Genomic DNA, 57671 nt, shown 5'->3' on the forward strand with positions numbered 1-57671 from the left:
TATCGCCAACGGCGGGGGTCTTGGACTGGTTGATGTACTTGTAGTTCTTAAGGTTGATAAAAAGGCCGCTGAAATTGTGTAGCTTGTTTTTCGCCTTGAGCTCGATACTGTGGTGGACTAGTTTGGCGGTGTTTGGGGCACCCGTCATTGTATCGGTTTGGCTTGCGTAGTGGACAGCGCTCATGAGGCGAGAGCGACCGAGAATGATGAACATGTCATCGCTGATAAGCTTTACAGCCTGTAACTCAGGATTGGTAAACTTGTGTCCTTTTTTTGCGTGGATTTCGACGGTTGCCATGCCATTTTCTCCCGTCCGGTAAGTCTGGATGAGCGGCATGGATTCGCGACCATTGGGGTCTTCGTAAATTATTCTTTCTTCATTTAAACCGTTTCTTGCAATGATGGAACTAGGAGCTATAAGTTTAAGTTTGATAAAACCGATGCTTAGAATATTGCAGATTGGAGGAATGGCTGCACTGACGCGCTTGCTCATTGCGACCATATCTGGAATATTATCTAAAATCGCATCCCTAAAATCTTTATAAACACTACTGAAAATGACGTAGTCCATTTTCGCCCCTTAAAGTCCACACTTTATACACCAATTGAGTGCTCTAAATGTAAATAAAATTTTTTGGAAAGGGTAAAAAAAAGTTAATATAACACATTTTTTTTAGTCCATTTTAGAGCGCGTGATTTTGATTACAACGTTAGTGGATTGGTGGGAAGAATATGTAAGCGATAATGATGGCTGCAATGACTCCGACGGCATCCGCAATCAAGGCGCAAGTGACGGCGTGGCGGGTCTTTTTAACGCCCACGGAACCGAAATACACAGCAATGATATAGAATGTTGTATCGGCTGCACCTTGGAACATGCAACTGAGGCGGCCTGCAAAGCTATCCGGACCGAGATTCTTCATGGCGTCGATCATCATGCCACGGGCACCGCTACCGCTGAGGGGCTTCATAAGGGCTGTGGGGAGGGCCGGAACAACGTCATTCCCGACTCCAATAAGTCCAAGCAAAGCCGAGATGCCATTCATGACAAGGTCCATCGCACCGCTTGCGCGGAACACGGCGACACCCACGAGAATCGCGACAAGGTTCGGGATAATCATTACGGCGGTGTTGAATCCTTCCTTGGCGCCTTCGACAAACGCTTCGTATGCCTGGACTTTCTTGTAGCAGGCAAGTCCGAGGAATGCAACGATGACGCCAAACAATACAAGACCGCTAATAAAAAGGCTTGTCGTGCCGAGTGCTTCGGCGGTAAGGTGGCTAAAGTAGAACATCACGGCGATAACGCAGGCACTAATGCCGCCAAGCCACATCACGGTTACAGGGTCCTTGAGCTTGATTTTCTGGAAAAAGCTGAGTGCGAAAATGCCTGCGATAGTGCTGAAGAAAGTCGAGAGGAGAAGCGGGAGGAACACGTCACTTGGGTTTGCTGCGCCGAGCTGTGCGCGGTAAGTCATGATGCTAACAGGAATTAACGTTAGTCCGCTTGCGTTCAAGACGAGGAACATGATTTGCGAATCGCTTGCGACAGTCTTGTCATCGTTCGGGTTCAAGTCCTGGAGCTGCTTCATGGCTTTGAGGCCCATCGGGGTTGCCGCATTGTCGAGCCCGAGCATGTTCGCGCTGATGTTCATGAGCATGGTGCCCACAACCGGATGGCCCTTCGGGATTTCGGGGAAAAGCCTTGAGAAAAGCGGCTGCACGATTTTTGCCAAAATCTGGACGGCGCCTGCCTTTTCTCCGATTTTCAAGATGCCGAGCCACAAGCTCAAAATGCCTGTGAGACCAAGAGCAATTTCGAACGCCGTCTTGGACATGTCGAAAGCGCCGAGAATGGCCTTGTTGAAAATGCCGGTATCGCCGAAAGCAAGCCACTGGACGATGCATGCGATAAATGCACCGAAGAAAAACACGAGCCAAATTACATTTAAAACCATGGCTCAAATGTAAGAAAAAAATAGCAGGTGGTGCGCCGTTCCCTATATGCTCACAGCCGCAATTTCCATGCCATCTTCCAGCGTGTGGATGCTGAATTTGGCATGGGCAGGCTCGCTTCCATTGGCGGGCGTACTTTCGTACAGTCCGAATGTCGGCGGGTTCCCGCCTTTTGGGAGGCTCGTCGAGCCGGGATTCACGAGAAGCACATTGCGGAAGTTCTTTTCGAGCATCCAAATGTGCGTGTGACCGTACAGATACACATCAATTTGCGGTTTTTGCGGAACCTCGGCTTCTGGCTGCGTGGACAGCGCTGAGGATTGCGCCGCACCCGTAGATTCAATGGCGTTTAGCGCATCCCTCGGGAAACATTCCGGCATAAAGATGTGCCCATGACTCATGAACAAGTGGAAACCGCAATCTTCAACGACCTTGTATTCGTTTTCGATGGGGAAGTCGAGCATCATCAAGTCGACATCGGCATCGCAGTTGCCGCGGACAGCGACAATGCGGTCTTTGTACGGCGCAAGCGCTTCGACGACTTGCATCGGGCCGTGTCCTGCCGGGAGCGGGTTTCGCGGACCATGATAGAGCGTATCGCCGAGCAAGAAAATCTTGTCGCAGTTGAACTTTTCAAAGAACGAGAGCGCCTGCCTTGCTGCCAAGGCAGAACCATGAATATCGGAGAGAATTAATGCGCGCATTGTGACTCCTACTTTACCGTAATCATCGGGCTGGTTTCGCTCAACAAATAATTCCATTCTTCACGAATTTTGTCGTATTCGGTCGGATCGGCATAGAGCGCAAACGTGGTCCACTTGATGCCGCTAGAGGTCTTGGACTTCGGCTGCTTTTCAAAGCTCACGTAATCCGGGGCGCGGTTGAGCGGCTTTGCTTCGGTGAGCGATACCGAGTGTCCGCTAGCCGTCTTGATGTTCAGCTTGAAGCTGAACTGCGTTTCGTGCGGCATACGGATGGGGTGGTGGCGCTTGGCGACCTTCGGAAGCTTGAAGAGGCTACGTTCCCACACGTTCGGGAAGCGTCCCTTGAGCTCGGAACCGCCCTGACCAAAGTAACCCTTGGAAAGGTAAGTGTTCACGATGATGAGCGGCTTGTTGAACTGGTCGAGATTCTGGATGCGGATGTTGCCGATGCTCACGTCCGGCACGCCAGAGGCAAGGAACTGTTCCAAGAGCTTTTCCTGATCCTTGACATCGCGACCAAAGAACTTGTTACGGATGGCACTGGCGAACTTGCCCTGGAGCTGTACGGAATCGCGGAATTCGCATTCGCCATTAGCACCGATGAACAAGTCGTGCTGGATTGCAATCTGGTGTTCCTGATTGTCTTCGAGAATCGGAGTTGTGACCACATGGCTCTGGTCTCCGTCAATTACGAGTGCAACCTTGCCTTCCATGTCGAGCGGAACCGGGCGGTCATTGCCCGTCTTGTCGGTAGCGTCGACCCAGCGTTCGCTAATCTTCCCTTGCTTCGGGATGTAGAGGATCATGTGGTTGAACTGCTGGATGGTTGGCAAGTGCGAGAAACCTTCTTCCGTGAGGTGGATGGCGGTGAGGTAGCTCTTCACGCCAATCGCTTCGAGCATATCCTTGAGCAAAAGTGCCATGTCCTTGCAGTCGCCGCGGTGTTCCTTGAGCGTGACTTCTGCGGTTTGCGGAATCAGGCTGTGACCGCCGAATCGTACGTCGCGGTAGCGGATGTCTTGACGTACAAAGTTGATAATAGCCTTGACCGCTTCATCACCAATCTTGTTGCCACGCACTTCAAATGCCTGTTCGCGAACCTTGACCGCCTTCTTGAACTGGTGGCTGATGAGGTTCTGGTAATCATCACCGACGTCACGCCATTCCTGCTTGCCTGTGAGCATGAGGCCTGCACCGAAGTCGCGGTACACCGGCATGTAAAGTTCCTTGCGGACAATGACCGGGTTTTCAATCTTCCATTCGATACCACCCTTGATCGGTGTCTTCTGGAGCGGGCCGTATTCTTCGGTGACAAAGCGAGTCGTGTCGGCATAAATGCGGAAAATGGATTGTCCGACAGGCACATCGCGGCTGCTTTCGTAGTTCGTGTACGGAATCATGCCCTTGTTTTCGAGATTCGTGCGGCTGAACTGCATGTAGATAAAGTCACCCGGAGCAAGTTCCGAAAGCGGGAAGTGTGCTGTCTGGCTTTCGTTACCACCGCCAATTTCAGTTGCATATGTAATATAGGCTCCATTGAGTGTTGCCTTCTGCTTGAGCTTCCAGTTGCTGTCGTAAACTTCGAGCGCGTTCAAGAAGATGCGGTCATAGCCCGGCAAAAAGTCAAACGTGAATTCACGATAAATGGCGGCACCGCGCTGGTCCAAAACTTCGAGGAGCATTTCTTCGCTGCGGACCCAGTTGGCGTTCTTTTCTGCCTTGAGAGATTCCTTCTGGTAATGGATCACGGCAGGGAAGTCTCCTTCCGTGGCGGTCTTCTTGGCTTGCGGGCTGAGGAGCGTCTTTAAGTCTGCCGTGCGTTCTTCAACAGGTGTAATCGGCTTTTGGAGCGTACGGTTGTCTGCCTTGCCGAGGTAAGCCTTCGTGGCAGAGAGGAAACTCTTGGCATCTTCGTTATCCGGCTTGAGAGCGAGTGCCTTGGTAAGAGCCTTTTCTGCATCGCGGTAATTGCGGCTGTAGAACAAAATCTTGCCGTGCATCGTCCATACTTTATAATCGTTCTTTGCCTTGGCGAGCGTTTCGTCGCTGATGGCGCGGGCTTCTTCGTAGCGTCCGAGGAACATCAATGCGTCCATGAGCGTTTCGCCGAGTTCCTTGCTCATACCAAAGCGACCGCGGATGCCGTACAAGATGTCGACGGCTTCGGCGTACTGGTCAAGGCCCATGTAAGTCTTAGCGAGGTAAACGCCCAGGCGGGAACTCGGCTGTGTATCGAAAAGTCTCTGCACCACGATGAGGGACTGGTGGCGCTGTCCCAAGCCCCAGAGGGCATCGCTCAAGTTGATGACGTATTCCGGATTGTTTGGTGTGTAGCGGAGGGCCGCTTCGGCGCATTCGCGGGCGTGGCCGTAGTCGAAGAGGGCTTCGTACATTTCGCCGAGAATGGAGAGCAACTTGCCGTTCTTGCGGACGAGATCCATTTGGCTTGTGAAATAGCTGATACCCGGACCGTAAAGTTCCTTCATCTGGTACACGAAACCACAGTTAATTAAATAGAGCGGTTCTTCCGGATCCATCTTGTTCGCGCGTTCAAAGTAGCTGAGGGCGACAAACGGCTGGTCTTCGAGCAAGCGGAGGATACCGACCTGGCTCATGACTGCTGCGTTGAACTTGTTTTGCTTCTTTTGGGCTTCTGCGTCGCTTGCCATTTTCGGTTTTTCACCGACTTTGAGCCCGCTAATGGCGTTCTTCATCACAGACGCGTATTTCTTCTTGTTGATGCCCTGCGTCCAGGTGGCAATCAAGATGCCGCGTCCGTTGTCGTAGAAATATCTACCTGTATAATAGAAGTCGTATTTATTGACGATGTGGGTGAGGGTGAATTCCTGGGCGTAGCGGTCACCGACCTTGACGCGCTGGACTTCAAAACTTGCTTCGTTCATGGAAAGTCCAAGACGGCTTAAAAGTACTTTGAACATATCCTGTTGTCCGACTTCGTCACCCGGGACAATCGCTCCGTACACAAAAAGCGAGATGTCTTCTTTTTTGTTGCTGAGCACCAAGTCCGGGTCTTCGTTCTGACGGGCAACACTGGCCCAGGTGTGCCAAAGCGTATCGCTTGTGCTCCAGGAATAGCCGAGATCTGCACTAGCATGCTGCATGATGCGTTCGGCAGAGAGTTCCGAAACTTCTTCTTTCACGACGTCTTTCAGCTTGAATGTGGCAAAGAAGTCTTTCCATTCTTGCTTGAGGTCACCTGCGGGGAGCTGAGTGTCTGTTGCGGCGAGCGTAAGTGTAAAGATGCGATTCCCGGCGCCAATCACGAGGCCGACGGCTTCGTAAGGAGTGTCATAACGCTTGCCTGCCACGTCAAAGAATGCGCCGGTCGTGCCAAAAGCTTCTTCCGGGTAGGTCTCGGCGAGTGTTGCCTTCTTGCCGCTCGATTCGAACGACTGCATTTCGATTTGAGCGCGGTCCATGAGGCGGAGCGGTTCGCCTTCGGGGAGGGTAACTTCCACGAGGACGGCGCGGCGTCCGGTCTTCGGATTATAAAATTCGTAAGGGGCGTTGTCTTCACCGCCGATAATTGTCCAACCGTTGTCGGGGGCGGTAAATGTGTAACCGCTCGTTTCGATGGTGCCGCCGGTGGCGACTGTGGCTGGTGCTTCTTCGGTAACATAATCGACTTCGGAGGATTCTTCGTCGTACGAATTATCTTCTGCGGAACCCGAAACTTCTGTTGCGGGGGAGGTGTTTACATCGGGAGTGTTTCCCGCGCAAGAAAACAAGAAAAAAAGCCCGAAAGCAACAGTCAGGCGGGCAAGCAAATTCTCTTTTTTTACAAACGAATAACGCATAATAATCTCGGGATAAATTGTTTAACACTCTAATTTTAGAAAAATAGGGTAGGACAAAGTAGCGCTTTGCGATACAAACAAGAATAATCTTATTATCCTTTCTTAATCTTTACATTGCAAACATGTGTTAGATTTGGCTAATAAAAAGGTGAGGCTAACCTCACATGGCGGTCTTAACCCGTTTGAATGTTTTCAGACCCCAAAAATAGGCTCCCAAATCTCTTTTTTTTCGATTATTACTACACAAAAACTTTGATTTTTTGTATCTTTCCAGCCAGCAAAGCTCCACCACTAGGTGGGTAGCAATTTCAACAATAAAAAAAGGATCCAATAATGGCTCTCAAACTCGGTATCAATGGTTTCGGTCGTATCGGCCGTATGGTGTTCCGCGCTGCTGTGGAAAACTTCGCAAATGACATTCAGGTTGTTGCAATCAACGACCTTCTTGACCCGGAATACCTCGCTTACATGCTCAAGTATGACTCCGTTCACGGTCAGTTCAAGCATGACATCAAGGTCGAAGGCAACTTCATGATCGTTGATGGCAACAAGATCCAGATCTTCGCTCAGAAGAGCGCCTATGATGAAGAAAACAAGAAGGCTCTCATCACTTGGGGTGACCTTGACGTTGACGTCGTTGTTGAATCCACTGGCTTCTTCCTCACCGAAGAACTCGCTTCTGTGCATCTCAAGGCTGGTGCTAAGAAGGTCATCATGTCTGCTCCGTCTAAGGACTCCACTCCGATGTTCGTGTACGGCGTTAACGACAAGACCTATGCTGGTCAGAAGATCATCTCCAACGCTTCCTGCACCACCAACTGCCTCGCTCCGATCTCCAAGGTCCTCAACGAAAAGTTCGGCATCGTCCGTGGCCTCATGACCACCGTTCACGCTGCAACTGCTACTCAGAAGACCGTTGACGGCCCGTCCAAGAAGGACTGGCGCGGTGGCCGTGGCATCCTCGAAAACATCATCCCGTCTTCTACGGGTGCTGCTAAGGCTGTGGGTAAGGTTCTTCCGGAACTCAACGGCAAGCTCACTGGTATGTCTCTTCGCGTGCCGACTTCCGACGTTTCCTTCGTTGACCTCACTGCTGAACTCAAGAACGCTCCGGCTGCTGACAAGGACGCAGCATACGCAGCAATTTGCGCTGCTATGAAGGAAGCTTCTGAAGGCGAACTCAAGGGCATCCTCGGCTACACCGAAGACGCTGTTGTTTCTACCGACTTCCGCAACAATCCGTGCACTTCTATCTTCGACGCTAAGGCCGGTATCCAGCTCGACCCGACCTTCGTGAAGGTTTGCTCTTGGTACGATAACGAATGGGGCTACAGCAACAAGGTTTGCGAAATGGCTCGCGTTATCACCAACTACAAGGGCTAATTAAAGTTTAACTAGTGTTAGTGGTGTGGGCGTAACCGCTTAAAAGCAAATTGTTTCCCACACCTCCGCTAAAAAAGCTTTTGGACCTCGCCACCCGGCGGGGTTCTTTTTTTTGCATTGTCACTCCGGATTTATTTTCTTTGACCACTTGCGCTTTAGCGCTTATGTGGGCATGATCCGCGAATGGAGACGGGGTCGCCATTTTCTGAGAATCAGCAGTCCGTCATCCTGAGCGGAACGTAGTGGAGTCGAAGGATCCAGTTATTTCTCGACTTTACTGGATCACAATGTCACTTCTTTCAGAAAATCCGCTTTGAGCTTGGAAAGGAGTGTTGCCGCTTTTCGCTTTTCTTTGCGCATATTGCGATTGCGGAATAGCGTCCAAATAACGCTTGGGTGGTGGAGTGCAAATGGCACGGACGCTTCGGCGCCAAAAGCTTTAGACAAGATAATTGCGATGGACTTGAGGTCGCGCATTCCCGCGAGATCGTGCGCATCTTTGCAACCGTTTCCTGCTACACTCTCAGCTTCATCGCTTGTTGCTTGTGCGACGAGGTACGGCACGGAGAACATTTTGCCACCGGCATGCATCATGCGGAGCGTGAAGTCTGCAAGCCTTGCGTATTCTGGGAGTGTCGTGTCAAACCCGCCGGTACGCTGGATAATGCGCCGAGAAAACACGGCGAGGAACGGGTGCGGAGCGGCGACATAGCGCAATGGTGCATTCTCGTCGATCTCTACAAAGCCGGAACCTTTAGCGGCAGGCTTTAACAAATAACCGCCTAAAAATTTTCCTTTGTCTGTACGGATTCTTGGTGCGAACGCATCCACCATCGGGAACCCGTCCGTTACTTCTGCAACGTTGTTCAAAAACTGGCGGTCTATCTTGATGCTTGGGTGGGCAAAAACAACCCATTCCCCTTCAATCTCATCGAGGTGCTTATTCCAGTCGTTGGTAAAGAACCAGCCGAGTTCTGGGTCCGTGAATGGTGGTTGGGGGAGTGTTCCTTGCGTTTCGTCAAAGTTTTCGCTAAAAACAAAAACGTCGAACTGCCGCATGTCTTGAACCTTTAGAAATCCAAGCGGAGACCGAGCCTATGTTCGTAGCCTAAGCTCGAAGCGAGGTAGGAGAAGGCGTAATCAAAGGCGAACAAGCTCGAAGTGTAGCCAAGACCAAGGCTGAACAAGCGTGCGCTGTTTGTTTCGTCAGGTCTGCTAGACGAATTTGCCAATTCCTTGAAATCTCGTGAAATGTCGAGCCAAGTGCGCGTGAAACCTGCGCGGATGCGGAAGTATTCGCCGAGCGCATATTCTGCGCCAAGGTGCAAGTCCGGTTCTGCGTAGCGCGGAAAGTCTGTTTCGCCAAACAAGGTTAAACGCGGGACACTGCGGGGCTTGAGGAATCCGCCAACGGCGAAAGTCTGCGAAAGCGGGTACGTGTCATCGGCGCTTTCTTTGACATAGCCGCGGAGCATGGCACCGAAGTCTCTTGCAGCAAACGAAAAGCCGTAGTTCTTGGAATCGGACATCCAGGTCAAACCCCAGTCAAAAGCGGCAGCCATTGCCGTCTGGTCTTCGTTATCGCCGGTCAGCTTGTCCGATGCAAACTTGATAGTGGCGCCTACGCGGATATGCTTCATCGGATAGGCGACTGTGGCTGTTACAAGTTGGCTGAACGGTTTGTATTCGCTGCCGTTTTCTTCACCGTATTCGTCATAGCCGGTGATGGTGCCGTACGATTGCCAGTTGTACGAGTACTGTAGGATAAACTTCTGGTACTGCGTTGTGTAAGAAAGCGTTCCAACGTTGCTTGCCATTTCGCCAGTTTGCCAGTGGGCTTCGACAACGCGTTTCTTGCCTTCGGTTATCGTAACTGCTGCAGGGTTCAACTGCACAATAGACGGATCTGTTGTAGGGAGAGCTGATGCAGACTTTTCAAGAGCCGCATTGCGTGGACTGTCAAAAGTAGAGAGAAATGAAAAAACTTCTTGCCCTGCATCGTGCTTAGAAAAATAGCCAAAATCGGATGCCGGACATGCGATAGCGAGAGCCGCAATTGCTGATAGTTTTTTCAATAAATCCATGGTGTAAATTTATAAAAAGTCGAGCGAATGATTTGTGAAAAAACGAAGAAAGGATGATTTTTTTTGTTTATTCGCTGTGCCGATGCCTTTACAATTCAAAAATCTTTTTATATATTTGCCCTTGCTCGGGCTACTAGCTCAGTTGGTAGAGCAACGCCCTTTTAAGGCGTGGGTCGAAGGTTCGAGCCCTTCGTAGCTCAGTAATCGGTTCCGTTCATCGGAGCCGATTTTTTTTGTATATTAGGACAAAAGTTTGTTTTTGTGAATTGCTATGGCTAAAGTTCCCTTTCTCGACCTCAAAAGTTTAAATGCCCCGTACATGGATGCCTTGAAGAGTGCTGCTTGTTCTGTTGTTGAATCTGGCTGGTACATTCGAGGGCGTTATGGCGAACAATTTGAACGTGCGTTTGCTGAATATTGCGGAGTGAAATACGCTGTGGGGGTAGGGAACGGGCTTGATGCGCTTTCGCTCATGTTGCGAGCCTCGATGGAAATGGGGCGTTTGAGTGTAGGCGATGAGATTTTGGTGCCTTCGAACACGTTTATTGCGACAGTCCTTGCAATAAGTGCTGTGGGGCTCAAGCCTGTGCTTGTGGAACCTGCCGAAAATAGCTATGACATCGATCCGAAGCGCTTGAAGGATGTTTGTGGCGCACGGACCCGCGCTATTCTCGTTGTTCATTTGTACGGGCGCCTTTGTGCGATGGACGAAATTTGTGAATTTGCAGACGCTCATAACTTGCTCCTTTTCGAAGACTGCGCACAAGCTCATGGGGCGCGGCTCAGCGATGGTCGTTCTGCTGGTACTTTTGGTTCGGCGGCTGCGTTTAGCTTTTATCCGACCAAGAACCTGGGCGCGCTTGGCGATGCGGGCATTGTGCTTACGAATGATGCCGATATCGCAAACATGGTACGCGCTCTCGGGAATTACGGTTCCGAACGCAAGTATGTGAACAAGTTTAAAGGCGTCAATTCCCGCCTAGACGAAATGCAGGCGGCGCTTTTGCTTGCAAAGCTCCCGTATTTGGACGCTTCTAACGAACGCCGTCGTGAAATTGCGACTCGTTATTGCTCAGAAATCAAGAATGCGAAAGTCATTTTGCCCGAGATGCCTGCAACGCCATCGGAGCATGTCTATCATGTGTTCGTGATTCGCCTCAAGAGCGAAGAATCCCGCAACGAACTGCAAAAGTTCTTGAGTGCGCGTGGCATCGAGACGCTGATTCATTACCCGATTCCTCCGCATGAGCAAGAGGCTTATGCGCACGAATTCAGCGGCGAGTATCCGATTGCAGAGTCCATGGCAAAGACGATTCTCAGCATTCCCATGAGTCCCGTGATGACCGACGACGAAGTCTCCGAAGTGATTGGTGCAATTAATGAGTTCTAGGGAAAACAAGACAAATCATCAGCCCGTGAATTTTTGGAAAGCGTTTATGGGTTCGGGAATGGTGACATTCCTGAACGCGGTGCGTGTTTTTGTCGTGAACAAGCTTTTGGCGGTGTTCCTCCCGCCAGCAGCGTTTGCATGTGTCGGGCAGTTCATGAACTTTATGACGATGGGGCAGGCGACCTCTTCGCTTGCGCTCCAGAACGGCTGGGTAAGCCTCTCGGCACAGAATAAGGACAATCTGGAACAGTTGCGTGGCGTGTGGCGCGGCGGTTTTCGTCTGACGACTTTTGCAAGTATTGCCACCTTCGCTATTGCTCTCGTTCTCTGTTTTACGGTCCCGCTTGAAAATTTCTTTCCGGGGATTCACCCGCGTCTTGTGCAGGCGGCGATTATCTTTGCGTTACCAGGTGTCTTGGCGACAAACGTGATTACAATTTCGGCGTCCGTGATGAACGGGCTTGGGCATTACCGTCGCTGGGCGCTCATCAACATGGTCTCGTCGCTGTGGCAAATGTTCTGGGTGGCGTTCTTCCTTTACACGGAACGGCTTAGCATTCTCTCGATTGTGGCGACGCAGTCTGTCGTGGCGGGGATCTTTGCCGCTCAAATTGCAGCTCGTGCGGGCTTTAGCTTAAGTGAAATCCGCAAGACGGCTCTTGATATCCGTGCTCCGTGGTTGTCCTATGCGTTGATGGGGATTGTGCCGATGGTGCTATCGCCTGTGGTACTCACGTTCATGCGCTCTACGATTGGCACGGAACTTGGCTGGGATGCGGCTGGCATTTGGCAAGGCATCTGGAAGATTTCGGATTTTATGACGGCGTTTTTCTCGGCGATTCTCGGTGTGATTATTCTGCCGAAAGTCTCTGCAAACATGTCAAAGTCCGAGTTTTGGGGAATGTTCCGCCCGATTCTTGTAAAGTCCATGGCTCTCGCGCTTGTGGCGGTTACAATCTTCTATTTTGGGCGCTCGCTTTTGGTCGCTATTATGCTTTCGTCGTCGTATGCCGGTGCCGCAGATTACATGATGATGCAACTGCTGGGTGACTTCTTCCGCGTTGGGGGGTGGGCGCTTGGGCTTGTGCTGATTGCCCGCCGTGAAACGAAAAAATTCCTGGTACTTGAAATTTGTTCGGAATTAGTCCTTGCGTGCTCGACCTATGCATTTGTAAAACTTTATGAGTTTAATGGTCCGATGATGGCGTATGCTCTCGAAAACTTTTTGACGCTTGTCGCCTCGTTTATTCTCGTCAACAGCCTGAAATGGGGTAATAAATGACTCCGAAAGTTTCCGTAATCCTGCCTAGCTATAATCACGAACAGTATGTCGAAGCTGCCGTGCGTTCCGTGATGGGGCAGACCGGTGTCGATTTTGAGCTCATTGTCATTGATGACGGGAGCAAGGACCGTTCTCCCGAAATATTAAAGCGCCTTTCCGAAGAACTCGGCTTCAAGTATATCCATCGCCCGAACAAAGGCGTTGTCGCTACGCTAAACGAATTGCTCGCGCTCACTTGTGGGCGCTACGTTTGCTCGTTCTCGTCGGATGACATCATGCCTCCGGACAGGCTCAAAAAACAGAGCGATTTTCTGGAAGCTCATTCTGGTGCAGTCGCATGCTTTGGGCAGATTGTCCCGCTGTACGACGATGGTTCGTTGGGCGAGATGGATGTGCGCTATTTGCGAAGCGTGCCCCAGGTGACTTTTGAAGAATCTTTTCTGGGCAAAAAGGCTTTGCATGGCTGTGCCGAAATGTTCGTGCGCGAAAAAATTGTGGCGTTCGGCGGCTATGACTCGCGTTACTATTTCGAGGACTATCCGCTTTATCTGAAAATCCTTTATGAGTACGGTCCGCAGCCTGTATCCAAAGATTTCGTGTGTTGCTATTACCGTGAGCATGGCGACAACATGCATGTGTTCCATGATCGCATTTACCGCGAAATTTTGCGTATTTTGCGTGATAACTATAGTTTACACCCTCTGTACAAAAAGGCAGTACGCGCATGGAAGGCAAACTGGTTTTCTGCTGTCGCAGCCCAAAGCTCTCTCGCGGCTTTCCGCCTGATTCCGCAGGTCATCTCGCTATCTCCGCGTTTTTGGCTCCGCTTGCCCAAGCTCTTTATCCCCAAAATATTCCTCAAATTCTAATTACGCTGTCATGCCGCACTTGTTGCGGCATCGCCATCTTGTAAATCAAGCCCGCTCCTTGCATTGTCATGCCCGCCACCGAGCGGGCATCTCCATCTCGTTTCTGCTATTCATTCGTGCATTCCGTCTCAATCGGCACAAAACGTTCCGTAAACTTTTCGTAAGATAGCTATATTTATTTTCGTAATAATATAGATAGGTTTTTTATGTCTAAAAATCCGTTTTTATTCGTACTTTCGGCATTCCTCTTTGTGAGTGCCTCTGTTGGAGCTTCTTCTGCCTATGCGGCTGACTCTGGCGAAGGCTTGCAATTCTGCTTTTATGAAGATAAAGAAGGTAATCTCGATTATCCTCGGTTGAACTTTAGCCAAAAAACGGAAAATGACTCTCGAGCGGCAACTGAAGTCTGCTTTGATAAATGGTATGAGGCAAACCCGACCGGTTCCGAACCGGCTGATGCCAGCACTTACTTGAACAATTGGCTTTCCGCAAAACAAGGTGCTATTGCGTTTGTGCGCGTAACGTCGGATATCAAGTTTGCTGGTCGCAGTATCATTGGCTGTGCAGAGGGCAATAACGCCTTTGAAGGCAAGATGATTACTCTGTATTCTTTTCAGACTTTGTATTCTCAGATTGATCCTCAAACGAATGAACCCTATGTCATCTCTGGACTTTGTCACTTTGGGAATGTTCAAATAGTTGCCTTTATTGAAAAGTTTAGTGGTACTATGTACAATATGAATTTTGACGACGCCTATTTAAATGCTAGTGCGACAAATTCTAGTGCAGGTATTATTGCAGAAGGCGTGACTGGTCTAGATGGTTCAAGAGTCTTTAACGGTTATATCCATGACGTCAAGGTGACTAATTCTGAATTTCAAGGAACTAATGTCGGTGCCATTGTGGGTAAGGGCAATACCGATATTTCTAGTGCTGAACTCCATAATGTCAAAATTGTTGGTAATTCTAACACGAACTCTTATGTTGGCGGTATTGTCGGTGACAATACGGTCCGTTGTCTGCATGCGGATCAGGGGAACGTTCATCCCTGTTCAAATGCTAAGAATAATGGAAAGTCGGCAGGACCTTTTGTGTTGGAGAACGTGGATCTATATGGTTCCATTACGGGGCAACAGTCTTATGTTGGCGGTATCGCAGGTTCGGTTACGTTGAATGTTCAACAGGAATATCATGACATTTCAATTAATGGGCTTAGAATGAATAGATCGACCTATGCTGGAGGTCTGTTTGGACAAGTCTTTTACGATGGTAGTGATGATGCTTCTTTAGGTTCGGCAGCTGTAGAGCATAAGCTTTTGATTCATGATGTTTCTATCGAACATGGTTCCTTTACAACACTAGGTGGTGCTGAAGACGGGTATATAGCGGCAAGTCTTCGTGCCGGTGGGCTTATTGGCTATTGTGATGTGGGTAATAATGCTAACAACACTGATGGTGCTGATGTTGAGATTTACAATGTTGATAATAAAATAGAAGTCCACATTGATAATGAAAATAATATCTCGGCTGGTGGTATCATCGGCAATTTAATGAATAGTTCATCAAATGAAAATTGCAATTTGTCTATTTACAAAACGATTACGGAGGGCGATGTCATTGGTGGTTCTGACAGTTATAAGATGGGCTACCTTGTGGGCGAGATGGTCACTTCAAAGATCAAATTAAAACAAATTACAGATAATTCGCACTATGGTGATAATGACTATGTTGCTGCAAAGGGTATAGGTTCTATTGATCCGGCTAACTGGTTGAATCCTCCGGCTCCTATAAATGCTACTGGAACAGGCTTAGTTGTCAAGCGAAACTTCCGTAACGAAGTTAATGGCGAATCTGCACAAACTTCTCTTGTTGCCGATGGTTCTTTAAAAAGTGGTAGCGATGGTTACTATATCGAAGATGCAACGACTTCTGATAAATATGCAAATGGTATTCTTGAAACTGCGGCATTGAATCAGTATCAGAATAATACGGGCTCGAGCGAAGAATACTTGTTCTGTGTTAAAATTTCTGCGGATAATGAGTATCTGTATTTGAAACAAATTAACAGTAGCGAAACTGCGCCTGAAGGTTATACCTGCTATGATTATTGGTATGATCGCAGTGGTCAACATGACCAGATTGCTGCCGGGATTTTTGACGATGCATCCTCCCGAATTCAGTATTGGCTGGATTCTCGTAATGATAAAAAAACTGCACATGTTGTTGTGGAAAGTGACCTCCATTTTGCCGGTCGCAATGTTGATGGAACTTGTAAAACAGCGAAAAATGAGTTTAATCAGTTACTGACTTTCTCTCGTCATTATCAGAGCAATTATTCTTATACAAAGGGCGATTATACCATTCAGGGTGTTGGTGCATCTGATGACGGTTATAGAGTGATTTCGGGACTTTGCTATGTTACAGAATATGACACTAGTGCGGGCTTTTTCAGACGCTTTGAAGGCGATATGAGCAAACTTGCTTTTGACAATGCCTATTTTAAAACTACTAAGTCGAATGATCACACTGGAGCTGGTATAATTGCGTCTGGATTTGGTTCAGCCTCTATCAAGGTAACTAATTCTGAATTCTACGGACTTGCTGCAGGTGCCGTATTTGGTCGCGGCGGTGGCGAACTGACGAACGTTGTTGTCGAAGACGTCAAAGTTAATGGTGAAATGTATGCCGGTGGTCTTATTGGGTATTGGGATTATACATTTATACAACCACTGAAACTTGAACTTGATCGAGTTGAAGCTGATGTCAATGTTTCTGGCGGGAGTGGTTCTTATGCAGGTGCGCTTATTGGCTATGCATCAGGTGAAGAAAATGCCAATAACAAGATAAATCTAAATATTACAGATACTTATTCAAAAGGTAATGTCAAGGGCGCTTCGGGTGCAAAGCTTGGTTATTTGATTGGCGCCATTAATCAAGATAATAATAGTTTTGATTTTAGTATCCATAATAACTACCATTATGGCAAAGATGATGGCGGAGCAACACTGGGTGTTGGAAATTGGACTTCTCCTGGTTATTGGGCGACAGGTAATCCTCTGATATCAAGGAACTTCCGTAATGCTATCGAAGGAGAAATTGAAGCTGCTGGAACTTTAAAATATTCGGGTTCTTCTCTGTTTATAGATCCTAGTAATCATAGCGATCTCGATATCCGTAATGGAGCGGTCTCTGATAAGGACTTTAAATCACATCGCATGGCTGCAGTCTTGGGTGAAGCATGGAGCCAAGTAGATGGGGAAAATGAAGGCTTGCCGATTTTTGCGGGCAGCGTAAGCAAAAGTGCCCCGATTAAGAGGGTCTCTTTCGATGTATATGGCAGCGGCTCTTTCTTTGCTAAGGCAGATTCTGCCCATAAAAAAATATTGCTGGATTCTATAGATGCTGGTTTGCGTTTTTATGAAGCGGGCTTGAATTATATTAGTAGTATAGTCCTTTTTACGGATAGTGAAGGCAAACTCGCTCAAGGGGATGTTGATTTTGTCAATAGCCTTTTGGATGATTGTAGTTCTTGGATTGAAGATGATAAACGGAATGATTGGGGAAGTACAAATTGGGAAAAATCCTGCAGCGAAGTTCCTCAACAGAAAATAAGTACTACTGAGCAATATACAGACCATGTGACGTATGTCTATTTAACAAAACGTATGGTCAAGTATTTCTGCTATAAAACGGATTCTGAAAATTCTAATAACTTATTTTTCTATCAGTATCCAGCTATTGCTGGTGAATCGCCTTCCGTCGGATCTTGTTTTGAATACTGGTTTAGAGAGAAAGAGCCAAATGCGAATATTGAACATGTCGTTGATGCATATGGCTATGCCAAGCTTTGGTTTATGTATGGTCAGAATACGATTACTCTGACATCGGATATCGACTTTGCGGGGAATACCGATGGCGTCTGTAACGATGCTCCTAATGCATTCAGGGGTGAATATTTAGAATTGGACGAAAATGATGTTTTCAAAAGTGCTGATAATGAACGCTATACGATATCGGGACTTTGCCATGTTGATGCTGCTGCTGATGTTGGTTTTGTCAAAATGGCAAATCAAAAAGGCGTGTTAACCAATGTTTCGTTTGACAAAGTCTTCTTTAATGGTAAAAGAGCAGGCTTGATTTTGGTGGACCTTACGTCGGCGGACGAAGGTGATATTACAGATATTACCGTGAAAAATTCCAAATTTATCGGCAGTGAATTTGCTGGTGCAATTGCTGGTTTTGCAGAAGGTGTGCGAAATATTCGAAATGTGATATTGGAAAAAGATACAGTAATTTCTGAAAAAACGGCTGGTGGTGCCTTTGGTTGGATTTATGCGCAATACAATTCGTATGGTTTGAATGTTGGTGGTTTGTTAGCGTATGATGTTACAGTAGTTTCTAGAAATGATGACTTTGCTGGTGGTCTTATTGGTAAGATTTCGATTGGAAGAGCCGGCGCTGTGTTAGTTAGTAATGCTTTTGATGGTTCTGTAGAAGGATACAAAGCGGGTGGGCTTGTTGGTTTGATAGAAGATTATAGTGGGCAAGATGGAACTACACTTAGTGTGTGGCAAAATTATGTTATTGGTGATGTCAAGTTTTCTAATGTTGGTGGCTTCTTGATTGCTGAAGTTTATTGGGACGATGATTACAATAATCAATACCTCTTCAATGTGAAGGATAACTACCATTATAGTGAAAATGACGTTACTGCTCCTATTGGAATGCTGGGTGGAACTAAGGTAGAAAATTGGAAGAATTTTGATGCAAGTGCTTATGCTGATGGTAGTTCTTTCACTCACAATTTCCGCAACGCTGTGGATGATCTTGAAGCGGATGGCGATTTGCGTTATGCTATTAAGCCGGTTTACAAGTCTGCTACGGAATCGTATTCCAACGGTGTTATTCCTTCGGAACAGATGAAGAGCCGCCGTATGGCTGCTGTCTTAAACATGGGCGCTACGTCTTTGTATTGGACTTTGGTGGATGAAGAAAACGATGGATTGCCAATATTTAAGGGCTCTACTAGTGCAGCATCGAAACCTGTTTATGCCATAAGCTTTGATTATGAAACTTTCAGTACCTTTGCAGATGAAACGTCTAAAAAGATTTTGAACGATGCCATTGAGGATGGCTCGCGTGTTTTGGAATACATTCCTCAATATCCCGATGGCGGTATCGTTCTTTTCACAGATGTAGATGGTAGGCTCGATCCTGATGATGTTGCTTTTGTGAAGTCGCTTATGGGTGAAGACGGACTGTGGTATGATGCGTCCTATCCAAAACTTGATGCGGATCAAGTGTATAGCTATAATGTTGCATATATTCCTACTGTTTATACGTATAAAAAGGCTCTCGTGATGGATGTTGCCGTCCATGTGTGCTCAGACAATGGTAATAGCGGCTGTCTTGATGGTTCCGAAGTATTAGTTCCTAAAGAGGGTGCTACTTGGAATGGCTATTCTATCGATTTCAATGGTGTTCCTATGACAGAATACACCTTCAATTATATGGGTGGTGGTTATCCAACGTTGGTGATGAGCGATTTTAGTTCTCATTTGTATATGCTCTATAGCCCAGATTTTTATCATATTAACTCTAAAAATGCAATACAAAGTTCAATCCATAAGGCTGTTCTGTACAATTTTGAAGAACTGCTTGATGGTTTGACTGACAATGAAAAGAGCGATTTGGAGTCTGGAACTGTATATAACGATACCATTCATTTGTATTATGTGTTCGGTAACACAGCCCCTGAATATAAATTCCCAGTAGAGAATAAGGGAACCTCTCCTGTCGTGGTTAAGAGCTTCTTGGAAAATGCTAATGGTATGGGGCGTAAACAGGTTTATGAAACCGTAATTGATGCCAACGAAACTGTAAATGTTCCATTAATGCGCACAACGGTTGCACCGACTGATTTAGGTTATAGTCTTGAATGGAATGCTGAGTTTGGCTTGGGTTCTGTATTTAGTGGTATTCATGATGTCATTTCTACTGAAAATGATTATATCGCATCAGCAGAAGACTTCCATAAAAATAGTTATACTAAATCATGGATGGTCACTGGGGCGTCTGGAAAGCCGCTGACGGTAAATGATTCTGTTTACATGGATTCCATTATTACGGCAATTTCCACTACGAACCTTGCGAATCATCTATCTTATAATGATTTGAAAATGGTGATTACGCCGACGGTTACGCAGCTTCATTACGACCTTGTTTTCGCTATCCCAGAAGATATGCGTGATGCTGATATTTATGTGTCTAACAAGAAAAATAAATCGACGAATAAGTTAGAACTGGATTGGTTTGATAAACTGGACGATGTCACTGCTGAAAATGTCAAGGCTCCGAAACTTCTCAATTCTGATGGCTGTCGCATTAACTGGAAACTTGAAAGCTCTAGCCTAACGCACGAGACTCTCGATATCCAGCAAGAATTGCAGTACTTGACCTCCAAGGAAGAAAATAGCCTTGCTGTGAATACGCTTGTTCCGGATATCGATAATCCTGCTTGCCCGTCTGCAAACGTCACGGTAGACAAGCATACGATTCAATTAAATCGTGATGGTGATGGAGACCTTTTTGCGGTGCAGAAACTGCCTTATCCTTCGGCAACAACTCAGGGGGCTATCGATACGATTGTCCTTAAGCATTCGTTTAAGAAAGATGCTAATGATAAATATTATCTCGATGTGCCTGTTGCGCGTGATGCTGATGGTAGTGAACTCGGTATCAAGCTTTCGTTTAAAGCGAATGCTAAGGACGGCAATTTGTTCAAGTCCTTGTTATATGATGATATGACTGGCGTAGCAGCGAACTTTGTACCGTTGCTTGAAGGCGAAAATATCGATATGAAATCGAATTTGAAAATGAAAGTTGAGTTCATTGAGCTTGTACCGGTCTATGTCACTTACGATTTGTCTTTGACTTCTGCGGCGGATTCTGCAAAAACTTATTTGCCGGCTGACGCTTCTTCAACAGCAACCCTTGAAATGGTAAAAGCAGATGACGAAATTGAATTCTGGAGCCCGTATCGTACAGATGTGTGCTTTGCAGGCTGGTCCAATGTAAAGGCTGAAAGCTTCACGGATGCCGACCCGCGTTGGGTTTCTCTGAATTCGTCGAATTATATTGACTTTAGCAATGATCAAGATCATCCGACGACGCTTTATGCCATTTGGCGTGAATGCCCGGTTACACTTCCGATAAGAGCAACTGCTCTCAAGAGTGGCTTGGAACACGCAACGCTTGTCGTTTATCAGCCGTTTGGTAAAGATTCTTTGCGCCATGTGATTACGGACGAGATTGTAGCCCTTGCGGGTCCAGATTTTGACTTCTATGTGGATGATGTCCGTACAAAGGCGGATGTTGGCTATAGCTTGGATTATACGAGCTTCAAGGTCTCTTATGTGGATCCGGCAACCTCTGAATCTGTCGAAGTTACTCCGAGTGAAGGTGCATGGCGCTTGAAACCGGAAACTCTGCCGCAGACGACTGTGTATTCGTTCACGGCTAAGGTGACAAAGGATGAATACAAACTCGTCTTTAACGATAACTCGTCGGGCGAAGCTTACTTCGGTGATTCCTGGACTCCGCTCATGACAAAGGAATCGTTTGCAGAAGATGAAGACACGAAGAACTGGAATGTGTCGGTTAATTACAATGTTGAAAGCACCAATACGGAATTCCCGTTTGCGCTCTATCGTAAAGGTCTTTGCATGAATGGTTATACGTTCGATGTCGATGACGATGCGAACGGCGTGTATACTGAACTGAATGAACCTTTCATAGAAAAGTTTAAAGAACTTGGCAAGAATTTGAAGAAACCGGTAAAGCTGTATGCCAATTGGTCTCAGTGCCAGACTCCTGGCGTGGAAGTGGAACTTGCTGATGCTGACAAGGGCTCTTACACGTTTACCAGAAAGTTTGATTTGGGCGAAGGCGAAGAAGCTGAGCGTTCTTACTCGTTCGACTCTGACAAGATGTTCGTGCCTTCCGAAATGGGCGATATCTCGTTTACGGGAGTTTCGTTCACAATCAAGAGCGGGGCAGGTGTTGTTCTCGATGCCTCGGCTGGTATTGGTTATCGCACGGGCTCGGAATGGAGCGATTGGATGGGTAGTCTCTTGACTATTAAACCGGATATGGAAGCCATTCGACTTTCGCTCCTCAAGAGTTCTTATGAATTCGTTTACGATATGAACGCTCCTGAAGATGCGATGGTCTTTGTGAACCCGGCAATAAAGGAGCACGAATCTTATGAGCTTAATCGCTCAACGGAATCTAAGGACCTCCAGTCTCTCGATGTTTTGGGTCGTACGGATGCTTGCCTTGTCGGCTGGGCTTTGGATGCTAATGGCGAAAATATGCTAGAAGCGTTTAATCTCGATGCTCTCCGCACGCTCGATGCCTTCGAAAAGGCTCGCAAGTCTACGGAAACGTTGTATGCCGTCTGGAAAGAAAAGGGTGATGCTTGCACTCCTAAGACGTTCAAGGTCGCCTCAGGTTGGAGTGCCGAAGAAGGCGTATTCACAATATCTTACAGGTACGAAGACAAGACGTACAGCTTTGAAGTGACTGAAGATGGCGTTGAAATTCCTGCGGTTGCTGGTGTTGAAGTTGGAGTCTCGTTTGCAGGCTCGAATGCTTACCAGTTTGACAATGTTATAGCAGGTCGTGATATTGCCGGCAACTTGCTCTTTAGCCTTGACAATGGTGGCTTCTTTACGGTGTCGGACGCTCAGTCGGATGTTCAGTTGTCGACGGGTGCGATCCCGACGGAATTTGCCTTTGTGTTCAATGCCAATGTAGGCGACGCTAACGTATTTGCGGGAACTGAATTTGCACATCAGGTTCCGGGAATGTTCTACGCTTATAATCAGGAATTGCCGATGGACCTCTATCGTGCCGATGCTGAATTGGTGGGATGGGCATTCAAGTCTGATGTGGGAGAAAACGACTTTGTATGGCAATCTATTAATGATCGCTTTATCGAAGAATATGAAAAGTTTGTGATGCAGTATGGCGCATCGTTCGGTACGGATACTCTCTATGCCGTGTGGAAAAAGAAGTCTATGAAGACTTACACGGTGACTGCCGATAGCGCAAACAAGGGTACGCTCACGTTTACGCAGAATGTTGGCGATACGGTGTTCTCAATCGTTGTCCCGAAGACTGGCTTGAAGGTCCCTGCAACGGACGATATTGAAGTCACAGCCCATTTTGATGTGATTAATTCCTGGACGCTCGATGAAGGCTTGCCGTTAGTCTGGACGAATGCCAAGGGTAAGAAGGAATCGACTGCAAATGATGTGACTAGACCGATTACTGGCGATGTCAAGATCACCGCTCTTGCAACGTTCAAGGAAATTCATCTTGTGTTCGACATCCCGTCGGATAAGGGCTTGTTCTATGGTGACGACTGGAGCAAACATGGTGACTTTGATTCGGATGATGGTAAGCTTTCGTTCCCGACGCTTGTCTACGATACGGATCGCTGCCTTGCCGGTTGGAGCATCCAGTCTGAATCCGGTTCTGCCTGGACTGACTTGAACGAACGCTTGGTGGATTCGCTTTATAAGGTTTACCCGACGATGAACGACTTGTCGAATATCAAGTTGTACGCCCGCTGGACGACCAATGTGGAAGAATGCGCGGGTAACATCACGAAGGCAACTGTCGAAATGGAACATGGCGATGTGCAGCTTGTCGAAAAGAAGGACAAGTCCACGCTTGTGCATAAGTTCAATAAGAATGGCACGATGATGTTGCCTGCTGAACTTGATGGCAAGAACTGGACGTTGAAGGCAATCCCGGATTCTAGCTACACGCTTGACTCTCTTGTCGTGATGAACGGTAAGAAGGTCGATACTGTGCTTTATGATGGCGACAAGTTGCCGAAGAACATGAAAAACGCTACGTTGAAGGCTTACTTCGGTAAGGCGAACAAGACGCCTGTCGAAATTGTGAACAAGCACTTCTCTCAGAGCGGTAACACAATCTGTGTGAACATCAAGGCTAGCGAATTCGAAGTGACGCGCGGTGTTTCTGCCAAGGTCGAAATTATCGATGTGGCTAAGGATGCTGTTGTGGTGGATACGGTGCTTACCGATTCTGCAGCGATGGCGTTCTCGGATGAAATCACGTTGCGTATGTTACAGCCGGGCAAGTACAAGGTTCGCGTTGTGATTGGCGACGAAAAGGAAACGGACGAATACAGTCAGGAATTTACGGTCGATTCTCAGGTGGCTTCGCTTAAGGCAGAACGCTGGCAGATGGTTTCACTCACGGCGGTGGATACGTCTTTGATCCAGTGGAATGAAGGCATTTCCTTCTACTGGTGGGATGAAACCCGCGTTGGTGATTTTTGGCAGTACCATGCATATAAGCAAGGCGATGAAATTGACGCTTCTCGCGGTGTCTGGGTCAGCTCTAAGCATGAAGGCTCTCTCGTGATGCGTACCGATTTCGAAGATGATGGAAAGGATATTGTCTGGAATCTCGATAGTGTAACGACGGGCTGGAACCTTGTTGCCAATCCGCATGGCTGGTATGTTGATTTGTTCAGCATGAACGAATCGGCTCGCAAGAATGTGGACGAAGAATCCGAAATCACCTTCTGGCAATACGACAGCGAAAAAGGTGAATACAAGGAAACTCGTTACTTGGCACCTTATGAAGCTGCTTGGGTAAAGGTTTCTAAGAAGACGAAGTGGAAAGTTTCTGCAGAACCGGTATATGTGATCCATTCTGTCGATGCTTCTAAAATTGATACGGTGCGTTTAGATTATCAGAAACCGGATGAAAATGCTAATAATTCGGGTAAATCTAATGCAAAGAGTGCTCTTGCAAAATCTTCGACTTCGGACCGCTGGACTTTGCAGGCTATCCTCTCGGATAAGAATGGCAAGCGTGACTCTTGGAATATTCTGGGTGTCGGCAACAATCCGTTCGTGGCTGATGAACCGCCTACAAGTATGGGTGATCACGTGAACCTCTCGATTGTCGAAGGCAAGCGCTCTCTTGCCAAGTCTATCAAGAGTGCTAGCGACGAAACGGAATGGACGCTTGAACTCTCTGCTTCTGATGCTCGCGAAGGCTATCTCACGCTTGAAGGCGTTGACGGTGTCAAATCTCTCGGTTACCACGTGTATGTGATCATCGATGGCGTTACAATCGAAATGCAAGAAGGCAAGAAGTTGCAGGTGTCGCTCAACTCTAGCTCAAAGAAGGCTACGGTTCGAGTGGCTCGCTCTGCAAGAGTGGTGGCTAAGAATGTAATCAAGGGTCTCCGTTCGTCTCAGTTGGGCAACCAGTTGCATGTGTCGTTCGATGCACCGGAAAGCCTTGCGGGTGAACGCACCAAGGTCGAACTCTTGGATGTGAAGGGTAAACTTTGGGCAACGGAATCTGCAAAGGCTGTCTTTGGCACGAACGCTGTATCGATGAATTTGCCTAAGCAGGGCGTTTACATCCTCCGCGTTCGCGTCGGCTCTCAGCAGCAATCGCAGCGCATTTTTTTGAAGTAGCACAAGCTTAGCAACACAAGCTTTATAACAGCAAAAAGCCGCTCGGTTTCACCGAGCGGTTTTGCTTATTCTTCCACAATCTCGAACGGCACGTGTCCGAGCAGTGCGGCGTACTTCGGGAAATTCGACGGATACGTCTTGTATTTGCGATTGCGGTAGAGCTTCGCTTTCGAAGCTTTTGAAATGAGGAAAAATTCCGTGAACGCTTTCATGTAATCTGTAGCGTTCTTGGAACTGTTGAAATCGATGTGGATGCTCTTGCCCTTGACTGTCACGACGTTCGGCAACTTTTCCACTTCCGCAAGGAACGTCGGGCTATCCGCCGTCACAAGTATTTTACTTGTTTCATTGACGAGAGGGTGATGATGGGGCATCTCCTTCCTCAAAACATTCATCGCTGCAATCATCAGCTTGCGCTTGCCTTTCTCTGGCAATTCCTTAAACGTGAATTCCTTGAAATCCCCAAGCTTATTCTGGAAGCGGAACGAAATCGACGTGTAATTTTCGCCTAGCAGTTCACCGTAATGCGAAAGCTCTTGTTCTAAAATGGGCGAAGGCTTGAAAAGCTCGTTGAAGTATTTAGAGAATTCTTCGCCAACAGTATCTACGCACGAATAGAGATGGAACTGCTTGTGGCTCGAATCGAGCTGGCGTTCTAGCGCGGAATCGTTTTTAAAATCTATTCGGTAAAGCAATACGGGCTTCGCCACTTCACAATTGTGGCTAATTTCTTTTTCTCCAATAACCCAATTTACTTTGTTCGGTTGCAATATCTCTTGCAGTTCAAACGGCGATGTGTGATAAATCTTGAAATCGAGATTATGCTCGGTGGCGAATTTGTACGCACTAGCCATTCCGCGCAACCGGTCCGTAAGCCCGCCGTGCATCCATTTGCCGTCTGCCATGAATATGAGCGTCTGGCGAGTCTCGCTATCGTCGCGACTTTCGCCATTTTCTGTGTAGCCATCGCGCAAATGCCTTAACTGAATCCCTCGCTCAATCAAATGGTCGTGAACGCGCTCCTCTCCGAGAACGCACCGCGCCATGCGAATAATGATTTCTTTGGGCGAGAGTGGAATCACGAAAGACCTTTCTTCAAAAGCTTGAAGAACAAAAAGCGGGGGAGGTACGAAATCAAAATTGCCATGCGGTTGCGCATGCGAATGCTCAAATCAAAGAACGTGCCAAAGCGGTATTTGCGAATCTGCGCAAGAGCTCTTTGGCGGTATTCCGCAACTTCTTCGGTGTCCTGCGTGCGCATCAAGACGCTAAAACTCGCGCTCACGAGCATGCTGCGGGCAGCCTTGTAAAGCGCCTTTGACTTTGGCTTCATGGCTTCAAAAATGTTTTCGGCAATGTCGAGCAAAAGGACTATTTTTTGACGGTCTATCTGCGTGGCAAGTTCGCTTCCGGCGCGCTTGCGGTAAAAGTACAGCTTTGATTTTGTAATGGCGACCTTATTGGCTGCTAGCAAAATTTCGGGAACGACGGCGAAATCTTCGTAGATCGTTCCGGCTGGGAAAAACTTGTTTTTCCAGAGACTTGATTTGTACAGCTTGTTCCATGCGGAATAGTCAGGAACTTTGTCTTGGTACAAGGCTGTTCTCGTGGCGTCTTCAGCGGTAATGCTTGCAGAACTTGCAACCTCGACTGTAGTGCCGTCGACTTTGAACGATTCCTCGACTTGTTGCTGGTTACAGCATGCGATGTCTGCTTCGTGTTCCTTTGCTATGGAAATGAGCGCTTCAAGATAGTTCGGTGCTACGCAGTCATCGCTATCGATAAACGTAACGTATTCCCCTCGCATAATCTTGAGCCCCGTATTGCGGGCTTCAGACGGACCTTTGTTCGGTTGTCCGATAAGCCTGAACCTGGCATCGGATGAGGCGTAGCTGGCGGCAATTCGCGCACTTTCATCGGTCGAACCGTCGTTGATAATGATAGCTTCAAAATCCGTAAAAGTCTGTGCAACGAGACTGTCGAGACAATCCTTGATGAATGCCTCGGTGTTGTACATGGGGATGATGACGCTTACGGCTGGCATTATTTGCCTTCGCCCTCTTTTGTGATGCCTTGAATCACTTCGACCCAGCCGGCACGAACAAATGCTCCTGCCTGCACAAGATCGTTTTGGGCTTTCTCGTATGCCTTGAGAATGTTGTTGTATTCCGAAACGTCGCGTATCATCTTCACATCGTGGTGAAGCTTCTTTTCGAGCATGTCCTGCTTCCACTGGGCGACATCGGCAAGGCACTTGCAAGAGGTGTCAAAGTTGTCTAAATAAGCTGGCACGGTGTCGAGAAACGTTTTTTCGTACGGCTTAGCTTTGGACTTCGCTTCCTTGATGAGCGCTTTTTGTGAAACGACGTTCTTGCGCAGTTCGTCCATGAGCCTTACGATACGGACAAAATCCACCTGCGGCCAAATAAGGCTGAACGGCCACATCTTTTTCCAGTGGAACTTGAAAATGGATTCGTGCGCGGTATTCTTGGCACGCATCATTTCCTTGAGGTTATTGTAGATAATCTGGGAGGGTAATTTGGAAATATCTTCGCTCATACGAGAAGAATATAAAAAATAGGCGCGTAAGTTCTCTATTTTTACTTTAAATTTGCTTGATTTTTTTAAATTAAAGTTTAGATTGTTTCTGAAACGACTTTTTCTAAAGGAATACTATGGATAAAAAGAAAATGAAGATCCTCGTCGTGGCTGACGTTGTCATCCTCGTCGCTCTCATCATTATCCTGATGACGCTCAAGGGCGGCTATGAGGAACAGGCAAAGCGTACCGCAAACGAACAGGAATCGGCTTATTTGGAAAAGAATACTCAGGTTCTCGTGGAACAGTGGCGTTCTGTGGACCAGTACAGCATGGCTTGGAAGCTTGTTTACACGGTGCTCTCCGGTGCTAAGAGCGAAGCCGCATTCAAGAGCGCTCTTGCTGCTATCGAATCCGACAAGGATGCTCGCTTCAAGCAGATTTCTCACCTTTACACTGGCGCTGGCATTAATGACGCTGTGCAGAACGGCATTTTCCAGAAGGCTGGCCTTGCTGAAGGCTCGATTCTCCTCAAGAACGAAAAGGGTTCTAAGGAAGTCGCTTGCGGTAAGAATTGCGTTGTGAAGTTCAGCTATGCCAAGGGCAAGCTCAAGAACGTTGACTACAGCGCATTGGTCCAGTATAACCTTGCAAACAGCCTCAAGATTGAAAAGCCGGCTGAATACCATTTTGAATAAGGGAGAACGTCATGAATTTAAAGAATATTTCCATTGCTCTTACCGTTCTCGTTTTTGGCGTTATAGCCATGCTCTTCATGCAGAAGGGTAACTATGTCAACCAGGCTAGGGAACATTACGAAGCCACGACAAACAAGTCCTTCAAGGGTAACTCCATGGTGCTTGATTTGGTGAACAACGGCATCGAAATGAACAAGTCCACTTGGGCCATCGCTTGCGGTGCTCTCCAGACTGTGAGAACCTCCCAGGACATGGCAAGGCTCGAAGCCAAGTTCTTCCCGGCAACAAAGGGCAACATGAGCCTCGCCAATAAGACTCGCCGCTTTGAAGCAAGCTCCGCAAACGTCATTGTCGCTAACTTCGGCAAGGTCGAAGAAGACAAGAAAACGGGCGTGAAGAGCCTTGCTGACCTCCAGTCTGTAGACGTGAGCATCTTGCTCGGCAATTATGCCGCCGCAGCTGCAGCTGTTAGCGATGAAGGTGCCGACGAAGAAGGCGCTGAAGAATAACGCCTAGCTGCGCCCAACCTTGTCATCCTCGAGTTATGCCCGCCTCTGGCGGGCATCGCCTTTTTATACAGCCCTAGTCATGCCCGCCGGAGCCTGTGCTGAGCGCAGTCGAAGTAAGCGGGCATCTCCTTTTATGCTGTTTTCCCGGCCTCTGTGCCGGGATCTATTGTTTTAAGGTATAATATGGAATAATCGTTTCTTACTTTTTTGATACGATAGTGCGCTGGACGAGTATATATTTACTTTGAGCAATGATAAAAACTATCCAAAAAAGGAGGGTTCTTCATGTTTGAACCAGTCAATGGAAAATTTGAAATGCCAGTGCTTCCGTACGGAATGGCTGATTTGGCTCCTGCATTAAGTCAGGAGGCGATGCTCTTTCATTTTGGCAAGCACTTGCAGACTTATGTGAATAATCTCAATGCAGCACTTCCGGGGAGCGCTTTCGAAGGCAAGTCTCTTGAAGAAATCGTAAAAACGTCCGAAGGTGGCGTGTTCAACAACGCTGGGCAGATTTTGAACCATGCTATGTATTTTTTGCAGTTCAAGGCACCGACGATGAGCAATGTCCCGATGGGTGAAATCGCAAAGTTGATTGAACGTGATTTTGGATCGTTTGAAAAGTTCCAGGAAGAATTTCAGACGAAGGGTGCGGGGCTTTTTGGCTCTGGTTGGGTCTGGCTTTCGGCTTTGGATACGGGCAAGCTTGTGATTACGCAGGAGGGCAACGCCCAGAACCCGATCACCAAGGGACTCAAACCGCTTCTTACGTTCGATGTGTGGGAACACGCCTACTACATAGACTACCGTAATCGTCGTCCGGATTACCTGAAGTCGCTGTGGAGTATCGTCAACTGGGATGTTGTAAACGAACGCCTCGGCTAAAACCATTTCTCAACAACAAAAATCGCACGGGTCATCCCGTGCGTTTTTACTTTTAAATTTTACTTCCTACCGCCTACTTGTACTCTCGCTACGCTTAAGTACCAAATGCTGGTCTCGGTCATGTCCAAGCAAGCTTGGTCGCGACACTCAACCTATACATTTGTCCTACTGTCTACTGCTATTGTCGTGGTGGCATTTTCGGCAGCACAAGCTTCATGATAATCGGCACGAACACCATAATCAGCACTTGCGCTACGACAAGGCAAACGACCTGCGAAAAGATGAACATCGCAAGGAACGGCGGCTTGTGACCTTCTGGCATCATCGTGAAGTACACAAAGCAGACCATTGCCGTCGTGATAAGCGGCGTGTAAATCAAGTTCGAAGCGAGCGATTCCACGAAATGTGCCTTTGGGGTACGCGGCTGCAGGTGGAACTTGCGGGCGAGGGCTGCATTCACCTTGGGAATTGGCACGAAAAAGCCAATCGCAAAGCTAATCACAAAGCTTAATGCGAAACATTTTAAGAATCCAATGACAATTGCGATTGTCGGCATCTCGGGCGGGTGTTCCGCCATCAGCTGACCGGTAAGCGAAAGCCCGAAGCTCATCAAAAGCGCCATGATAAATGCAATTTTTAGCCCCTCCTTTCTCATTTGCTTTTGCATTTCTGCCGAATGGATGTTCTGTTCTTCCATTTTAATCTCCATACCCTAAAAAATTGAGTTTCTCCGTTCTCCTTAAAAAGAGTACTTATAATATATCATCTTTCTTGCAAAACTGTAAACAAAAACAAACGTAATTTATCGAAATTCCAATAAATATTGTAATTTATTATGGTCCGTCATCCCGGAGCGTTTTATGGATAATGAACTTAAACTTTTAATTGGCAAAGACGAAAAAATCATTTATGCAGGGAAGCCCAACAAAAAGTGCTTTATTTTCGAAAGCATCTTTAATCCGTTGCTCCCGTTTGCGTTGATTTGGGGTATCATTGACTTTGGCGTTATCGGCGCTTCGCTCTCGTCTAAAGAAGAACATATTGGCTTTTTCTTGGTCCCGTTCATGTTGCTCCACCTGATGCCTGTATGGATTTACCTTGGCGGGGCGCTTTTATCGTTTAGGCGTTACCAAAATACAAACTATATCATCACGGATAAGGCTATCTATGCGTCTGGTGGTGTTTTCAGCAAGCGCTACAATACAAAACCGTTTGCGGAACTTTCGCACGTGGATTTGCATCGCGGCATTTTTGACCAGTGGTTTGGTGTGGGCGATATCATTACGACATCTGCTCAGGCAAATCCTGTAACGCGGAACGGAAGAATGACTTCTACGAATGCGGGTATTTCTATCGATAGTATTTCCAATTACATCGAAGTCTACAACATCGTGAAAAAGCTCCAGCAAGATGTGTACGCCGATGTTATGTACCCGAACGACTTGCGCCCTCGCGAAAACCACGGATACAATACAAAGTATCGCGGATAGCTAGAGCGTTTTTTCCATGCGGGTGCAATCAAAGACGCCCCAGCGGTGCGGCTGATCTCCGATGAGTTTGTACCCAAGCTTTTCGTAAAAACCGGTGGCTTCCAAACGGCTGTCGATGACAATCTTTTTGTAACCGCATTCTGCAATCCATTTTTCAGCTTCGCGGACGGCCATAGCGCCGAGCTTTTGACCGCGATATTCCGGCATCACGACTACACGCCCGATTGTTGCCGTTTCTGCATCAATCTCGTAGAATCTGCACGTTGCTACGGGGTATTCATCATCCAGTAAAACGATAAACTTTGTGCCGTCGCAATCGTGCTCGTCGAATTCATCACGGAGCGAAATGTGATACGCCCGATTCATTGCTTGGATGCGCACGCTGTACGCACCTGCGCGTTGCCACTCTTCTGTCGCTCGGAGAACTTTGATATCCATGTTTTCCTGTTAATCTCTTGTAACACTATGTAGCTAGAATATATTATATTAACTGATAGAAGGAGAATGGGTATGTCTTTTTTTACCTGTAATTTTTATCGTTCCGTTATCGCTTCTGCTGCGCTTGCCTTTGCGCTGTCCGCTTGTACAGATTCTGATTCAGGATCGGGGACAAATTCGGAGGAACCTGCCGGCGATTCCGCGAAATGCAAGGACGTTTCCGATGAAGCATTCTGTGATTTGCGTGACGGACAAGTTTACAGGACCGTGGAAATCGATAGCATGGTGTGGACCGCCCAGAACATGAATTACTACATGGTCGGTAGCCACTGCTACGATGATAAAGACTCCAACTGCACCAAGTACGGGAAACTCTACAGCAAGTCAACGATTTTCCATATTTGTAAAAACGGTTGGCATGTGCCCAGCAAGGATGAATACGAAAAGTTGTTGAAGTACCTGAATCGCCACCAGGATTACGTTCGCGTGTTCAAGCCGTTATCGGCGGGCTTCCGCAAGACGGATGGAACTTATAGCCTTATCGAAGAGAAGGCGTATTTCTGGTCCTCGACGGAAGTCATCGGGCAAGGCGAGTGCTATGTGGAATTTTCTGATGAAAATCCTGCCGGTAAGTTGATTTGTGGCGGTATGGAACGTGGGGATGCCCTTTCGCTCCGCTGCGTCAAGGACGATTAATCTAGCTTGTCAAAGAAAATCTCGCCGTCTTGCTGGACGATTGAGATGGTGTGCGTGCCTTTGTTGCCCATGTCGTTGTAATGGACGAGGTATTTGCCGTTACCGAGAGGCTCGATTTGTTCGACTTCATGAATGTCCTCGCCATCTTGGGCGCTACTGCGGAATTTCCAGACGGCGTAGCCGCCACCATCGCTGAACTCGTCATCGTACGCTTTTGAAAGCTCCTGAGCGAGATTCTTTGTGCAATACGTCGCAATGACGGAATCGTTTGCTTCTTCTGTTCCGAATAAGTAATTGCTGTAGAACGACTGGATTTTTTCTATGGCTTTGGAGTCTGCGTCGTTGTCGCTACAGGAAAAAGCTGTTGCTGCTGCCAGTAAAATTAAAGACTTTTTAATGAAATTCATGTTTTGCTAAGGTAGAATTGTTATAGGCGTTCCGTCCTTGACGGCGTCGTAGATTTCTTCGATTTCGTCGTTCGTGACGGCGATGCAGCCGGCAGTCCAGTCTTTCCACTTGTGCCAGAATTTAAAGAGAAATGCTGGAATCTTGTTCGGGTAGCCGTGGATCATGATGTCGCCACCGGGTTCGTAGTTGCCTTCTTTCGCTGCCTTGATCTGCTCCGCGCTCGGGTACGAAATTCTCAGCGATAAATGAAACTTGCTTTTTGGATTGTGTCTTTCGATGGTATAGTCGCCCTCGGGCGTCTTGTTGTCGCCGGATTTGACCTTCGCTCCGACCGGATTCTTGCCCAATGAAATTCTGTACGTTTTGGCAATGTTATCACCGTTGCGCAAATACATTTTGCGCTTCGCCTTTTCTACGAGAATGTTGTCAATGGGTGAGGTGAGCATGGGTTAAAATGTTGTATGTTAAACATTTTGTAATATACAAAATGTTTAATGGATTGTAAGCAGCGAAGATTGTGCGTTTTATGCGAACTTGATTTCCAATTTTTTCCCTAGTGCCGCTGCGATTTTGTAGAGCGTTTCTACTGTAGGTGTGCCTTTCGGTGTCTCAAAACGCTGGTACGCTTGCGGCGTGAATCCGGCTGCTTTTGCTACTTCTGCTTTTGTTTTGCCACGGCGGGCTTCAAAAATTTTGTACGCAACTTCAATTCTTGGAGATAGCTGGATGGCGACAAGGTCTTTGTTTGCATCAGGCATTGTCTTTGGGTATACGAACGAATAGCCCATATCAAGGTCACATTCCATAGCTCCATCGAGTGCGTCTTTTGCCTGCTTAATAGCTTCTTCGCGAGTTTTGCCAAATGCATTTACGTTCGGTAGGTCCGGAAACAAAACCACGTATCCCATGTCTTTGTCTTTTTCGATTTTTGCTGCGTAATCCATGAGCTTTAACCCATCCACGTTCTTCGGCGTATTTGCAAATTTTTCTAAATTTCATAATAAAAATACAACCTTTTTATTGATTTGTCAATATATTTGTTTATCTTTCGTGGCTAAAAAAGGTGACAATATTTGCTTTTTTTGAATGTAAATAAAAAGAATGTCGTATTTTGACATTCTTAAAATTATGGAAAAATACAGAAAGTGAACACTATGGAGGTGGACTGGTTATTGAATTGGAAAAAAACTTAATGAAGCTTTATTCAAACAGATAATTGTCGCTTCGTTCGTGACAGTAGTCTGTATAGTCGATTTCAATGTAGTAAGTTGAGTCTACGCCACAACCGTTTTCAAGCGGAATGAATCGCTGTGTTATATAGTATGTAGAATCTTTTTCTATAGAGGCAAAATCATAGTTTGGCGATTGTGACGGAAGGCTGTCATTGTAACCAGCTTCGATAAGGGTGGATGCCCTTCCTTTCCGTACGTTGAATGTAACTATGGGGAATATCGTTTTCTTGTTTCCGCAAAAAACAGTTTCTGCCATGAAATACTTGCCGTATTTCCAGTTGCGGATGTTCTTGAAATTGGCGGGGTCCTTGTTTAGGCGAATCCATTTGGCTGAGTCGGAGTTGGGACGAATGAACTCATCTCGGAGCTCGAAGTATACTTCTTCGTCGTTGTATATGGATACATGGACGGAATCCACATTTTTCGGTGGGGTCATGTAAACCGTTAAGCCGCAGGGCCAGGACATATCGTACTCGGTTGTACAGAAAAATCCGCAGCATGCCCAACTGCAAAGAAGCAATGCGCTGATAGTTAATGCTTTCCGTTTCATTAGTTTATTTTCTCCTAGACACACAAGTTAGAATATATAAAATAAAAACGTCCAGGGGGTTTAACCTGGACGTTTTTGAAAGGGAGGGGCCCGCTCGGAGGCGGGCATGACATCCTGTGATTACTTTAAGAAGTTCATGTACGGGAGCTTTGCAGCGAGTTCCTGCACCTTGTCGGCGTTGGCCATGAGGGCGGAACGTGCGTGCCAGGAACCGTCGAGGAACTGACCGCGCGGGCCGTCGGCAAGCGTGAGCTCGATGGTTTCGTCACCCATCTTGAGCGTACGGCTTTCGGTGCTCGTCACGAGTTCTTCGCTCGGGTGTGCTTCAATCCAGGAGAGGATCTTGTCTGCAACTTCGTGGCTTACCTTGTAGCAAGGAACGCCAATGGCCACGCAGTTACCGAAGAAGATTTCGGAGTAGCTTTCGGCGATGATGGCGCGGATGCCCCAGCGCTTGAGAGCCTGCGGAGCGTGTTCACGGCTGGAACCGCAACCGAAGTTCTGGTTCGAGACGAGGATGGAACCGTTCTTGTAAGCCGGATCGCGGAACGGGTGGACCTTGCCCTGAGCAGCGAGGCCAGCGATATCGTCGGCAAAGGCGTTTGCGCCAAGGCCTTCGAATGTCACGCACTTGAGGAAGCGTGCCGGGATGATACGGTCTGTGTCGATGTCGTTGCCGCGTACAGGAACGCCGGAACCTTTAACAATGTCGATAGAATTCATTTTTTAAATCTCCTTGCGTTACTTGATGTACTTGCGGACGTCGGTAATCTTGCCTTCGATGGCGGCTGCAGCCACCATGGCGGGGCTCATGAGGATGGTGCGGCCCGTCGGGCTGCCCTGGCGACCCTTGAAGTTACGGTTGCTGGAGCTTGCGCTGACCTGGCGACCCTTGAGCTTATCCGGGTTCATGGCGAGGCAGAGAGAGCAGCCTGCTTCGCGCCATTCGGCACCGGCTTCCTTGAAAATCTTGTCGAGACCGAGCTGTTCTGCTTCCACCTTGATCTTCATGGAACCCGGAACGACCCACATCTTGACGGTCGGAGCGACCTTGTGGCCCTTGATGATTTCGGCGGCGGCCTGCAAGTCGGAGAGGCGACCGTTAGTGCAGCTACCCACGAAAGCGATGTCAATCGGGCGGCCAATCATCTGGCAGCCTTCTTCCCAGCCCATGTATTCATAAGCTTCGGAAATGACCTTCTTTTCGCTGCCTTCGAATTCGTTGATCTTCGGCATGTTGCCGTTGAGCGGGATGGCCTGAGCCGGAGTGATACCCCAGGTGACCATCGGTTCGAGGTTGTCGCAGTTGATTTCGACTTCGTCGTCAAACTGTGCGTCGGCGTCGGTAGCGACGGACTTCCAGTAAGCAACGGCTTCGTCCCACTTGTCAGCCTTCGGGGCGTACGGACGGCCCTTGAGGTATTCAAAAGTCTTTTCGTCGGGGTTGCAGTAACCGACGCGGGCGCCGCCTTCGATAGCCATGTTGCAGACCGTCATACGGCCTTCCATGCCCATTTCTTCGATGACCGGACCGGCAAATTCGTAAGCGTAGCCAACGCCACCGTTCACGCCGAGCTTAGCGATGTAAGCAAGGGCAACGTCCTTGGCGGTCACACCCGGCTTGAGCTTGCCGGTGAACTTGATGCGGCGAGTCTTCAAGGGGCTCATGGCGAGCGTCTGGGTGGCGAGAACATCTGCCACCTGGCTTGTGCCGATACCGAATGCGATAGCACCGAATGCACCGTGCGTTGCCGTGTGGGAGTCACCGCAGGCAACGGTCATACCCGGCTGCGTAACGCCTTCTTCCGGGCCTACGATGTGGATCACGCCCTGTTCAGCGGTTGCGGGGCCAAAGAACTTGATGCCGTTATTCTTGGTGTTGTTTTCGATATGGGAGAACATCTCTTCGGAAATGCCGTCCTGGAGCGGGCGGTTGCGTTCCGGGAAAGTGGTCGGGATAATGTGGTCGACCGTTGCAAAAGTGCGTTCCGGGAACAGCACCTTCTGACCTTCTTCGCGGAGCTGCGCAAATGCCTGCGGGCTCGTGACTTCGTGGCAGAGGTGGAGCCCAATAAAGAGCTGGCACTGGCCGCTCGGGAGCTTAGCTACCGTGTGGCTTTCGAAAATTTTCTGATAGAGTGATTTTCCCATAGATTTGTCTCTTTTAGGTTTGTTTTATTGCGGCGTAAATATAGAATTTTAGACGAAAGACGAAAGACGAAAGAATAAAGAATAAACAAAAAACACGACCTTGAGAGCCGTGTTCAATGTAGTCTTAACAAAAAAAACTTAAATTAGAACTGTTCAATCTGGGTGTTGAACTTATACTTGTCCTTGTAGTAGGCAAGCATTTCGTTGCTGTTGGAGAATGCGCGGCGCAGCGGATCGCGGAGGGCCGGTTCTCTCTTGACCTTCTTGTTGATTTCCGGAACGACGTCCTTGAAGAAGAGTTCGTTGCTAGCTGCTGCGACGTGGTTCTGGTTGAAGTCCATGTGGTAACGGCGTTCGACCATCTGGAACAAGTCGGACTGGCAGGAGTTTTCAGGCGGCAAGTGGCTTGCAACCGGCATATAGCACTGCTTGATGTAGTCTTGCTTCATGCTGACGATGAGGCTGTCAATGGCGGGAATGTTGTGAACCGAGTCGTTGTGAGAGGCGAGTTCGGCCTTTGGGGTCACGACTCCAGAGCATGCAGAGAAGAATGCTGCGACGAGTGCGAGGGATGCCCAAATGATGGAATTTTTCATGTCCTAATCCTTTTGTTTGACATTGTTTTTTTGCTACATCAATCCCGTGTACCAAAGTTACTTAATTGTGGATTAATTTGCGATAGTATGGGTGTAAATTTACTGTTACGAAAGGGCTTTTTTGGCGTATTTTTACGTTCCGTGTGACGCAAAACACCAATTTTTTTATTTGGAAGTCGGCTTGAACTTGTAAAACCACTTTATTGGGTCGATTACATCGTAGCGGACGTTCCCGATTCTCTTTTTTCCCTTCTTGCTCACAAGCCCTGTAACGATATGGGCGTGCGGTCCGGTGGTGTGCCCTGTGGTGCCGACTGTCGCAATGGGGTCGCCTGGCATGACTTCCTGACCGTTCAAATAAAGGAGCTTGTCGCAGTGCATAAACAAGATAACGTCTTGCTTACGGACGAGTGCAATAATCACGCCTCCACGTTCATCGCGGCTGGTCCAGGCTTTGGCGCCATACGGGGCTAAAATGCGGGCTCCCTGGCGGCTGGCGACGTCTATGCCGTTGTGCTTTCTCTGTGTTGCGGTGGCGGTTTCGTGATAAAATTCCGTGATGTAGGCGATGCTATCCGAAATGACGGATGTCCAGTATTTCCAGGCGGCGCCGATGGTATCTGCCGATGCAGGGCGCTTGATTTCGTCTGGACGCGAGAAGCGCAGCGTTGTTCCCTTGGGCGGGATGTTCAGGCTGCCTTTTTCCCAGGCGGTCACGCCGAATCCGTTGTCTTCAAGTGTTTTTGCCACGTAATTCTTGATCATCTTGTCGTTTGTGATGATGGCGTCGAATCGTCCGATGGCGTAACGGGCTATGCGCTGTATGTTTTCCACTCCGTCGAAGGTGTATTCGAACGACGGGGCTACAGAAAGTTGGTTTCTTTCCTGGATGCGGTCGCGGAGGTTGGAATCACTCCTGTCGATGTCCGTGACAAAGAGGAACGGGGCGATGATGACCGCGATGAGCAAGAGCGGGAACAGGTTGCGGATGATTCTCGGGAATCCGTCGAGTGGATTTTTGACGAGAATGGAAACTTTATGGAGTTTCTTGACGACTTTGGCGAGTTCTTCCGGATTTTTCTGGAAGTCGAGGGCGAAAGCTTCCTTGGTGGCTTTTGCGTTACGGCGGATAGCCTTGCTTGCCTTGGGGTATGCTCTGCGGGCGGGGCGTTCCTTGGAAAGCCACAAAATCTCGATTTTTTGAGCTTCTTTGACGTCTTCTATGAATGACGCTGCCGATTTCATGGACATTGGCGTCACATGCATCATCAAAAGGCGCGCCATAGAGACGAGGTGTCCGACGTTTTCTACCTGTTCTGTCGAAATGATGCCGATGACTTGCGGGGCTATCTTTTCGAGACTCTTGATGTTGTGGTAGAGCGTGCGGAATTCACTATCAGAAGTGGGGAGGGCGTTGGTGCCCGTGATAGTGATGTTTGTGTCCGAAGACGAAATGTGGTTAATATCTTCGGCGGTAAGGATTTTTTTTGAAAGGTCTCCGGCTTGGATGGGGGCGTTCCCTTCAAGGGGGCGCTTCCCGGTAAAGTCAATTACAACAAAACGCGCACCGGCGTTAAGTGCCAGTGCGAATTTTTGCAAGGCTTCTGTGGGCAACGCTTCTTCGTCTGAAATGGCGAAAAGCGTGAACCCGCCTTGGTTGTAAAGGCTTTCTAGGACCTTTCTTTGCATGCCTTACTTGGCGGCACCGCGCGGGTAGGAGTAGCCAGAAGGAGGAGCGGCGACGAACTTGTCGACCTGGAGGTAGAGTTCTTCAGCGGATGCTGCCGGGTTGAAGAAGATTTCCTGGTTGCGGTTCTGGCTGCGGCCCTTGATGGGTTCGTTGCGGCGGCCACGGCTAACGATGCCGAGCGGGAGCACTTCAAGGAGCGGGAGAAGGCCGAAGTAGCGGAAAAGGCTGAAGTTCTTCTGCCAAGTGGTGCGTTCTGCCAAGATAGCGAAGGTCCCTTCGATGATGGACTTGCTCTGGAGAAGGTCTTCAGAGGTCATCGTCACGAGTTCGTGATTGGTGGGGAAGTTGTTCTGGAAGTTTACCATGTCGCCCTTGAGATAGTTGGCGTCGCAGAGGAATACGAATTTCATTGTTTTTCCTGGTTAGATTTAATGGTTTAATTCAAAATTAGTTATTTCTGGAGCATTTTGTCATATTTTGGAGCCGTTTGGCGGCGGGCGAAAGCCAAAAAAGTTTCAGTTTTACAAAAAATTTACAATAGAAATTGGCTATAACCCGTTTTTTTCGTAAAAAAGGGGATTTTTTCTGAAAATGGCAAAAGAGAGGCTTTTGGAGAGCTGTTTTGCTGTAAGTCGTTGATACTCAAATACTTACGAGAATTTCTTTAACGGAATAGACAAATCTTTCAATTTTTGTTACGGAAAAACATTTTCGAAATATGAAAAGTTTTTGTGGAAAAGCATTATATTTAGAAACGTTTTTAAGGACGTGTGATAAATTTCACTGTGAAATTTTGATTGCGTGTATGGTATCGGAGATCGAAAATGAATAAACTGAAAAGGTCCATGGCGACCTTGATAGCTTCTGCTAGTGTTATAGCAACATCATCGTTTGCGCAAAATCCAGCACCTGCTCCACAAGCGGCACCTGCTGCAGCCCCTGTAAATGAACCCGCTCCCGAACCCGCACCGGCGGTTGCCAATGAAGCTCCCCAGGTTAGCGGCATTCCTGGCGAATCCATTATGGAAGGCGGTACATTTTCGAAGATTAAACTCGACAACTTTGTCTCGGACGACACGGACCAGCCCTCGCAGATCCGTTGGAAGGTCAGCGGCAACAAGAACTTAAAGGTGACGATTACTCCGGACCATACGGTTGAAATTGCAACTCCAAGTCCGCTTTGGAACGGCTCCGAAGACTTGACCTTTACGGCAACGGACTCCAGAGGTGCTAGTTCTTCTGAAACGGTGAACTTCTCTGTCGAATCCGTGAACAATCCGCCGGTCGTATCTCAAATCCCAAGCCAGGTGATTACGGAAGGCCAGCAGTTCACGAAGATTCGCTTGGATGACTTTGTTAATGACCCGGACCACAAGAAAGACCTGATTACATGGGATACCGAAGTTGTTCCGGCTGGTGGCGCACAGGCCGACGGCGATTTGTCTGTAACAATTGATGCTGGTCGCGTTGCAACGATTGTGGTTCCTGACAAGCACTGGTATGGTGCTGCAAGAATCAAGTTTATTGCTAATGACCCGGATTACGGTAGCGATAATAAGACCGCTGCATTTACGGTCCAGCCTGTGAACGACCCTCCGACATTCACGAAGAAGATTCCTGACCAGGTCATTGAAGAAAAGAACCAGTTCGACATGATTTCCCTTGCGGACTATGTCACTGACCCGGATGACGATCCGATGAAGCTCAATTGGACTGTGACGGGTAATAAGGACTTGAAGATTGAAGTCGACAAGTACGGTTCTGCCATTGTGACGCTCCCGAACGAAAACTGGAACGGTCAGGAACGCGTGACGTTTACGGTGACTGACGCTGCCGGTGCTTCTGCAAAGCAGGACGTTTTGTTCAAAGTAAGCTCCATTAACGACCCTCCGGAGTTTGTCCAAAATATTCCTGACCAGACGATTGATGAAAAGCAGGAATTTGCTCCGATTCAGTTGGGGCAGTATGTCAAGGATCCGGACCACCGCATCGAAATGCTCAAGTGGGCTGTTGCAGGTGCTAAGGACCTGAAGGTTTCTGTTTCTGGCGGTGTGGCTACAATCCGCATTCCGAACAAAATGTGGAATGGCTCTGAATCCATCAAGTTCAAGGCCACGGACCCGGATGGCGCTTCTGCTGAATGCGAAGCCATGTTCACGGTCAATTCCGTGAATGACTTGCCGAAGTTCATTCGCCCGATTCCGAACCAGAACATCAACGAAAAGCAACAGTTCACCAAGATCAAGCTTGATGACTTTGTCAAGGATGAAGACCACAAGAATTCCGAACTCTCCTGGGATGTCGAAGTCAAGCACCAGGGCCCGATGCCGGAAACGGGTACGCTCAACGTAACGATTGATGACCAGCATGTGGCTACTGTTGAAATCCCGGACCCGAGCTGGTTTGGCAATACGGTCGCTACGTTCACTGTGATGGACCCGGAAGGTGGTTCTGCAAAGCAGGATGTCGCCCTTAACGTGCGTTCTGTGAACGATCCTCCGGTATTCAAGAAGATTCCGGACCAGTCTGTTGAAGAAAAGAACGAATTTTCTTCGTTTATCTTGGATGACTACTTGAGCGATGCTGACCACGATTTCTCCAAGCTCAAAGTCGAAGTCACTGGCAATCGCGATCTTAAGGTCAATATCGATAACAGATCTCATGAAGTTTCTGTGAAGATTCCGCACGACCAGTGGAACGGTACGGAAACATTGATGTTTACGGCTACTGACCCGGAAGGCGCTCGTGCAACGACCTCTGCCAAGTTTACGGTCAAGGCTATTAACGATCCTCCGGTCATGAAGGATATCCGTGAACAGACCGTTAAGGAAAAGGGCGAATTCCAGCCGATCGAACTCGACAACTTTGTTGAAGACCTTGACCATGCCAAGAATCGCCTAAAGTGGACGATTACGGGTAATAAGGAACTCAAGGTGGCTATGGATGGTGCTCGCGTTGTCCGTATTACGCCGCCGTCTCCGCAGTGGCATGGTGCCGAAGCTTTGACGTTCAAGGTTTGCGACCCGGATAACGCTTGCGACGAACGCACGGCAAACTTCACAGTGGAATCCGTGAATGACGTTCCGATGTTTGTCAAGCAGGTCATGCCGCAGACGATCCGTGAAAAGGGTCAGTTCCAGCCGATTAAGCTTGCAGACATGGTGAAGGACTTGGATAACAAGCTTTCTGACCTCTCGTTCTCTGTTTCTAGCAAGCCGGCTGCCGGTTCCAAGAAGAGAGAATCTGAACTCAAGGTCAATATCGATGCAAACAAGGTTGCAACGATTGTCATTCCGAACAAGTTCTGGAACGGTGCTGAAGAAATCACGTTTACCGTAACGGACCCGGAAGGCGCCAAGGCTTCTTCTACGGCTCTCTTTACTGTCGAATCTGTGAACGACCTCCCGGAAATCAAGCAGGTGGCAGACCAGACCATTCAGGAAAAGGGTGAATTCACTCCGTTCAACGTGTCTGAACTCGTGTCTGACCCGGATGACCGCTTTGAAAGCTTGAAGATTGACTTTACGGGCAATAAGGACCTCAAGGTCGATATGTCCAAGGCCGGTATTGTGACGGTCAAGACTCCGAACAAGATGTGGAACGGTTCTGAAAAGGTGACGTTCACGGTGACGGACCCGTCTGGTGCCAAGGCTCGTACGACTGCAACATTTACGGTTGTGTCTGTGAATGACCCGCCGGTTATGAAGGAAATTGCAAGCCAGACCATCAAGGAAAAGGGCTCCTTCAAGCCGATCGAACTTGACAACTACGTTGAAGACCTTGACCACGCCAAGAATCGCCTCAAGTGGAAGATTGAAGGCAACAAGGAACTCCGCGTTGCTATGGATGCAACTCACAAGGTAACGGTGACTCCGCCGAATGCTAGCTGGAATGGTTCTGAAAAGCTCCGCTTCACGGTAACGGACCCGGATGGCGCCTCGGATAGCAAGGAAGTGACTTTCACGGTTGAATCTGTGAACGACGCTCCGGAATTTGTGCGCGATCTCCGCGACCAGTCGATTGACGAAAAGAAGCAGTTCCAGCCGATCAAGCTTGCTGACTTCGTGAAGGATCCGGACCACAAGATTAGCGAACTCAAGTGGACTTTCAAGGTTAGCCCGATTAGCCAGGGCTCTTCGAAGAAGAAGGGCAACGATGAACCTGCAGGTGAAACGCTCCGCGTTCAGGTGGGCGCTGACCAGGTGGCAAATATCATTATCCCGAACAAGTACTGGCATGGTGCTGCAAATATCACGTTTACGGCTACTGACCCGGAAGGTGCTTCTGCAAGCAAGACGGCTCGCTTTGAAGTGCGCTCCGTCAACGACGCTCCGGTCATTGCCAAGGACGCTCCGACGGGTGAAACTATTCTCGAAGGTGGCCGCTTTAAGACTATCCTCCTCTCATCTCTTGCCGAAGACCCGGACCATCCGGCATCTTCCTTGAAGTGGGAAGTTACTGGCAATCGTGACCTTAAGGTGGATGTCCGCAAGGACAACACTGTGATCATTTCTGTTCCGGATAAACAGTGGAGTGGCAAGGAAAACCTCACGTTCTCCGTGACGGACCCGGAAGGCGCTTATGCTCGCCATAAGATGCTCTTTGAAGTGACTCGCGTGAACGATCCTCCTGCATTCGTGAAGAGAATTCCGGACCAGAAGATCAAGGAAAAGGAAACCTTCAAGCAGATTAAGCTCGATGAATTCGTGAAGGACCCGGACAACAAGCCGAATGAACTCCGCTGGAGAATCACAGGTGCAAAGCAGCTCAAGGCTGAAATCTCTGCAAGCCGCGTGCTTACGGTGACGGCTCCGAACAAGGATTTCTGGTGCGCTCCTGAAATGATGATGCTCGAAGTGAGCGACCCGGATGGTGCAAAGACTTCTCAGACCATTACGTTTGAAATTGTGTCCGTGAACGATCCTCCGGTCTTGAGAGATATCCCGCCGCAGAAGATTCGCGAAAAGGGCCAGTTCAAGGATATTGACCTGAGCAAGTTTGTCCGTGACCCGGATAACACCATGGAGCAGCTCTCCTGGGGTGTCAAGGTCCAGAAGGTTGGCGAACCTGCCAAGAAGAGCAAGAAGGGTAAGAAGGGCAAGAATGATGACGACGAGGAAGAAGAAGTCGTCAAGGATGCATTTAGCGTTGTGATTTATAAGGGCGGTCTCGCTCATATCAACATTGCCGACCCGCATTGGCATGGCGAACGCAACGTGGTGTTCACCGTGAAGGACCCGGATGGTGCAACTGATTCCAAGACCGTTAACTTTGTTGTGGAATCTGTGAATGACGCTCCGGTGATCAGACCGATTCTTGCTCAGACTATCATGGAAAAGGAACACTTTGAACCGATTGATTTGACCAAGTTTGTTTCTGACCCGGATCATCCGACAAGCTCTTTGAAGTTCGAAGTGGCTCCGACACGCGCTCTCAAGGCTACGATCAATGCAAAGAAGCAGCTTGTGGTGACGACTCCGGACAAGTACTGGAACGGTTCTGAAAAGATTCGTCTCGATGTGACTGACCCTGAAGGCGCAAGAGCTTCTCAGCAGATTGAATTTAATGTGACTCCGGTGAACGACCCGCCGACGATTATCAAGCATCTTGGCGACCAGAAGATCAAGGAAAAGGAAAGATTCGCTCCGGTGGATCTTGCTAAGATCGTGAATGACCCGGATAACAAGCCGAATGAACTCAAGTGGACTGTTTCTGGAAACAAGGATCTCGTTGTAGATATCAAGAACGGCCGTGCAAGCATCACGACGCCGAACCCGAACTGGAACGGCAAGGAAACGCTCGTGTTCACGGTAATGGACCCGGCTGGCGACAAGCAGTCTACCAAGGCTACGTTCGAAGTCATTCCGGTGAACGATCCGCCGAAGTTTAAGCCGATTCCGCCGCAGGTCATCGAAGAAAAGAAGACCTTCCCGGCTATCAACTTGGCTCAGTATGTTGTTGACCCGGATAACAGCATCGATGAACTCAAGTGGTCTATCGATGGCGAAAATCCGTTTGCTTCTGCAGCTCCTGCAAAGGCTAAGCACAACAAGAAGGATAAGAAGAAAAAGAAGGCTAAGAAGCACGAAGAAGAAGCTCCGGCTCCGACTTTTGGCAAGCATGAACTGAAGTACAACATCAGCGATAAGGGTATTCTCACTGTTGAAATCCCGAACAAGTACTGGAACGGTAGTGAATCGGTGACCATCAACGTGTATGACCCGAGCAAGGAAAAGGCTTCTATTGAAGTGCGCTTTACGGTGAAGTCCGTGAACGATGCTCCGGTTGTAAAGGAAATCCCGGGTCAGACGACTCTCGAAGGCAAGGCATTCAAGTCTATCAATTTGGATGACTTCGTTACAGATCCGGACCACAAGAAGAACGAAATCCGCTGGAAGGTCTCTGGCGCTAAGAACCTCGACGTGAGAATCAACGCCAACCGTGTTGCTGAAATCAAGCCGAGAAGAGACAACTGGTTCGGTGATGAAACCATCATCTTTACGGCTACTGACCCGGCTGGCGCCTCTGACAAGTCTGTCGTGAAGTTCATCGTGAAGCATGTGAATGCCGCTCCGGTGATGCGCGATATTCCTGACTTTACCATCAGGGAAAATCAGAATGAAGGCGTGATTGCAACGATTAAGCTTGACCAGTATGCCCGCGATAAGGACCACAACTTCGAAGACCTCAAGTGGAAATTCACGGGTCAGAAACAGTTGCAGGTGACTTACGACAAGTCTAAGAAGACTGTGATTGTGGCTCAGCCGTACTCTCACTGGAAGGGCAAGCCGGAACGCATTACGTTCACGGTCACCGACCCGGAAGGCGCAACGGCTCATAAGACGGCTACATTTACGGTGATTGCTGTGAATAACGCTCCGGAAACGAAGCCGCTCTCTTACCAGACTCGCGAAGGTGAAGTGCTCAAGGTCCCGGCTGCAACAGGCCTCATGTCTGCTGCTAAGGATCCGGATGGCGACAAGCTTGAATCCGTGAAGACGGTGATGAAGCCGCGCAATGGTCGAATTGTCTTGAACGAAAAGAACGGTTCCTTCGAATACACCCCGAACAAGGGCTTCTCTGGAATCGACGAATTTACGTACAAGGTGTTTGACCCGTCTGGACTCGGTTCCAAGGTGACGAACGTGGAAATTAGCGTTCAGTTCAAGCCGAAGGATGTCCGCGGAAATAACGCTAACAAGAAAAAGAAATAAGGATTTCCTTGTAAAATAAAGAGCGCCTCGTGGTTAAAACCGCGGGGCGTTTTTTTTTGCATTTGTCACCCCCGACTTGTTCGGGGGGCGCCATTCTTGTGTTAAACGGATTGTATGGCTTTATACGCTTCTACGAGCTTTTCGAATTTGACGGCACAGTTGGCGGGGGAGGTGGAGGGGAGTTTCACGGCCTTGATTCCGGTGGCTGCTTCGCAGTATTTTTCGTAGAGCTTATGGGCGGTGGCGCCTGTGCAAAAGATTCGCTTGATTTTCGTTTGGGCGAGGAGCGAGGCAATGTCGTTTGGCACAACGTCTTCGATGCTTGTGTCGCTTGCTCCGATGATGGTGCAGCTGTCGAGAACGTCCCAAAGTGCAATGTAGTGCTTCAAAAGCATCGCTTTTTTTTCGTCGATGGTCGCGGGGAGTGGCTCGTTCAAGACGCTGGCGAGAACTTTCCAAAAGCGGTTTTGCGGATGCCCGTAATAAAACCCCTGTTCGCGCGATTTGGGCGAGGGGATGGAACCGAGCAAAAGAACTTCCGAGTTATCGTCGAAAAGTGCGGGAAACTCATGCGTTACCCGAGTCCTCATATTCTTTGCGGTTCTAGTTTGCGACTTCTTTGTTGCCATGCTATAAGAAAATTAGAAAGATTCTGCTAATGACTAATGACCATTGACTAAAGACTAGCTTTGAACATTGAACTACCCCCCTAAAGTTACTATATTTGGCGCCATGAATCCAGAAATTGAAAAACGCCGCACTTTCGCTATTGTCAGCCACCCTGACGCCGGTAAAACCACCATCACCGAAAAGTTCCTGTGGTACGGGAACGTGATTCGCGAGGCTGGTCACGTGCGCGCGAAAGCCAACAAGAGCTACACTGTTAGTGACTGGATGAAGATTGAACAGCAGCGTGGTATTTCTGTTTCGAGTTCCGTGCTGAACTTCCCGTTTGAAGGTTGCATGTTCAACCTCGTCGATACCCCGGGGCATCAGGACTTCTGCGAAGACACGTACCGTGCGCTCACCGCTGTGGATGCCGCTTTGGTGCTTATCGATAGCGTGAACGGTGTTGAAAAGCAGACGATTCGTTTGATGAATGTCTGCCGCATGCGCCACACGCCGATTATCACGTTCATCAACAAGATGGACTTGGATGGCCGCCATGTGCTTGACTTGCTCGACCAGATTGAAAGCGTTTTGCAGATCAAGACCGCTCCGTTTACGCTCCCGATTGGCGTCGGTAAGCTTTTCAAGGGCGTCTATTCCATCGCCGAAAATACGTTCCACACGTTCAACCCGGACGATGGCAAGCAAGAAATTATCCAGATGGAAGGCCCGGATGATCCGCGCTTGGTTGAACTTTGCGGTGAAAACTGGGTGAACCAGTTCAAGGAAGAATACGAAATGGTCACGGGCGGTATGGATCCGTTCGACCACGAAAAGTTCCTCAAGGGCGAAATGTGCCCGGTGTTCTTTGGTTCTGCCGTGAACAACTTCGGTGTGCGCCAGCTTTTGAACGCTTTTGCAAAACTCGCTCCGCCGCCGATGATCCGCGACACCGACAAGCGCCCGGTCAAGCCGGACGAAGACGCTTTCAGCGCATTTGTCTTCAAGATTCAGGCCAACATGGACCCGAAACACCGCGACCGCACGGCATTCCTCCGCATTTGCTCGGGCAGCTTTACCCGTGGCGAAAAGGTTTTCCACGTGCGTACGGGCCGTGACATCCGCTTGGCTGCTCCGACCGCCTTCCTCGCTAAGGACAAGGAAGTCATTGACCACGCCTGGGCGGGCGACATTGTGGGTATCAACGACCCGGGACTTTTCCGCATTGGCGATACGCTCACGGACGGCGAAAAGATGAATTTCACGGGTATCCCGGACTTTGCTCCGGAACATTTTGCCCGCGTGACGCTCTTGAACCCGCTCAAGTCTAAGCAGATGGCGAAGGGCCTTGCTGAACTTTCGGAAGAAGGTGCAACGCAGCTCTATGAACCGCTCAAGTCCGCAGTGCCTGTCGTGGGCGTCGTGGGTGAACTCCAGTTCGACGTGCTTAAGTTCCGTTTGCAGAGTGAATACGGTGCCGATGTGCAACTCGACCGTGTGCCTGCCCATTGCATCCGCTGGGTGAAAGGCCCTGAAGAAGATGTGGGCAAGTTTGCCGATGAATACGCCGGCGATTGCATGATGGACAAGGAACGCAATCTCGTTTGCTTGTTCCCGAACGAATACCGCCTGAATCTTGCGCTCAAAAACTACGAACGATTGAGCTTCGCTGAAACCTCGCAGGGGTAATTTATTCTTGTCATGCCCGACTCCGATCGGGCATCTCTTTTTGATGGTCGCCTTGTTGCGGGCGGCTTTAAAGATTCAGTTTGAGGCACCCTGAAAGGGTGAAAATCAAAAAATGTGCTACTAAAATGGATAAATCTCTATTTTTGTAGCATGAATTTTGTACAAACTATGCAGATTTGACTGGTGTTTGGTGCTTTTTAGCATTGATTGTGCTACTAAAAGTGAAAAATGTTGGATTTTGTAGCATGGAATGCATTGTTTTTGGGGGTAAAAATTATCAGACAAAGTAAAAAATGTGCTACTAAAAATACAAAATTGCTGTTTTTGTAGCATAAAATCGGCAAAATGGCCTTATCGAAGTGCTTTTTGACCTCGTCTCTAGCCTTATTCTAAGCTCTCGGCGCATAGTCCTGCCTTCTATTTTTCTAAATTTACCCCGTTCAAATTTAAGACGTGATATATTCACGAGGTAATATAATATGGCAATGCAAGATATGAATGACCAGGTGATGGCTCGCTTGGCTAAGCTCGACAAGTTCAAGGAAATGGGTGTAGATGCTTATCCGCACAAGTTTAACAGGACCCATGATTCCAAGGTTTTGAAGGATAACAAGGATGCCTTGATGGCTTCTAAGGAACCGGTTGCATTTGCCGGCCGCGTGGTGCGTTTCAATCGCAAGGGCAAGATGTGCTTTATGCACCTCAAGGACCGCTATGGTCGCTTGCAGGTTGTGGTTGCCCGTGACGAAGTGGGCGAAGAAAACTACGAAATCGTGAAGATGACCGACCTCGGTGACTTCATCGGCGTGAACGGTACGATGTTCGAAACGCAGAGTGGTGAATACTCTGTGCGTGCCGAAAAGGTCACGATGCTTTCGAAGGCTGTGCGCCCGCTCCCGGTCGCTAAGGAAAAGGTCGACGAAAACGGCAACAAGGTCGTGTTCAACGAATTTGCCGACGTGGACACCCGCTACCGCCAGCGCTATATCGACATGGCTTTGAACGACGATGTGAAGGAAGTCTTCATCAAGCGTTCCAAGATCATGCAGGCTATTCGTGAATACCTCATCGAAAAGGGTTTCATCGAAGTCGAAACCCCGACGCTCCAGCCGATTTACGGTGGTGCTAACGCTCGTCCATTTACGACGCACCACAATGCTTGCGACATGACGCTTTACTTGCGCGTGGCTCCGGAACTTTACCTCAAGCGCTGCATCATCGGCGGTATGGAAAAGGTTTTCGAGTTCTGCAAGAACTTCCGCAACGAAGGCATGGACCGTACGCATAGCCCGGAATTCACCGGCCTCGAATTCTACGAAGCCTACGCCGACTACAACGACATGATGGTGCACTTCGAAAACATTTACGAACGCGCTTGCATTGCCGCTAACGGTACGACCAAGGTCAACTACCAGGGCAAGGAAATCGACTTCAAGGCTCCGTGGCCGCGCTACAGCATGATTGAAGCCATTGAAAAGTTCGGTGGCATCAAGGTCAACGACATGAGCGACGACGAAATCAAGGCCAAGATGGAAGAACTCGGCGGTCACCTCGATGGTGAATTCACTCGTGGCCGTGGCATCTTGGAACTCTTCGATCTCACGGTTGAAGGCAAGCTCATCCAGCCGACGATCATCAAGGACATGCCGACGGAAAGCACTCCGCTCTGCAAGAAGCACCGCACGACTGCAGGCCTCATTGAACAGTTCGAACCGTATGCCAACGGCTGGGAACTCGGTAACGCTTACACCGAACTTAACGACCCGATCCGTCAGCGCGAACTCCTCGAAGACCAGGTGCGTCGTGGCCGTGGTGGTGAAGGTGAAACCCACCCGATGGACGAAAACTTCATGCATGCTGTGGAAAGCGGTCTTCCGCCGACGGGCGGCGTGGGCTTTGGCATCGACCGCATGGTCATGCTCCTCACGAACCAGCAGACTATCCGCGACGTGCAGCTCTTCCCGCTCATGAAGCCGGAAGTGTAGTCTCTCGTCAATTTCTCGTCTAAGATGAACAAACTCGAACTCCTCATTGCTTGGCGTTACTTGGGGGCTCAACGCAAGAGCCTCTTTGTTTCGCTTATTGGTATTTTCAGTATGCTTGGCGTTTCCATTGGCGTGTTTGCGCTGGTGGTGGCGCTTGCGGCGGTCAACGGTTTCGAAGAAGAGGTCACGGCCCAGATGATTGGGAAGGACGCTCACTTTGAACTGATGGCGTACAATGGTAATCCGATTGGTCCGTACGACAGTCTCACGCAGGAAGTGCAAAAGCGCGTGCCTGACGTAGTCGCTTCGTCGCCGTTTATCGTTTACAAGGTGGGCATCAGCTCCAAGAAGGTGAACGATGGTATTGTCATTTACGGCATTGATCCGGCGACAGCCAAGGGCGTGACGGATATCCACAAGTACATCAAGTGGGGAGAATACTCTGTCGATAGTTTGCAGGACATGGGGGGCAAACTCCGTCCGGGAATTATTCTTGGGACTGGGCTTGCGGCGCGCTTGCGTGTTGTCGTTGGGGATAAGCTCGTGTTGCAGACGTTCCAGAGTCCGGACGAGGCGATGAGTGCTGGTGGCCCGAAGATGATGATGTGCGTGGTGAGCGGCATCTTCGAAACGGGCACTTATGAATATGATGGAAACCTTGCGTATGTCGGCATCTCGGATTTGCAGAAGTTGCTTGGCATGGGAAACACTGTGACCGGCATCCAGTTCCGCATCAAGGATCACTGGAAAGCAGGCGAGGCGGTCGATAGCATGGCGACTTGGCTCTCTTATCCGTACTACGGGATGGATTGGAAGTCCAAGAATATCACGCTCCTCAAGTGGATGAATTACGAAAAGTTCATTGTGGCGGCGGTGATTTGTTTGATTATCTTGGTCGCTGCATTCAACATCATTAGCTCGCTTATCATGGTGGTGATTGACAAGACGAAGGAAATCGGCATCTTGCGTAGCATGGGCTTTAGCAAGGCGGGCGTCATGCGTGTGTTCATGCTGATGGGAAGTTTCATTGGCGTGGGCGGTACCGTTGTGGGTGGCTCGATTGGGCTTATCTTGTGCAAACTGCAAGAGGCTTACCACTTCATTAAGTTGCCGGGCGATGTGTACGTGATTCCGTATTTCCCAATCTCGGTGCATGCGATTGACGTGATTTTGATTTTTGTGATTGGTATTGTTTTGTGCGTGTCCGCGACGCTTTTGCCGGCGTGGAAAGCAAGCCGCTTGGATCCTGTGGGGGCGATTAGACATGAGTAGTTTATTGCAAACAGTCGACCTTCGCAGAGTTTTCTCCGAGACGGGTGAAAAACTTGAAATCCTCAAAGGTGTGAATTTTTCGATGGATGCGGGCGAACTTGTGGCACTCACGGGTTCGTCGGGTTCTGGCAAATCGACGTTCTTGAATTTGGTCGGAATGCTTGACACTCCGACTTCGGGCGAGATTTTATTCAAGGGCAAACCGCTTAGCAAGTTCAATAGCGAAGAACGCGATATGTACCACCGCTCTCATGTGGGATTTGTGTTCCAGTTCCATCATTTGCTTACGGAATTTACGGCACTCGAAAACGTCTGTGTGCCGGGTCGCATTCTTGGGACTCCCGAAAAGGAATGCCGTGAACGTGCCGAAATGCTCTTGGAAACGGTCGGACTCAAGGAACGCCTCAAGCACTTGCCGCGTGAACTTTCGGGCGGTGAACGCCAGCGAATTGCAATTGCGCGTGCGCTCATGAACAACCCGTCTCTCGTTTTTGCAGATGAACCGAGCGGCAACTTGGACGAAGCGAATTCGGCGAAGTTGAACGAACTATTTGGCGAACTCAATGAAAAGTTCCATCAGGCGTTCTTGATTGTGACGCACGATGAAAAGCTTGCGCAGTTTGCAAAACGCCGTGTGATTATGCATAATGGTGTTATTCAGAATGCAGAGTAGGTGGAAGGAAATTTATGGCAGATATTAACGGTATTTTTTCAGCTAAGGCAAAAGCAGCGCTGCAGGCGGCACGTATTGCGGCCCGCAATTTAGGGAGCGACTGCGTAACGGTAGAACACCTTTTGTTTGGTCTTGTTCGCGAGGATTCTGGTGTTGCCTCGGAAACGCTCAAGGCTTTGAAAGTCAACCTGACGGAACTCAGTGAGACAATTCAGCGTGCGCTGAGCACGAACGGTGGCCTCATGACGGTCGGTGGCGATTCTCATGGCGGTCTTTTGACATTTACGGGGCAGTGCAAGGCGGTGCTTTACAATGCCGCGAAGATTGCTAAGGAAGAGGGCGTCCAGTTCATTGGCCCGGAACACTTGATGCTTGCCATTTTGCAGCAGACCGATTCTCCGGCGGCAGCGACTCTCTCGACGTACAATGTGACGTTTGAAAACTATCAGGAAATGTTGATGCAGATCAAGCGCCAGGCTGATGGTCAACCGATGGATGACGGTCAGTCCGACGATGAACCGCGTGAACGTTATACGCAAACTCGTCAGGCGAATCCGCAGTCCCGTTCCAAGACGCCGATTCTCGAACACTTCGGTCGTGACCTCACGGCGATGGCTCGCGCTGGCAAGCTCGATCCGATTATCGGTCGTGAAGCTGAAATTGAACGTTTGATCCAGATTCTTTGCCGTCGTAAAAAGAACAACCCGGCGCTCATTGGCGAACCGGGCGTAGGTAAGACTGCGATTATCGAAGGCTTGGCACTCAAGATTGTGCAGCGCAAGATTCCGGATCTCTTGGCGAACAAGCGCGTTGTGACGCTTGACGTTGCCGCCATGGTGGCCGGTACAAAGTATCGTGGCCAGTTTGAAGAACGCGTGAAGGGCCTTATCATGGAACTCCAGCGCGTTGGCAATTCCGTGATTCTCTTTATCGATGAACTCCACACGATTGTGGGCGCTGGCGGCTCTGAAGGCAGCCTTGATGCATCGAACATCTTTAAGCCCGCTCTTGCTCGTGGCGAACTCCAGTGCATTGGCGCTACGACTTTTGACGAATACCGCAAGTACATCGAGAAGGACCCGGCTCTTGAACGTCGCTTCCAGACGATTATTGTGAATCCGCCGACGGTCGAAGATTCTATCCAGATTCTCGAAGGTCTCCGCCCGAAGTATGAACAACATCATAATGTTCATTACACTCCGGATGCCGTGCGTGCCGCTGTTGAACTTGGAGAACGCTATATTAGCGAACGCTTCTTGCCGGACAAGGCGATTGACGTGCTCGATGAAGCGGGCGCTCGTGTGCGCTTGAATTCTATCAAGATCCCGCAGGACTTGCAGAACATGGAAGACGAGCTTGGCGAATGCCTCCATAAAAAGGAAGAAGCTGTCGCCAACCAGGATTACACTTCGGCGGCCCAGCTCCGCGCTCGCGAAGAAGAATTGCAGAACAGCATTGCCGAACGCAAAAAGCAGTTGCAGAGCGAAGAATCTGAAACGCCGATTGTCGATGACAACGTTATCCGTGACGTCATCAGCAAGATGACGGGAATTCCGGTCCGCAGGCTTGGTGGCGAAGAAGCTCAAAAGCTCATCCACCTTGGCGATGAAATCAAGCAGCGCGTGATTGGTCAGGATCAGGCTGTGGATGCGATTGTGAAATCCATTCGCCGTAGCCGTGCAGGCATCCGCAATAACAAGCGCCCGATGGGAAGCTTCCTCTTCTTGGGCCCGACGGGTGTGGGTAAGACGGAACTCGCGAAGGTGCTTTGCAAGGAACTTTTCGGTAGCGAAGATTCGCTTGTGCGTATCGACATGAGCGAATACATGGAAAAGCATAGCGTGAGCCGCTTGATTGGCGCTCCTCCGGGATATGTGGGCTTTGAAGATGGCGGTGGCCAGCTGAGCGAAAAGGTTCGCAAGCATCCGTATTCTGTGGTGTTGCTCGACGAAATTGAAAAGGCGCACCCGGACATTTACAACTTGCTCCTCCAGATTTTGGACGATGGCATTTTGACGGATAGCTATGGCCGCAAGATCAACTTCAAGAATACGATTATCATCATGACGAGTAACGCGGGTGCTCGTGAAGTCCGCCATAGCAGTGGCATGGGCTTTACCAAGATGGGCGAGACCGACGATTACGAACGCATGGAAACCGCTATTCGCGAAGAAGTCAAGCGCGTGTTTTCTCCGGAATTTTTGAACCGCGTGGACGAACAGATTGTGTTCCGCGCCCTTTCAAAGAAGGACCTCGTTTCTGTCGTGGATATCCAGATGGGATTCTTGCAGAAGAATCTTTCCGATCGCGGTATCCTCTTGGAAATGAGCCAGGAAGCAAAGGAATTTGTCGTAAACCACAATTACGATGCTTCGCTGGGGGCACGCCCGATTCGTCGCTCCATCCAGAATCTGGTGGAAGACGAAATCGCCGAAGGGCTTTTGCTCGGGACGATGACGGACTTTTCCACGATTTACGTGGGCGTCGAAAACGGCAAACTCTCGTTCAAGTGCGAAAAGATTAAGTCGTAGTGCTTTGTTACCCCGGTCGGTGTGCCGGGGTCATCTTTTTTGCTATATTTGTCGCGAAAATTAACAATCAACCTATGAGGTTATAAATGTCTCAGATTTCTGCAGTTCTTATCTTCGGTGCACCGGGTTCTGGCAAGGGCACTGTGGGCGCAAAGCTCGCCGCTACGACCGCTCTCAAGCACCTCTCCACGGGCGACATCTTCCGTGGCATCGCTCCGTCTAGCGAATCCGGCAAGCTCCTTGCTTCTTACTCCAGCAAGGGCCTCCTCGTTCCGGATGAAGCAACCGTTGAAATCTTCGGCCGCTTTGTCGAAGGCCTCGTGAACACGAACAAGCTCAACCCGGAAAAGGATACCCTCCTCCTCGACGGTATTCCTCGCACGGTTGCTCAGGTCGATCTCATCAAGCCGATCGTTGACGTGAAGCACATCTTCGTTCTCGACATCAAGGACGAAGCTACTATCGTTGCTCGCCTCCTCAACCGCGCCAAGATCGAAGGCCGTAAGGACGACGCTGACGAAAACGTCATCAAGAACCGTCTCAAGGTTTACAAGGAATCTACCGCTAAGGTTCTCGAAAAGTACGATCCGAAGATCATCAGCCACATCGTTGGCGACAACACTCCGGACGAAGTCTTCCTCGACGTGCTCAAGGCATACGTGGACTTCACGAAGAACGCTTAATTCGTTCGCTGAAATTTATTCAGAATGCACCTTGCCTCGCAGCAGGGTGTTTTTTTTGAACTGTCATGCCCGACTTTAGCATGTCATTCCGGATTTATTCCGGAATCGCCTTCTTGTGTCGAAAAAACTCAAGACTGTGTCATATACAAAAAATCTTTAAATTTGTCTTTGAATTTTAACTGAAAATACGTGTTTTGTGTCATAGAAACCTGTAAATAGGGTATATTTGGTAACATGAAACCGATAACAGAATACAAAGATTACCATCCCTTGATCAAGGATTTCTACGAAGATCAAAAGCGGACTTCGTATTTCTCCTGGCGGGAATTCGCGAAACTCGCGGGGTTTTCTTCACCGACTTACTTGCGACTTGTGAGTGAAGGCAAGAGCAATTTGAGCCGAGTGTCGATGAACCGCATGATTTCGGCAATGGGGCTTGCGGGCTATGAAGCGAACTACTTCATAGCGCTCGTCAATTTTTGCAACGCTAAGGATGACGAAGCCAAAAAGCCGTATTGGAAAGAAATGCGCCAGATTGCGCTTGAATTTAAAGTACGCGTCGTCGATAAGGAGGCTGTTGAATATTTCGATGGCTGGAAAAATCAGGTCGTTCGCGAACTTGCACCGATGATGAATGGGGCCACCCCAGGGCAGATGGCGAAAACGTGCTGCAATGAAATCTCCGCTGCCGAAGTCAGCAAGTCGCTTGAGTTCTTGACAAAAGCGGGGTTCCTTAAAAAAGGTGCGGACGGCTCGTACCGTCAAACCGAAAAGAACGTGACTGCGTCAAAGGAAGGCTTGGCCTATGCAGTACATGCGATGCAGCACAAAATGTTGCAACTTGCCAGTGAATCTATTGAACGCTTTGAACTGCAAGAGCGCAGCGTGTCGAGCGTGACCCTTACGGTCAATCGCGAAAGTTACGAACGTATTGCACAAGAAATCGATGCGTTCCGCAAAAAGATTGCCGCAATGGCATCGGAAACAGAAGATGCCGATCAAATCTATCATTTGAATATGCAGCTGTTCCCGCTAACATGGAAATTAAATAAAGATGAGGTGGCTTAGTATGAAAAAACTTTATAGTTTGTTTACTATCGGTGCTCTTTTATTTGTCGCATGCTCCGAAAATGCATTGCCGGTTTCGGGATCGACGAGTGTTCCGAATATGGGAAATAATCTGAATAACCTGCGATCGCCTGTGTTGTGCAGCGTGATGGGCGTGACGGATTCACTGGAAGCCATTGAAAAAGGTTGCATTTGGTCGCCTGAAATGTGGAGCCGTACATCGGGATACCGCGTTCGCACTGGTTACGATAACGGGACGAATACTTCGGGTATTTGGACATGGCATGTAGAACAGGGATATTATAACAGCGTTAATATTGATTGGCCTGGAACAGCTACAGCAGAATATGATTCAATGGCTTTTGCCGATGTTATAGACAAGTGTGGCGGTAGCTTATGCGGAAAGGTCGTATATGAACCGATTGAAAATAAAGTTGATTCCGCTGCGGCATATGTTAACCCTGAGGGTCGTGCTTATGTTGAATTCTATTTTGCAGGGAAGGATGCTTCGGGTAATGTAGAAGACGCGGATGTTAGCGCCATGCAGGGAATTTGTGTTGAATATTCGGGGAATGTTGCTGAACTGGAACTTTTACCCAATGATTCAATTGTTGATTTACTTAACGTCTTTAGTTATACAGTCTCGTTGCGTCCTCCCGTGGATAAAGATGATGATTCTTTGTCTGAAAGTAAAGAATTGTGTTTCCCTTGGAATCAATTTGGATTAACTGCATCTTTAGCTGGTTATGAAAAAATGCCCAAATGGGTATTCGTTCCAATTGAAAATGTTGTCGCTCATTTAAAAGGAGTGCGTTTCTACTTCCACTTTAGTGAGATAAATACAAACTTTAATATTATAAGTATTGGTCGGTACCATTTGGCTAATTCTCCAACGACGAATCTTCATCCTGTCAATGAAACGTGTGCACCGATTGCGGTGCTCGAAACTTTCTGTGAGTGCGACTACTCAGAAGAAAAAGCTTTTTCACATATTGCGTTTTGGAACTATTTGAATTTTGCGGACAAAAAATACAATGCGGAAAATG

General features: G+C 48.6%; 40 protein-coding genes and 1 tRNA gene (2 of these 41 running past the window's edge). 20 read left to right on the forward strand and 21 right to left on the reverse strand.

Features of this window, described 5'->3' with window-relative positions; genetic code table 11:
- The 4 genes from B9Y77_RS01580 to B9Y77_RS01595 form a co-directional block, all read right to left on the reverse strand.
- Window positions 1–571, reverse strand: partial view of a putative bifunctional diguanylate cyclase/phosphodiesterase gene (locus B9Y77_RS01580; protein WP_085490207.1) — the 5' end (the start) only. It extends 1124 nt beyond the left edge of the window; 571 of the gene's 1695 nt are visible here — the first part of the coding sequence; it begins with the start codon at window positions 569–571; the stop codon falls past the left edge of the window.
- Window positions 572–710: 139 nt separating this feature from the next.
- Window positions 711–1958: a nucleoside recognition domain-containing protein gene (locus tag B9Y77_RS01585; protein WP_073424398.1), complete on the reverse strand. Its 1248-nt coding sequence runs from the start codon at window positions 1956–1958 to the stop codon at window positions 711–713.
- A gap of 42 nt (window positions 1959–2000) precedes the next feature.
- On the reverse strand, window positions 2001–2660 hold the full coding sequence (yfcE, locus tag B9Y77_RS01590) for a phosphodiesterase (RefSeq protein WP_085490208.1): 660 nt from the start codon (window positions 2658–2660) through the stop codon (window positions 2001–2003).
- A gap of 8 nt (window positions 2661–2668) precedes the next feature.
- Window positions 2669–6478, reverse strand: a complete 3810-nt coding sequence (locus tag B9Y77_RS01595) for a transglutaminase domain-containing protein (RefSeq protein ID WP_085490209.1) — start codon at window positions 6476–6478, stop codon at window positions 2669–2671.
- Between the two features lie 333 nt (window positions 6479–6811).
- Here B9Y77_RS01595 and gap point away from each other — a divergent pair, with 333 nt between their 5' ends.
- Window positions 6812–7861 carry a type I glyceraldehyde-3-phosphate dehydrogenase gene (gene gap / locus B9Y77_RS01600; protein WP_085490210.1) on the forward strand — a complete coding sequence of 350 codons (1050 nt, stop codon included), beginning with the start codon at window positions 6812–6814 and terminating at the stop codon, window positions 7859–7861.
- A 282-nt stretch (window positions 7862–8143) separates the two neighbouring features.
- On the opposite strand, the gene B9Y77_RS01605 is transcribed toward gap, so the two are convergent.
- Both B9Y77_RS01605 and B9Y77_RS01610 read right to left on the reverse strand, forming a co-directional pair.
- Window positions 8144–8920, reverse strand: coding sequence for a hypothetical protein (locus tag B9Y77_RS01605; protein ID WP_085490211.1), 777 nt, complete (start codon window positions 8918–8920; stop codon window positions 8144–8146).
- An 11-nt stretch (window positions 8921–8931) separates the two neighbouring features.
- Complete coding sequence (locus B9Y77_RS01610) at window positions 8932–9945, reverse strand: PorV/PorQ family protein (protein WP_085490212.1); 1014 nt, start codon at window positions 9943–9945, stop codon at window positions 8932–8934.
- Window positions 9946–10072: 127 nt separating this feature from the next.
- On the opposite strand from B9Y77_RS01610, the gene B9Y77_RS01615 reads away from it, so the two are divergent.
- The 5 genes from B9Y77_RS01615 (at window position 10073) to B9Y77_RS01635 (ending at window position 25020) form a co-directional block, all read left to right on the forward strand.
- Window positions 10073–10145 (forward strand) — tRNA-Lys (locus B9Y77_RS01615).
- A gap of 71 nt (window positions 10146–10216) precedes the next feature.
- Window positions 10217–11335, forward strand: a complete 1119-nt coding sequence (locus tag B9Y77_RS01620; protein WP_085490213.1) for a DegT/DnrJ/EryC1/StrS family aminotransferase — start codon at window positions 10217–10219, stop codon at window positions 11333–11335.
- On the forward strand, window positions 11325–12617 hold the full coding sequence (locus B9Y77_RS01625) for an O-antigen translocase (RefSeq protein WP_085490214.1): 1293 nt from the start codon (window positions 11325–11327) through the stop codon (window positions 12615–12617). The genes B9Y77_RS01620 and B9Y77_RS01625 overlap by 11 nt, the downstream gene beginning before the upstream one ends.
- Window positions 12614–13486: a glycosyltransferase family 2 protein gene (locus tag B9Y77_RS01630; RefSeq protein WP_085490215.1), complete on the forward strand. Its 873-nt coding sequence runs from the start codon at window positions 12614–12616 to the stop codon at window positions 13484–13486. Before B9Y77_RS01625 ends, B9Y77_RS01630 begins: the two co-directional genes overlap by 4 nt.
- A gap of 206 nt (window positions 13487–13692) precedes the next feature.
- Entirely contained in the window at window positions 13693–25020 is an 11328-nt protein-coding gene (locus tag B9Y77_RS01635; RefSeq protein ID WP_085490216.1) for a T9SS type A sorting domain-containing protein, read from the forward strand.
- A 65-nt stretch (window positions 25021–25085) separates the two neighbouring features.
- Here B9Y77_RS01635 and B9Y77_RS01640 read toward each other — a convergent pair whose 3' ends face one another.
- From B9Y77_RS01640 to B9Y77_RS01650, 3 genes are read right to left on the reverse strand one after another with little or no spacing between them, the layout of a single operon-like run.
- A complete protein-coding gene (locus tag B9Y77_RS01640; RefSeq protein ID WP_254899881.1) occupies window positions 25086–26066 on the reverse strand; it encodes an O-fucosyltransferase family protein in 981 nt (326 codons plus the stop codon).
- A 32-nt stretch (window positions 26067–26098) separates the two neighbouring features.
- Window positions 26099–27064 carry a glycosyltransferase gene (locus tag B9Y77_RS01645; protein WP_085490218.1) on the reverse strand — a complete coding sequence of 322 codons (966 nt, stop codon included), beginning with the start codon at window positions 27062–27064 and terminating at the stop codon, window positions 26099–26101.
- Window positions 27064–27579 carry a hypothetical protein gene (locus B9Y77_RS01650; protein ID WP_085490219.1) on the reverse strand — a complete coding sequence of 172 codons (516 nt, stop codon included), beginning with the start codon at window positions 27577–27579 and terminating at the stop codon, window positions 27064–27066. Before B9Y77_RS01650 ends, B9Y77_RS01645 begins: the two co-directional genes overlap by 1 nt.
- A 116-nt stretch (window positions 27580–27695) precedes the next feature.
- Here B9Y77_RS01650 and B9Y77_RS01655 point away from each other — a divergent pair, with 116 nt between their 5' ends.
- The 3 genes from B9Y77_RS01655 to B9Y77_RS01665 all read left to right on the forward strand — a co-directional run bounded on the left by B9Y77_RS01655 (window position 27696) and on the right by B9Y77_RS01665 (window position 29650).
- Entirely contained in the window at window positions 27696–28256 is a 561-nt protein-coding gene (locus B9Y77_RS01655; RefSeq protein WP_085490220.1) for a hypothetical protein, read from the forward strand.
- An 11-nt stretch (window positions 28257–28267) separates the two neighbouring features.
- Window positions 28268–28765: a hypothetical protein gene (locus B9Y77_RS01660; RefSeq protein ID WP_085490221.1), complete on the forward strand. Its 498-nt coding sequence runs from the start codon at window positions 28268–28270 to the stop codon at window positions 28763–28765.
- Between the two features lie 285 nt (window positions 28766–29050).
- The gene (locus B9Y77_RS01665) at window positions 29051–29650 is read left to right on the forward strand and encodes a superoxide dismutase (protein WP_085490222.1); all 600 of its coding nucleotides are present in this window, start codon (window positions 29051–29053) and stop codon (window positions 29648–29650) included.
- Window positions 29651–29828: 178 nt separating this feature from the next.
- On the opposite strand, the gene B9Y77_RS01670 is transcribed toward B9Y77_RS01665, so the two are convergent.
- Window positions 29829–30359: a hypothetical protein gene (locus B9Y77_RS01670; protein WP_254899882.1), complete on the reverse strand. Its 531-nt coding sequence runs from the start codon at window positions 30357–30359 to the stop codon at window positions 29829–29831.
- 151 nt (window positions 30360–30510) lie between these two features.
- Between B9Y77_RS01670 and B9Y77_RS01675 the strand changes: the two genes are divergently transcribed.
- Entirely contained in the window at window positions 30511–31140 is a 630-nt protein-coding gene (locus tag B9Y77_RS01675) for a PH domain-containing protein (RefSeq protein WP_085490224.1), read from the forward strand.
- On the opposite strand, the gene B9Y77_RS01680 is transcribed toward B9Y77_RS01675, so the two are convergent.
- Window positions 31141–31578, reverse strand: coding sequence for a GNAT family N-acetyltransferase (locus B9Y77_RS01680; RefSeq protein WP_085490225.1), 438 nt, complete (start codon window positions 31576–31578; stop codon window positions 31141–31143). It lies immediately after the preceding gene.
- A gap of 72 nt (window positions 31579–31650) precedes the next feature.
- Between B9Y77_RS01680 and B9Y77_RS01685 the strand changes: the two genes are divergently transcribed.
- A complete protein-coding gene (locus B9Y77_RS01685; RefSeq protein ID WP_176221695.1) occupies window positions 31651–32274 on the forward strand; it encodes an FISUMP domain-containing protein in 624 nt (207 codons plus the stop codon).
- Here the strand turns inward: B9Y77_RS01685 and B9Y77_RS01690 are convergent.
- From B9Y77_RS01690 to B9Y77_RS01730, 9 genes are all read right to left on the reverse strand, one after another.
- Window positions 32271–32681, reverse strand: a complete 411-nt coding sequence (locus tag B9Y77_RS01690; RefSeq protein ID WP_085490227.1) for a hypothetical protein — start codon at window positions 32679–32681, stop codon at window positions 32271–32273. The two genes, B9Y77_RS01685 and B9Y77_RS01690, sit on opposite strands and share 4 nt — an antisense overlap.
- Window positions 32682–32687: 6 nt before the next feature.
- The gene (locus B9Y77_RS01695; protein WP_085490228.1) at window positions 32688–33128 is read right to left on the reverse strand and encodes a L,D-transpeptidase family protein; all 441 of its coding nucleotides are present in this window, start codon (window positions 33126–33128) and stop codon (window positions 32688–32690) included.
- Window positions 33129–33206: 78 nt separating this feature from the next.
- Window positions 33207–33626 (reverse strand): type II toxin-antitoxin system HicB family antitoxin, encoded by a 420-nt coding sequence (locus B9Y77_RS01700; RefSeq protein WP_085490229.1) that lies wholly within the window; start codon window positions 33624–33626, stop codon window positions 33207–33209.
- Between the two features lie 256 nt (window positions 33627–33882).
- Window positions 33883–34464: a hypothetical protein gene (locus tag B9Y77_RS01705; protein ID WP_139829236.1), complete on the reverse strand. Its 582-nt coding sequence runs from the start codon at window positions 34462–34464 to the stop codon at window positions 33883–33885.
- 120 nt (window positions 34465–34584) lie between these two features.
- Complete coding sequence (locus tag B9Y77_RS01710) at window positions 34585–35187, reverse strand: 3-isopropylmalate dehydratase small subunit (RefSeq protein WP_085490231.1); 603 nt, start codon at window positions 35185–35187, stop codon at window positions 34585–34587.
- An 18-nt stretch (window positions 35188–35205) separates the two neighbouring features.
- Window positions 35206–36615, reverse strand: a complete 1410-nt coding sequence (gene leuC / locus B9Y77_RS01715; RefSeq protein ID WP_085490232.1) for a 3-isopropylmalate dehydratase large subunit — start codon at window positions 36613–36615, stop codon at window positions 35206–35208.
- Window positions 36616–36758: 143 nt separating this feature from the next.
- Window positions 36759–37211, reverse strand: coding sequence for a hypothetical protein (locus B9Y77_RS01720; protein WP_073424370.1), 453 nt, complete (start codon window positions 37209–37211; stop codon window positions 36759–36761).
- Window positions 37212–37376: 165 nt separating this feature from the next.
- Window positions 37377–38900 (reverse strand): M23 family metallopeptidase, encoded by a 1524-nt coding sequence (locus B9Y77_RS01725; RefSeq protein ID WP_085490233.1) that lies wholly within the window; start codon window positions 38898–38900, stop codon window positions 37377–37379.
- A gap of 3 nt (window positions 38901–38903) precedes the next feature.
- On the reverse strand, window positions 38904–39311 hold the full coding sequence (locus tag B9Y77_RS01730; protein ID WP_072828146.1) for a hypothetical protein: 408 nt from the start codon (window positions 39309–39311) through the stop codon (window positions 38904–38906).
- A 414-nt stretch (window positions 39312–39725) separates the two neighbouring features.
- Between B9Y77_RS01730 and B9Y77_RS01735 the strand changes: the two genes are divergently transcribed.
- Complete coding sequence (locus tag B9Y77_RS01735; RefSeq protein ID WP_085490234.1) at window positions 39726–46115, forward strand: tandem-95 repeat protein; 6390 nt, start codon at window positions 39726–39728, stop codon at window positions 46113–46115.
- 101 nt (window positions 46116–46216) lie between these two features.
- Here the strand turns inward: B9Y77_RS01735 and B9Y77_RS01740 are convergent, their stop codons facing one another.
- Window positions 46217–46744: a DNA-deoxyinosine glycosylase gene (locus B9Y77_RS01740; protein WP_085490235.1), complete on the reverse strand. Its 528-nt coding sequence runs from the start codon at window positions 46742–46744 to the stop codon at window positions 46217–46219.
- 103 nt (window positions 46745–46847) lie between these two features.
- Here B9Y77_RS01740 and B9Y77_RS01745 point away from each other — a divergent pair, with 103 nt between their 5' ends.
- The 8 genes from B9Y77_RS01745 to B9Y77_RS01780 all read left to right on the forward strand — a co-directional run.
- Window positions 46848–48413 (forward strand): peptide chain release factor 3, encoded by a 1566-nt coding sequence (locus tag B9Y77_RS01745; RefSeq protein ID WP_085490236.1) that lies wholly within the window; start codon window positions 46848–46850, stop codon window positions 48411–48413.
- A gap of 479 nt (window positions 48414–48892) precedes the next feature.
- Window positions 48893–50398: a lysine--tRNA ligase gene (gene lysS, locus B9Y77_RS01750; RefSeq protein WP_085490237.1), complete on the forward strand. Its 1506-nt coding sequence runs from the start codon at window positions 48893–48895 to the stop codon at window positions 50396–50398.
- A gap of 24 nt (window positions 50399–50422) precedes the next feature.
- The gene (locus B9Y77_RS01755) at window positions 50423–51670 is read left to right on the forward strand and encodes an FtsX-like permease family protein (RefSeq protein ID WP_073424364.1); all 1248 of its coding nucleotides are present in this window, start codon (window positions 50423–50425) and stop codon (window positions 51668–51670) included.
- A complete protein-coding gene (locus tag B9Y77_RS01760; RefSeq protein WP_072828139.1) occupies window positions 51663–52343 on the forward strand; it encodes an ABC transporter ATP-binding protein in 681 nt (226 codons plus the stop codon). Before B9Y77_RS01755 ends, B9Y77_RS01760 begins: the two co-directional genes overlap by 8 nt.
- Before the next feature lie 14 nt (window positions 52344–52357).
- On the forward strand, window positions 52358–54874 hold the full coding sequence (locus B9Y77_RS01765; protein WP_085490238.1) for an ATP-dependent Clp protease ATP-binding subunit: 2517 nt from the start codon (window positions 52358–52360) through the stop codon (window positions 54872–54874).
- 86 nt (window positions 54875–54960) lie between these two features.
- Window positions 54961–55557 (forward strand): adenylate kinase family protein, encoded by a 597-nt coding sequence (locus B9Y77_RS01770; protein ID WP_014547240.1) that lies wholly within the window; start codon window positions 54961–54963, stop codon window positions 55555–55557.
- A 234-nt stretch (window positions 55558–55791) separates the two neighbouring features.
- Complete coding sequence (locus B9Y77_RS01775; RefSeq protein ID WP_085490239.1) at window positions 55792–56625, forward strand: TIGR02147 family protein; 834 nt, start codon at window positions 55792–55794, stop codon at window positions 56623–56625.
- 1 nt (window position 56626) lies between these two features.
- On the forward strand, window positions 56627–57671 hold the 5' portion of the coding sequence (locus B9Y77_RS01780) for a hypothetical protein (RefSeq protein WP_085490240.1). Its footprint extends 272 nt past the window's final position; the window shows 1045 of its 1317 coding nt (coding positions 1–1045); its start codon is at window positions 56627–56629; the stop codon falls past the right edge of the window.

Source organism: Fibrobacter sp. UWB13, from assembly GCF_900177805.1.
GTDB lineage: Bacteria > Fibrobacterota > Fibrobacteria > Fibrobacterales > Fibrobacteraceae > Fibrobacter.

Excerpts from the sequence above, each read along its gene's own strand:
- B9Y77_RS01585 (WP_073424398.1), bottom strand. The coding sequence starts at position 1,958 with ATGGTTTTAAATGTAATTTGGCTCGTGTTTTTCTTCGGTGCATTTATC.
- yfcE (WP_085490208.1), bottom strand. The coding sequence starts at position 2,660 with ATGCGCGCATTAATTCTCTCCGATATTCATGGTTCTGCCTTGGCAGCA.
- B9Y77_RS01595 (WP_085490209.1), bottom strand. The coding sequence starts at position 6,478 with ATGCGTTATTCGTTTGTAAAAAAAGAGAATTTGCTTGCCCGCCTGACT.
- gap (WP_085490210.1), top strand. The coding sequence starts at position 6,812 with ATGGCTCTCAAACTCGGTATCAATGGTTTCGGTCGTATCGGCCGTATG.
- B9Y77_RS01605 (WP_085490211.1), bottom strand. The coding sequence starts at position 8,920 with ATGCGGCAGTTCGACGTTTTTGTTTTTAGCGAAAACTTTGACGAAACG.
- B9Y77_RS01610 (WP_085490212.1), bottom strand. The coding sequence starts at position 9,945 with ATGGATTTATTGAAAAAACTATCAGCAATTGCGGCTCTCGCTATCGCA.
- B9Y77_RS01620 (WP_085490213.1), top strand. The coding sequence starts at position 10,217 with ATGGCTAAAGTTCCCTTTCTCGACCTCAAAAGTTTAAATGCCCCGTAC.
- B9Y77_RS01625 (WP_085490214.1), top strand. The coding sequence starts at position 11,325 with ATGAGTTCTAGGGAAAACAAGACAAATCATCAGCCCGTGAATTTTTGG.
- B9Y77_RS01630 (WP_085490215.1), top strand. The coding sequence starts at position 12,614 with ATGACTCCGAAAGTTTCCGTAATCCTGCCTAGCTATAATCACGAACAG.
- B9Y77_RS01635 (WP_085490216.1), top strand. The coding sequence starts at position 13,693 with ATGTCTAAAAATCCGTTTTTATTCGTACTTTCGGCATTCCTCTTTGTG.
- B9Y77_RS01640 (WP_254899881.1), bottom strand. The coding sequence starts at position 26,066 with ATGGCGCGGTGCGTTCTCGGAGAGGAGCGCGTTCACGACCATTTGATT.
- B9Y77_RS01645 (WP_085490218.1), bottom strand. The coding sequence starts at position 27,064 with ATGCCAGCCGTAAGCGTCATCATCCCCATGTACAACACCGAGGCATTC.
- B9Y77_RS01650 (WP_085490219.1), bottom strand. The coding sequence starts at position 27,579 with ATGAGCGAAGATATTTCCAAATTACCCTCCCAGATTATCTACAATAAC.
- B9Y77_RS01655 (WP_085490220.1), top strand. The coding sequence starts at position 27,696 with ATGGATAAAAAGAAAATGAAGATCCTCGTCGTGGCTGACGTTGTCATC.
- B9Y77_RS01660 (WP_085490221.1), top strand. The coding sequence starts at position 28,268 with ATGAATTTAAAGAATATTTCCATTGCTCTTACCGTTCTCGTTTTTGGC.
- B9Y77_RS01665 (WP_085490222.1), top strand. The coding sequence starts at position 29,051 with ATGTTTGAACCAGTCAATGGAAAATTTGAAATGCCAGTGCTTCCGTAC.
- B9Y77_RS01670 (WP_254899882.1), bottom strand. The coding sequence starts at position 30,359 with ATGGAGATTAAAATGGAAGAACAGAACATCCATTCGGCAGAAATGCAA.
- B9Y77_RS01675 (WP_085490224.1), top strand. The coding sequence starts at position 30,511 with ATGGATAATGAACTTAAACTTTTAATTGGCAAAGACGAAAAAATCATT.
- B9Y77_RS01680 (WP_085490225.1), bottom strand. The coding sequence starts at position 31,578 with ATGGATATCAAAGTTCTCCGAGCGACAGAAGAGTGGCAACGCGCAGGT.
- B9Y77_RS01685 (WP_176221695.1), top strand. The coding sequence starts at position 31,651 with ATGTCTTTTTTTACCTGTAATTTTTATCGTTCCGTTATCGCTTCTGCT.
- B9Y77_RS01690 (WP_085490227.1), bottom strand. The coding sequence starts at position 32,681 with ATGAATTTCATTAAAAAGTCTTTAATTTTACTGGCAGCAGCAACAGCT.
- B9Y77_RS01695 (WP_085490228.1), bottom strand. The coding sequence starts at position 33,128 with ATGCTCACCTCACCCATTGACAACATTCTCGTAGAAAAGGCGAAGCGC.
- B9Y77_RS01700 (WP_085490229.1), bottom strand. The coding sequence starts at position 33,626 with ATGGATTACGCAGCAAAAATCGAAAAAGACAAAGACATGGGATACGTG.
- B9Y77_RS01705 (WP_139829236.1), bottom strand. The coding sequence starts at position 34,464 with ATGAAACGGAAAGCATTAACTATCAGCGCATTGCTTCTTTGCAGTTGG.
- B9Y77_RS01710 (WP_085490231.1), bottom strand. The coding sequence starts at position 35,187 with ATGAATTCTATCGACATTGTTAAAGGTTCCGGCGTTCCTGTACGCGGC.
- leuC (WP_085490232.1), bottom strand. The coding sequence starts at position 36,615 with ATGGGAAAATCACTCTATCAGAAAATTTTCGAAAGCCACACGGTAGCT.
- B9Y77_RS01720 (WP_073424370.1), bottom strand. The coding sequence starts at position 37,211 with ATGAAAAATTCCATCATTTGGGCATCCCTCGCACTCGTCGCAGCATTC.
- B9Y77_RS01725 (WP_085490233.1), bottom strand. The coding sequence starts at position 38,900 with ATGCAAAGAAAGGTCCTAGAAAGCCTTTACAACCAAGGCGGGTTCACG.
- B9Y77_RS01730 (WP_072828146.1), bottom strand. The coding sequence starts at position 39,311 with ATGAAATTCGTATTCCTCTGCGACGCCAACTATCTCAAGGGCGACATG.
- B9Y77_RS01735 (WP_085490234.1), top strand. The coding sequence starts at position 39,726 with ATGAATAAACTGAAAAGGTCCATGGCGACCTTGATAGCTTCTGCTAGT.
- B9Y77_RS01740 (WP_085490235.1), bottom strand. The coding sequence starts at position 46,744 with ATGGCAACAAAGAAGTCGCAAACTAGAACCGCAAAGAATATGAGGACT.
- B9Y77_RS01745 (WP_085490236.1), top strand. The coding sequence starts at position 46,848 with ATGAATCCAGAAATTGAAAAACGCCGCACTTTCGCTATTGTCAGCCAC.
- lysS (WP_085490237.1), top strand. The coding sequence starts at position 48,893 with ATGGCAATGCAAGATATGAATGACCAGGTGATGGCTCGCTTGGCTAAG.
- B9Y77_RS01755 (WP_073424364.1), top strand. The coding sequence starts at position 50,423 with ATGAACAAACTCGAACTCCTCATTGCTTGGCGTTACTTGGGGGCTCAA.
- B9Y77_RS01760 (WP_072828139.1), top strand. The coding sequence starts at position 51,663 with ATGAGTAGTTTATTGCAAACAGTCGACCTTCGCAGAGTTTTCTCCGAG.
- B9Y77_RS01765 (WP_085490238.1), top strand. The coding sequence starts at position 52,358 with ATGGCAGATATTAACGGTATTTTTTCAGCTAAGGCAAAAGCAGCGCTG.
- B9Y77_RS01770 (WP_014547240.1), top strand. The coding sequence starts at position 54,961 with ATGTCTCAGATTTCTGCAGTTCTTATCTTCGGTGCACCGGGTTCTGGC.
- B9Y77_RS01775 (WP_085490239.1), top strand. The coding sequence starts at position 55,792 with ATGAAACCGATAACAGAATACAAAGATTACCATCCCTTGATCAAGGAT.